The sequence below is a fragment of the Nonomuraea jabiensis genome, from assembly GCF_014204795.1.
Classification (GTDB): Bacteria; Actinomycetota; Actinomycetes; order Streptosporangiales; family Streptosporangiaceae; genus Nonomuraea; species Nonomuraea jabiensis.
Map to the genome: position 1 here is coordinate 1251767 of NZ_JACHMB010000001.1, position 57671 is coordinate 1309437.

Below are 57671 nucleotides of genomic sequence, written 5' to 3' on the forward strand. Positions count from 1 at the left end.
CAGGTCGACGATCGGCTGGTACTCGATCGCGAACTGCTGCTCGATCAGCGCCCGCTGCAGGTCGGCCGCCAGCTCCAGCCGGCGCACCACGTCGGCGTGCATCTGCGCGGCGAACACCTCCACCCGCCGCCCGCCCAGCTCTTTGGAGCGCGCCATCGCGACATCCGCGTTACGGATGAGGTCGCCGGCCGGCATGTCGTCCTCGGTGAAGGCCACGCCCACGCTCGCGGTCAGCGCCACGTCGCGGTCGGCGACGCGGAACGGCTCCTGCGAGACCGCGCGTACGAGCCGCTCGGCCAGATCGACCGCGACCTGCGCCTCCCCGCCCGTCTCCACGAGGACCGCGAACTCGTCGCCGCCCCACCGGGCGAGCGTGTCGTCGGCGCGTACGGCGCCGCGCAGCCTGCGCGCGGCCTGCCCGAGCAGGTAGTCGCCGCTGGCATGGCCCACCGAGTCGTTGACCGAGGTGAACCCGTCGAGGTCGAGGAAGATCACCGCGACGTTGGCCGCCCCGGTGCCGGAGGTGCGCCCCGAGAGGACCTCGCGGGTGCGCTCCTCGAAGTAGGCGCGGTTGGGCAGCCCGGTGACGCCGTCGTGGAAGGTCAGGTGGGCGACCTGGTTGCGCAGCGCCTCCTCGTCGCTGACGTCCCTGGTGGTCACCAGCAGCAGCTCGTCGCCGCCGACGTGGCGGGTGGCGACCGACTCGGTGGGCCGCCACGTGCCGTCGGCCGCGCGCACCCGGCAGGCGATCAGGCAGGCGCCGGGCGCGGCGTTGTCCTCGTCGAGGTGCATGGCGCGCAGCGCCGCCTGGATGCCGGGGACGTCCTCCGGGTGGATGTAGTCGAAGATCGACCCGCCGACCACGTCTTCGGGGCAGTAGCCGTACGTGACCTCGACCCCGGCGTCGATCTCGCGCACCAGGCCCTCGTAGTCGCACAGGAACACCACGTCGCCGGTGCTCTGGGCGAGCTCCCTGAGCTGCCGCTCACCGACCTTGACCAGGCCGCGCAGGCGCATGTTGGTCGCCGAGACGAAGAACAGGCGGACCAGCAGGAGCAGCACCACGGAGACCGCGACCACCGCGACGCCGGTCACGGGCCGCTCGGCGCCGCCGCCCACCAGGTGGACGAGCAGCGTGCAGGCGGCCACGGCGACCAGCCCCAGCGGCACCAGGGCGACCACACCGCCGACGGCGGACCTGCCGGCCGCGCCCGGATGCGGACCCCACGGGATGGCGGCGAGCAGCAGGAACGCGACAGGCGCGAGCATGACGGTCCACATCTGCGGATCGCCGCCGTCGAGCCGGGCGACCCCGCCCGCCAGGCCCGCCACGGTCATGGTGGCGAGCACGCCGACGCCCGCCAGGGCGAGCGGCCAGGAGGAGGCCCGGCTCGTCAGCACCGACGGGATCACGGCGCACGTCACCAGCAGCGCGATCATCGGTGGCAGCATGACCAGCGTGAACGCCGCCGGGTCCGCCGCGTCGTCGTAGACGTGCCGCAGCGCGGCCACCCAGCCGATCAGGAAGAGCGAGGCGGCGCACAGGTAGGCGTCGGTGACATGCCGTAAAACGACCCGGGCCGGGAATCTGCGGTCGGCGGCGATCAGCGCGCCCCCCGCCGTCGCCACGGTGCCGATCAGCACGAACAGGTCGGCGAAGCTGACCAGGAAGCTCTCGGCGAACGGGCGCAGCGCCACGCCGGCGGCCCAGATGACGGCTCCGCCGCCCATCCAGCGCGCGCCCAGCGCCGTCGGCCGGTCCCCGGCCGACCTGACCGAGGCGAACAGCAGCGAACCGGCCGCGATCAGCGCCGCCAGCCCGCCGGCGACAGCGCCGGTGAGCAAGGCCTGACCGCGTATGCCGAGAGCGGCGGCGAAGGCCACCGCGCCTGCCGCCGCCGCGGCGGTCAGCGGCACCCGTGGATCACGCCAGCGGATCACAGTCGTTGCCCATCCCGTCTCGAACCCTGCACCTGCGACCGCCGAAGCCCGGTCGATCACTTCGCCAGTGTGTGCGCTCGTGGGTGCGCGGGTGGTGACAACGCCGATGTCGTCACCGATCTGATAACCACACAGACCAATTTCCGCCAAGAGATCCTTGACAGCGAGTCAGGACCTCCTCGCAAAGGCAACCGTACGCACCGAAGGTCACGGACCAGCCACGTTCCGGGATCCTCTCAGTACGAGTCGGTGATGACGTTGACCAGCGGTTCGCCGGCGAGGTAGCGCAGCAGCTGGGCACGGATCAGGCGCTGCGTGCGCCGCACGGACGCGGGGGTGCTGCCCGCGATGTGCGGAGTGATCAGTAGGCCCGGAGCGCTCCAGAGGGGGTGGCCCTCGGGCAGCGGCTCGGGCGCGGTCACATCCAGCGCGGCGCGTAGCCTACCGGTTTTGAGCTCCGCGATCAGCGCGTCCGTGTCGACGACCCCGCCCCTGGCGGCGTTGACCAGCACGGCGCCGTCCTTCATCCGCGCCAGGAAGGCCGCGTCGACCATGCCCGCCGTGTCGGCCGTGGCGGGCACGAGCAGCACCACGACGTCCGCCTCCGGCAGCAGGGCGGGCAGCTCGTCCATGGCGTGCACGCCGTCGCGGGCGCTCCTGGCCACGCGTACGACGTCCACCTCGAACCCCTCCAGCCGCCTCTCCAGCGCGGCGCCGATGGAGCCGTAGCCGACGATGAGCACGGTCGAGTCGGCCAGCACGTCGGTGTGGTGGTAGGTCCACTCGCCCCTGCGCTGCGCGTCCACGAACCCGGGGAACTCCCGCAGCACCGCGATCATCGCCCCGACGGCCCACTCGGCGGTCCCGGCGTCGTGCACGCCGCGGGCGTTGCACAGCACCGCGCCGTCCGGCAGGTGCGGCCGGTACGGCTCCACGCCCGCGGTGACGGTCTGCAGCAGCCGCAGGGAGGTCATCCTGGCCAGCGTGCCCGGGACGTCCGGCACGGTGACGAGCGGCGGGATCCAGACCTCCACCTCGTCGACCCCTTCCGGCATCGGGGCCGTGCCATCGTAAACGGCACATTCAACCCCAGGCAGGTCGGACAGAACATCAGCCACCGAATCGGACGGAACCCAGGTCTTCATGTCGAGAACCTTACGGCTCCAAGGGAAGTATGGAACACATGAGGAAGCTCTGGACGATCCTGCTCCTGGCCGCTCTCACCGCCTGTTCCAGCGGTCTGGCCGACGGCGGGAAGGTGACGCCGACCGCCACCGCACCGGCCGGGGCCGGGCCGGGAGAGCCACGTGACGTGGTGACGGGGCTGGCGGTGCCGTGGGCGATCACGTTCCTGCCCGGAGGCGACGCCCTGGTCACGGAGCGTGACACGGCCAGGCTGCTCCGCGTGACCCGGGACGGGAAGGTGACCTCGCTGGGCACGATCCCGGGGGTGAGCGCGGCCGGCGAGGGCGGGCTGATGGGGGTGGCGGCAAAGGATCAGCAAGTATTCCTTTACTACACCGCGGAACAGGACAACCGGATCGTCCGCTACCAGCTCACCGGCGACCGCCTCGGCGACGAGCGGGTCCTGGTGCGGGGCATCCCCAAGGGTGCGATCCACAACGGTGGACGGCTCGCGTTCGGGCCCGACGGGTTCCTGTACGCCTCCACGGGCGAGACCGGCGAGGACCAGCTGGCGCAGCAGCGCGACTCGCTGGGCGGCAAGATCCTGCGCATGACCGTGGACGGGGCGCCCGCGCCCGGCAACCCGTTCGGCACGCTCGTCTACAGCTACGGCCACCGCAACGTCCAGGGGCTCGCCTGGGACCGGTCCGGTCGCCTGTACGCGTCGGAGTTCGGCCAGAACACCTATGACGAGGTGAACCTCATCAAGGCGGGAGGCAACTACGGGTGGCCGGAGGTCGAGGGGCGCAGCGACGACTCGCGCTACGTCAACCCCATCGTCACGTGGTCCACCGACGAGGCCTCGCCGTCGGGGATGGCGTACGCGAACGGCTCGCTGTGGGTGGGGGCGCTGCGCGGGACGCGGCTGTGGCAGGTCCCGCTGGCGGCGGACGGGTCGGCGGGCACGCCCGTCGCCCACTTCACCGGCCGCTACGGCCGCCTCCGCGCCGTCACCGCGGCCCCGGACGGGACGCTGTGGGTCGGCACCAGCAACAAGGACGGGCGCGGCTCCCCACGGCCGGGCGACGACCGCATCCTCTCGGTCCCGCTCTCCTGACCTCACCCCAGACCTCTCGGCCCGGCCCTCGTGACCCCGCCTCAGACGCCCCCAGAGGCGCCCCAGACCCGAGCACACGCCCTCCGGGCCCCCTGAGGTGCCCTGGACGAGCCCGGCACCGCCCACACGCCACACGCCGGGCCCGGATGCGGTTCGCGAGCGCGGGCGTGGGTGTAGGCCGAGCGGGAGCGCGGGCGTGGGCGTGGCCGAGCCGGGCGCGCGGGCCGGGCGAGGGCCGGGCAAGCGGGCGCTGTGCGCGGGCCAGGGCGCAGGCTGGGCAAGTGTGGGCGCCGGGCGCGGGCGAGGGTGGGTGCCGGGCGCGGGCCGGGCGGGGGCGCGGGCGTGGGCCATGGGAGGTCCCGGCCGCAGAGGTCCCGGCCGCAGAGGGCGCGGGTCGGGCAGGGGTGGGTGCCGGGCGCGGGTGAGGGCCGAGAGAGGGTGGGTGCCGGGGCCGTGGGGCGGCCCCGGGTGGCGGGGGTCAGGTGCAGGTGGTCTGCGTTTGGGGGCGGTACTTGGTGGTCAGCTTCTTGTCCTTCTTGACCACCTTGCCGTCCTGGTGGAACACCCGGGTCACGTCGATCGTGAACCCCTGCTCCCCCACCGTCGGCAAACACCCGGGCGCCGAGCTGGTCTCCGTCCGGAACGGCCGGATGTCCCGCTTCTCGGACGTCACCGCCTCCACCTCGTCGTACCGCTTCGTGCTCCACAAGGTGACCGTCACCGACGTCTCCGTGAAGGCCGTCTTGATCAGCACGCCGAAGTCGGAGTCGTTGCGCCACTTCAGGTCCGTGTCCGGATAGAGCAGCGCCACGTCCCTCCCAGGCGGGTAGCGGGGGGCGTAGTAGTCCATCGGCTGGTGCTCGACCAGGTCGAACCCGCCGAAGAAGGCGGCGTTGTACATGGTCGTGGCGAACTGGGAGACCCCGCCGCCGACGATGTTCACCATCCGCCCGCCGACGATCTGCCCCGCCTCGACGTACCCGTCCTCGACGGTGCGCTCGCCCACGACCTCGTTGATCGAGAACGTCTCCCCGGGCTTCACCATGTGCCCGTCGAGCTCCTGCGCCATGCGCTGGATGTTCTTGACGCGAGGCTGGCCGGCGTCGAACGACGTGGTGAACGCGCCCACGGTCTCCTTGATCCCGAGGTCGCGTACCTGCTCCGTCGTGACGGTGGGCGCGACGGAGCCCAGCCGCACCGGGATCGTCCGGCTGCCGCCCTCGTCGAGCACCCGCTCGACGTCCCTGGCCAGCAGCTTGTCGTTCACGCCCCGCCCCGTGCGGGCGGGCACCAGGACCGGCTTGCCGTTCACGATGTCGTACGTGGCGTCACGCGGCTGCTGGGCCGCGTCCACCAGGCGGCTCTCCAGGGCCGCCAGCACCGCGGTGGTGTCGAACCGGGGCGCGAGCCCGCCGGAGCCGTCGGAGTTGTAGGTGAGGTTGGCGGCGATCATGGCCGGGGAGATCTGCGCCTGCTTGTCGCCGACGGTCAGCGTGATGGGCGCGGAGACGGCCTGCTTCGCCTTGGTGAGGGCGGTCTCGACGGCCTCGGCGGTGGTGACGGGCTTGGCCGGCCTGAGGGTGAGCACGACGTTGCCGCCGCCCTGCAGGAAGGCGTCGCCGATCCGGCGCACGGCGTCCTCGCGGTCGAGCAGCACGCCGTCCTCGGGCTGGCGGGCCTTCGGCTCCAGCCCGGTGAAGGTCACCCGGCCCTCGTGGGGCTTCTTGTCGGCGGCCTCGGCCAGCCCCTCGACGGTCCTGGCGAGCTGCGAGGAGTCGAGGTTCACCTTCGGCTGGAGCTCGGTCTTGCCGGTGAGGCCCCGCCACACCTCCTGCGGGCTGGGGAACCCGCTGGGCGCCTGGCCGATCGTGCCGACCACGTCGAGTTCGAGACCGGCTTCGTCGGACTGGATGGTCTCTTTACGGCCGGCGATGTCGACCACGACCGGGCGGCTCAGCCGGCTGGCGAGCTCGTTGCGGAGCTTGTCGGCCGCCTGGGTGACGGTCAGCCCGCCGATGTCGACGCCCGAGACGTGGGTGCCGCGCAGGACGGAGCCCGACATGAGCACGGCGGGTACCACGTACGCCAGCGCCGCGAGCAGCACGAGGCACACCAGCAGCCCCGGAAGGAGGCGGCGCTTGCGAGGCGGCTCGGGGTCGTACGAGGTCGGCCGCTCCGAGGGGGAGCCGAACACGGGCGCGGGCGGGGTCGGCGGTTCCTTGCCGTTCACCGGCCATGGCTGCGCCGGCGGCGCCACAGGGGGCAGCGCACCGCCCGAGGGACCGCCCGGGGCGCTCGGGCCTTGGGCCGGCCGGGGTTCCTGCCTGTCCGTGGGGCCGAAGATGTCCCGGGAGACACCCGGGGGCAGCCCTTCGATCCGCGGCTTCTTGGAGACGCCCGAAGCGGGTAATGGCACCGAGGCGAACGGGTCGGTCGGTGATTCGATCGGTCCGGCGTTACGCACGCCTCAATCTCCTCCCGGTCCGCAGCCAAGTCTCAGGCAACAGTAAGGCACGCGGATCCGCATATGTCACGGGAAATGGCTACGGAAGTGTGTCAACCTAGCCACCGGTAGCGATGTTCCGGTCGGCCGGCGGTGCCGTAACGGGGCCGGAACTCGGCCTGCCCGGCCACGCACAGGTATTCGAGATAGCGGCGCACGCTCACCCTCGACAGGCCCGTGAGCTCGGCCGTCTCGGTCGCCGACAGGTCGCGGCCCGCCTCGCGGAGGGTCTCCGCGACCAGCTCGCACGTAGCCGCCGACAGCCCCTTCGGCATCGGTACGGACGTCTTGGGGCTCCCGAAGAGCCGGTCCACGTCGTCCTGCCGCGCCTCGGGGCCGATGGCGGTCAGGCGCCTGCGGGTGTCGGCGTACTGCTGGAGCCGGTCGGTCAGCGCGGCGGCGGTGAAGGGCTTGATGAGGTAGTTGACGGCGCCGCCGCGCATGGCCTCCCTGACCGTGGGCACGTCGCGGGCGGCGCTGATCATGAGGACGTCCACGCCGTGGAGCTGCTTGAGCACCTCAAGTCCCGACATGTCGGGCAGGTAGATGTCGAGCAGCACGAGGTCCGGCCGCAGCTCGGCCGCCGCGGTGAGCGCGTCGGCCCCGCTGTGGGCGACCGACACGACCCGGAATCCGGGTACGCGCGCCACGTAGCCGCTGTGGATGCGGGCGACCATGAAGTCGTCGTCCACCACCAGCACCCGGATGTCACTCATGAGCGCACCTCATCATGCGCGGGCCTTCGCCGGGAGCAGGGCCGTGAAGACCGCGCCGCCCGAGTTCCGTACCCGTACCCAGCCGCCCCGGCGCAGACACGCCTGCCGGGTCAGCGCCAGCCCGAGCCCGCGCGGCCCCGACCGGGCGGCCTTGGTGGTGAACCCCTCCCTGAACACCTCTTCCACCAGATCGGGCGCGATGCCCGGCCCCGAGTCGCCCACCCGTACGCGCAGCCCGTCGGCGTCGGCCTGCACCGACACCTCGATCGTGCCCTCGGCGCCGTCGAGCGCGTCGATGGCGTTGGCGACCAGGTTGCCGACCACGAGGACCGCGTCCTGCGGGTCTCCGAGCAGGCCCTCGGGCACGGTGGAGTCCTCCGACAGCACGAGCCGGGCGCCCCGCTCGGCCGCCTCGGCGGACTTGGCCAGCAGCAGGGCGGCCAGGGTGGGGTCCTGGACGCGTTCGCGCAGGTCCGTGGCGTAGGCGCCGCCGGTGCTGCGGGTGATGAAGTTGATGGCCGCCTCGTGCTCGCCCAGCTCCAGCAGGCCGACGATGGTGTGCATGCGGTTGGCGAACTCGTGCGCCTGCGCCCGCAGCGCCTCCGTCGCGCTGCTGGTGTCGTGGAGCTCGCGGGCCAGCCGGGTCAGCTCGGTGCGGTCACGCAGGGTGACGACCCAGCCGCGGTGCTGGCCGCGTACCGAGACCGGGGTGCGGTTGAGCACCAGCACGCGCTCGCCGTGCAGCACGACGCGGTCCTCGCCGGGGTCGGCGCCCCCGAGCACGTCGCGCATGCGCTCGGAGACCGGCATCTGCGTCAGGTCCTCGCCGACGTTGCCCAGGAGCTCGCGGGCGGCGTCGTTGACCAGCGAGACGCGGCCGTTGAGGTCCAGCGCGAGCACGCCCTCCTTGACGCCGTGCAGCACGCCCTCGCGCTGCTCCAGCAGCGCGGCGATCTCGCGCGGCTCCAGCCCGAACGTCTGCCTGCGCACCCGCGCCGTGATCACCGCGGCCAGCGTGAGCCCCGCCAGCAGCACGGCCAGCGCCGTCCAGACCAGCGGCGGGAGCGCGGCGCCGAGCTGGCCGACGACCGTGGTCTCCAGCACGCCGACCGAGACCAGGCCGATCACGCTGCCGTATTCGTCGCGGATGGGGGCCTTGCCCCTGACCGTGGTGCCGATCGTGCCGGTCTCCGTGCCGACCCAGCTCCTGCCCGTCTTGAGGACGGTGGTGCCGTCGGTGGACAGCTGCTTGCCGATCAGCAGGGTGTTGGGGTGGGCGTAGCGCTTCTGCTCGGCGTTGGCGATCACGACGTAGTCGGCGCCGGTCTCGTGCTGCACGCTCATGGCCAGCGGCTGCAGGACCGTCTCCGGGTTCTTCAGCTTGAACGCTTCCCTGACCTGTGGGAGCCCTGCCACGGACTGCGCGATGGCCAGCGCCCGCTGCTGGTGCAGCGAGTCGAGCTGGTCGCGCGTGTGCTCGGCCCACACCCCTGCGGTGCCCCCGACGGCGAGGAGAACGATCACCATCTGGAGCACGAACAGCTGGGTCCCGAGGGAGGCGTCACGGACGCGTCTCACCTTGCACATGGAAACAAACGCAGGTCACGGCCAGGTTGCGACCAATACGACCACTATGACGGCAAGCGTGCAAAGCCTCGACGCAGGCGGGATGGGGCTTCACGATCCCAGTTTTACAACCGTGAAACACCCCCTGGAGTGATCATGCGCTTGCGCGTATTCGCCGCCCTCGCGGCATTCTCCCTCGCCGCGCTGACCGGCTGCGGCGAGTCAGGCACCGGCACGTCCGCCAGCGGCTCCTTGCGGATCATGGCTCCGGCCTCCCCCGGCGGCGGCTGGGACCAGACCTCCCGCATCGCGGAGCAGGCGATCAAGGCCGCCGACTCCAAGCGCAAGGTCGAGGTGTACAACGTGCCCGGCGCGGGCGGCACGATCGGCCTGGCGCAGCTCGCGGGCGAGAAGGGCAACGGCAACCTGCTGATGACCATGGGCCTGGTCATGGTGGGCGCCATCGAGCAGAACAAGTCCAAGGTCACCCTGGCCGAGACCACTCCGATCGCCAAGCTGACCGAGGAGTACGAGATCGTCGTCGTCCCGGCCGAGTCGCCGTACAAGTCGCTCGCCGACATGGTGGCGGCCTGGAAGGCCGACCCGAAGAAGGTGTCGATCTCGGGCGGCTCCGCCGGCGGCACCGACCACATCGTGGCGGGCCTGATGGCCAAGGCCGCGGGCGTGGACCCCAAGCAGGTCAACTACATCGCCCACTCCGGCGGCGGCGAGGCGCTCAACGAGCTGCTCGGCAACAAGGTCAGCGCGGGCATCTCGGGCGTGGCCGAGTTCGCGGAGCACGTGAAGTCCGGCAAGCTGCGCGCCCTCGGCGTGACCTCCGCCGAGCGGATCCCCGGCCTGGACGCGCCCACGCTGAAGGAGGGCGGCCTGGACGTCTCGCTGGCCAACTGGCGCGGCTTCGTCGCCCCCGGCGGCCTGTCCGACGCCGACAAGAAGGCGCTGACCGACCTGGTCACCAAGATGCACGACTCGCAGCCGTGGAAGGACGCGGTGAGCAAGAACGGCTGGATCGACTCCTTCCAGACCGGGCAGCAGTTCACCGACTTCCTGAACGCCGAGCAGACCCGGGTCAAGGGCATCATCGCCGAGATGGGGCTCGTTTCCTGATGGCTCGCTGGTGGCGGCCCGAGCTCGGGCTGGCGGTCGTGGTGCTGGGCCTGGGCGTGCTCGTCGTGATCGGGACGCTGGACGTCTCCGCGGCGGCCTCCCAGCTCGGCATCGGGCCCCGTTTCTTCCCCATGCTGGTGGGCGGCGCCATGGTGCTCATCGGCCTGTTCTACGTGGTCGACGTCATCCGCGGCGGCCACGGCGACCCTGAGGAGAGCGAGGACGTGGACGTGGAGGCGCCCACGGACTGGCGCAGCGTCGGGCTGGTCAGCGGGATCTTCCTGGCGTTCACGGCGCTCCTCAACGTGCTCGGCTGGATCATCGGCGCGAGCCTGCTGTTCTTCGGGCTGTCGCTGGCGCTCGGGGCCGAGCACAAGGGGCGCTCGGCCGTGATCTCGGTGGTCGTGGGGCTCGCCACGTACCTGCTGTTCGTCAAGGGCCTCGGCGTGGCGCTGCCGGGCGGGCTGCTGGCGGGGGTGATCTGAGTGGAGTCGTTCCAGCTCCTGATCGACGGCTTCGCCGCCGCGCTCACCCCCGTCAACCTCCTGTACGCGCTCGTCGGTGTCACGCTCGGCACCCTGGTCGGCGTGCTGCCCGGCATCGGGCCCGCGATGACCGTGGCGCTGCTCCTGCCGATCACGTTCACGGTGCCGCCGGCCAGCGCGTTCATCATGTTCGCGGGCATCTACTACGGCGGCATGTACGGCGGTTCGACCACCTCCATCCTGCTCAACACGCCCGGCGAGTCCTCGTCGATGATCACGGCGCTGGAGGGCAACAAGATGGCCCGGCGCGGCCGGGCGGCGCAGGCGCTGGCCACGGCCGCCATCGGCTCGTTCGTGGCCGGGACGATCGCCACGGCGCTGCTGGTCGTGGCCGCGCCCGCCGTGGTGAGCTTCGCGATCTCGTTCGGCCCCGAGGACTACTTCGCGCTGGCGATCCTGGCCTTCACCGCCGTGTCGTCCGTGCTGTCCCGCTCGGTCGTGCGCGGCCTGGCCTCCCTGGGCCTCGGGCTGGTGATCGGGCTCATCGGCATCGACCAGCAGACCGGCCAGGCCCGGCTCACCATGGGCATCCCGCAGCTGCTCGACGGCATCGACGTCGTGATCGTCGCGGTCGGGCTCTTCGCGCTCGGCGAGGCCCTCTACGTGGCCTCGCGGCTGCGCCACGCGGCCCCCGAGGTGGTGCCCGTGGGACGGGCGTGGATGGGGCGCGCGGACTGGCGGCGCTCCTGGTTCCCGTGGCTGCGCGGCACGGCGCTGGGCTTCCCGTTCGGCGCGCTGCCCGGCGGCGGGGCGGAGATCCCCACTTTCCTGTCGTACGCGGCCGAGAAGCGGCTGGCGCGCGGCCAGGCCCGCGAGGAGTTCGGCAAGGGCGCCATCGAGGGTGTGGCCGGGCCCGAGGCGGCCAACAACGCCTCCGCCGCCGGCACCCTGGTCCCGCTGCTCACGCTGGGACTGCCCACGTCGGCGACGGCCGCGATCCTGCTGGCCGCCTTCCAGCAGTACGGGCTCCAGCCCGGGCCGCAGCTGTTCGACCACAACCCGGCGCTGGTGTGGGGCATGATCGCGTCGCTGTTCATCGGCAACACGATGCTGCTGGTGCTGAACCTGCCCCTCGCGCCCCTGTGGGCCCGCGTCCTGCGGATCCCCCGCCCGTACCTGTACGCCGGGATCGTCCTGTTCGCCGCCCTCGGCGTCTACGCCCTGAACGGCACCGTCGTGGACCTCGTGGTCCTCTACGTCCTGGGTCTCCTGGGCTACGCCATGCGCCGCTTCGGCCTGCCGGTCGCCCCCGCGGTGATCGGCATGATCCTGGGCCCGATGGCGGAGATCCAGCTCCGCCGGGCCCTGGCGATCGGAGCGGGCGACGTGACGGTGCTGGTGCGCAGCCCGGTCGCCGTGGTGCTGCTGGTCCTGGCCGCCCTGGCGCTGCTCACGCCGGTGTTCAGGACGCTGTCGGCCCGGCGGCGTGCGGTCACGCCGGTCGATTGACGGGCTCACGAGCTGGTTCCGCCGGTGCGACCGGATCGGCGGAACCACTCGCGGCCCGGCGCCCGAAAGACCCGCGCCCGAAAGACCGGGGCGCGATCGCCAGCCCGGCCAGCGCCATGACCAGCGTGGCCGCGTACACCGTCCAGTAGCCCGAGTGGGCCGCCGTGAACAGCGCGCTGGTGACGGCCACCGCCACCACCGAGAACACCGACTCGCCCACCTGCAGCGCCGAGCTGTTCCTGCCCTGCTCGCCGGGCGCCGACAGCTCCAGCGTCAGCACCGACAGCGTCGGGTAGAGCAGGCCGATCCCGAAGCCGGTGACGATCCACGCCGGGTAGGCCAGCGCCACCGGCACCGCGGTGAACGTCACCGTTCCCATGACCAGGATGCCCAGCGCCAGCATGGCCGAGCCCAGCCGCAGGTTCGTCACCTGGCTGAAGGTCTGGCGGCCCTGCAGCCACGAGGCGAACGACCAGGTCAGAGAGCCGCCCATGAGCACGAGGCCGGCGGCCAGCGTCGACAGGCCGCGGGCCTGGATCAGCATGAGCGGCACGATCACCTCGGCCGCGAAGAACGCGCCGGAGGCCAGGCCGCGCAGCCCGACCACGGACGGCAGCCCGCGGGCGGCGCGGAGCGTGCCGGCGGGAAGCAGCCTGGGCAGCGCCACGAGCAGCACCGCCAGGCCCGCGACCAGCAGCACGAGCCGCCCGTCGCTGCCGTACTGCATGAGCCCGGCGCCCACGGCCGTCACGACCGCCCAGCCGACCTTGCCCAGCAGGCCGGGTTCGGCCTCGCTCTGCCCACCGGCCAGGGGCTGGCCCGCCAGCCCGCGCAGCAGCACCAGGCCGCCCGCCACGGTCAAGATCGGCACCAGCAGGAACACCCAGCGCCACCCGAGCGTCTCGGTCACCACCCCCACGATCGCCGGCCCCGCCATCGAGGGCACCACCCACGCAGTCGCGAACAGGGAGAAGATCCGTGGATGCAGCTCCTCGGGATAGACCCGGGCCACCACGACATAGAGCGCCACGCTGACCAGCGCGCCGCCGAACCCCTGCAGGAACCGGCCCGCGATCAGCACCTCCATGCTCGGCGCCAGCCCCGCCACCGTCAGCCCGCCGGCGAACCCCGCCACGCCGGTCCACAAGGGCGCCAGGGGGCCGCGTACGTCCGCCCAGCGGCCGCCGAGCACGGTGCCCACCACACTGGCCGCCATCGCCCCGCTGAAGGCCAGACCGTAGAGCTCCAGCCCGCCGAGCTCCTTGGCCACGACCGGCATGGCGATCGCGACCGCCATGTACTCGAAGGCCACCAGCGACACCATCGCCACCAGGCCCGCCGTCAATGCTTTTCTCTTCATGCCCCGAACGCTACGGAGACCCGCCTCCCGGCGCCTCCAGCGCCGGTCCTAGCCGGCCCCGGCAATTGGGCCTAGGACCCGCCGCCAAGGCCGAAGGCCCCGCCGTCGGAACGGCGAGGCCCTCGGTGATCTGCCTGATTATTCGGAGACGCCCAGCTTCTCCAGGATCAGCTGGCGGGCTCGGGCCGCGTCGGCCTTGCCCCTGCTCGCCTTCATGACGCCGCCCACCAGGGCGCCGGCCGCGGCGATCTTGCCGGACCTGACCTTCTCGGCCGCGTCGGCGTTGCCGGCCAGCACCTGGTCGATGATGGCCAGCAGCTCGCCCTCGTCGCTGACGATCTGCAGGCCGCGCTTCTCGACGACCTCGTCCGGCGTGCCCTCACCGGCCAGCACGCCTTCGAGCACCTCGCGCGCCAGCTTGTCGTTGAGCGCGCCGGAGGCCACCAGCTCGGTCACCCTGGCGATCTGCGCCGGGGTGATGGGCAGGTCGGCCAGCGCGGCGCCGGTCTCGTTGGCGCGCCTGGCCAGCTCGCCCATCCACCACTTGCGCGCGTCCGCCGCCGGGGCGCCCGCCGCGACCGTGGCCTCGACCAGGTCGATCGCGTCGGCGTTGTGCATGGCCTGCATGTCGAGGTCGGACAGCCCCCACTCGGCCTGCAGCCGCTTGCGCTTGACCGACGGCAGCTCGGGCAGGGCCGCCTTCAGCTCCGCCACCCACGCGGTGTCGGGCGCGATCGGCACCAGGTCGGGCTCGGGGAAGTAGCGGTAGTCCTGCGCCTCCTCCTTGGACCTGCCGGACGTGGTGGTGCCGGTGTCCTCGTGGAAGTGCCGGGTCTCCTGAATGATCTTCCCGCCGTCGGCCAGGATGGCCGCCTGCCGCTCGATCTCGCTCCGCACGGCCCGCTCGACACTGCGCAGCGAGTTGACGTTCTTGGTCTCCGTACGGGTGCCCCACTCGTCGGCGCCGCGCGGCATGAGCGACACGTTGACGTCGCATCGCAGCGAGCCCTCCTCCATGCGCACGTCGGAGACGCCGAGGGAGCGCATGATCTCGCGCAGCTCGGTGACGTACGCCTTGGCCACCTCGGGCGCGAGCCGGTCGGTGCCCGGGATGGGCTTGGTCACGATCTCGACCAGCGGGATGCCGGCGCGGTTGTAGTCGACGATCGAGTAGTCGGCCCCGTGGATGCGCCCGGTTGCGCCGCCCACGTGGGTGGACTTGCCGGTGTCCTCCTCCAGGTGCACCCGCTCGATCCCGATCCGCACGGTCTGCCCCTCGACCTCGACGTCGAGGTAGCCGTCGAAGCAGAGCGGCTCGTCGTACTGCGAGATCTGGTAGTTCTTCGGCATGTCCGGATAGAAGTAGTTCTTCCGGGCGAAGCGGCACCACTCGGCGATCGAGCAGTTCAGCGCCAGGCCGATGCGGATGGTCGACTCGATGGCCGCGGCGTTGGCCACCGGCAGCGACCCGGGCAGCGCCAGGCAGGTCGGGCAGACCTGCGTGTTGGGCGGGGCGCCGAAGGCGGTCTTGCAACCGCAGAACATCTTCGACCTGGTGCCCAGCTCGACGTGCGTCTCCAGGCCCAGCACCGGCTCGAACCGGTCGAGCGCTTCGTCATAGACCATGGTCATAGCGACGGGGCCTCCTTCAGCAGCGGGCCGCCCCAGCGGCTCTCCAGGGCCTTCTCGACGGCCGCACCGACGCGGTAGCAGCGGTCGTCGGCCAGGACCGGCGCCATGATCTGCAGGCCGACCGGCAGGTTGTCCTCGTCGGCCAGGCCGACCGGCACCGACATGGCCGCGTTGCCCGCCAGGTTGGACGGGATGGTGCACAGGTCGGCGAGGTACATCGAGATCGGGTCGTCGGCGCGCTCGCCGATCCCGAACGCCGTGGTCGGCGTGGTCGGCGACACCAGCACGTCGACCTGCTGGTAGGCGGCCTCGAACTCGCGGGAGATGACCGTGCGCACCTTCTGCGCCTGGCCGTAGTAGGCGTCGTAGTAGCCGCTCGACAGCGCGTACGTGCCGAGCATGATGCGCCGCTTGACCTCGGGGCCGAACCCGGCGGCCCTGGTCAGCGCCATGACCTCCTCGGCGCTGCGGGTGCCGTCGTCGCCGACGCGCAGGCCGTAGCGCATGGCGTCGAAGCGCGCCAGGTTGGACGAGCACTCCGACGGCGCGATCAGGTAGTACGCGGGCAGCGCGGTCGTGAACGACGGGCAGGAGACCTCGACGACCTTGGCCCCGAGCGACTCCAGGAGCTGCACGGCCTCGTGGTAGCGGGCCAGCACGCCGGCCTGGTAGCCCTCGCCGGCGAACTCCTTGACGACGCCGATCCGCATGCCGGCGATGTCGGGGTTCTTCGCGGCCTCGACCACGCTCGGCACGGGCGCGTCGATCGAGGTGGAGTCCATCGGGTCGTGCCCGGAGAACGCCTCGTGCAGCAGCGCCGCGTCGAGCACGTTGCGGGCGAACGGGCCCGGCGTGTCGAGCGAGCTGGCGAACGCGATGAGCCCGTAACGGGACGAGCCACCATAAGTGGGCTTCATGCCCACGATGCCGGTCACCGAGGCCGGCTGCCGGATGGAGCCGCCTGTGTCGGTGCCCGTGGACAGCGGCGCCTCGTACGCGGCCACGGCGGCGCTGGAGCCGCCCGACGAGCCGCCCGGGATCTTCGTCAGGTCCCACGGGTTGCGGGTGATCTGGTACGCCGAGTTCTCCGTGGAGGAGCCCATGGCGAACTCGTCGAGGTTGGTCTTGCCCAGGAAGACCAGCCCCGCCTCGCGCAGCCGCGCGGTGACGGTCGCGTCGTACGGCGGGCGCCAGCCCTCCAGGATCTTGGACGCGGCCGTGGTCGGCATGTCACGCGTGGTGAAGATGTCCTTGTGCGCGATCGGCACGCCGGCCAGCGGGCCGAGCTTCTCGCCCGCCCTCAGCCGGGCGTCGACGGCCCGGGCCTGCTCCAGCGTCGTCTCGCGATCGACGTGGAGGAACGCCTGGACCCTGGGCTCGACCTCGGCCATGCGGTCGAGGTGCGCCTCGGCCACCTCGACGGCCGACACCTCGCCGCCGGCGATCATCGATCCCAGCTCGGCGGCGGTCTTGCGAATCAAACTCATGCCTCCTCCCCGAGGATGCGCGGCACCCGGAAGCGGTCGTCCTCGACGGCGGGCGCCCCGGAGAGCGCCTGCTCGGGCGTCAGGCACTGTCGTACCTCGTCGGCACGGAAGACATTGGTCAGCGGAAGCGCGTGCGACGATGGCGGCACGTCCTCGGCGGCGACCTCGGCCACCTTCGCAACCGCTTCGATGATGGCATCGAGCTGGGTGGCGTAGTGGTCGAGTTCGTCGTCGGTGAGCGCCAGCCTGGACAACCGGGCCAGGTGTGCGACCTCGTCGCGGGTTATGGCGGACATGAGTCGTGTAACCCGTTTCGTGGATGGAGTCTTTGGACAATGCCATCCTAGGGGGCTTGACGTGGCAGCCCCGAACCGATTAACCGCGCCGAAACGAACACGGCACGGGCGTGGGCCACTCCGACCGCCCGCTCACCCCTCCCGCTCCTGCACCCGCCTACCTGCTCCGGCACGCGCCACGGAAGCGCCCGCCGCCCACCATCACCGCCAGGCCGCCCGCCATCACCCCCGAGCCGGAGACCCATCGGGTCAGGCCGAGCGGCTGACCTCGGGCTGGTAGCCGTACTCGATCCCGGGCCCCGCCCCGGTGTGCTCCCTGAGCCAGACCGTGGCGTCGGCGGCGGGCATGGGCCGCCCGAACAGCCACCCCTGCCCCATGTCACACCCCATCTCGTCCAGCCGCATCGCCACCTCGTCCGACTCCACGCCCTCCGCGACCGAGCGCAGGCCGAGCGAGCGGACCAGGTCCACGATCGAGCGGACGATCCGGTAGTCGTCCTCCGACTCGGCGATCCGGCGCACGAACGAGGCGTCGATCTTCACCTCGGACACCGCCAGACGCTGGAGCCGGATCAGCGACGAGTAACCCGTACCGAAGTCGTCGAGCGCCAGCGGCACGCCCAGCGCGGCCAGCGCCTTGATCGTCTCCTGGGTGTAGGCCTGGTCGCCCGTCAGGATGCGCTCGGTCACCTCCAGCTGGATGGCCCCCGGCGGGAGCCCGGAGGCGGCCAGGCCGACCTCCAGTTGCTCCGGCAGGGCCGAGTCGAGCAGGTCGCGGGCCGAGATGTTGACCGAGATCTGCACCTGCAGCCCCGTGTGCCACCAGCGGGCCGCCTGTTCCAGCGCCGCCTCGATGACGTACGCCGTGAGGGGCCGCATCAGGTACGACTGCTCCGCCAGCGGCACGAACTCCGACGGCGGGATCATCCCGTGCACCGGATGCCGCCACCGCAGCAGCGCCTCGACGCCCTGGACGGCGCCGGTGCCGAGGCTGACCTTGGGCTGGAAGTGCAGCCGCAGCTCGCGGCTGTCGATGGCACGGCGCAGGTCGCCGAGGAGGTTGAGGCGTTCGGGAGAGTTGCGGTCCTTGTCGGGCTGGTAGAGCTCCACCCCGCTGCGCCCCTCCTTCGCCAGGTACATGGCCACGTCGGCCCGCTGCAGCAGCAGCTCGAAATCGGGGGCGTGGTCCGGGTAGAGGGCGATCCCGACGGAACCGTCCACGTCGAAGGTCATGCCCTCCAGCCGTACCGGCTCGGTCAGCGCCGCCCGCAGCCGGGCCGCGACCTCCCTGGCCGCGTGGGCGTCCCTGATCGAGGGCAGCAGCACGGCGAACTCGTCGCCGCCCAGCCGCGCCACGACGTCGCCGGGGCGTACGGAATGGGTGAGCCGGTGCGCCACCATCTGCAGCAGCCGGTCGCCCACCGGATGCCCCATCGTGTCGTTGACCTCCTTGAACCGGTCGAGGTCGAGGAGGAACAGGCCGACCCGCTCGTCCTGCCGGGCCTCGGCCAGCGCCTCCTCCGTGCTGACGATGAGCATCTTGCGGTTGGGCAGGCCGGTCAGCTCGTCGTGCAGGGCCTGATGGTCACGGCGCATCGAGAGCGTGGCGGTGAAGTAGACGGCGGCCAGCGGGGCGACGAAAAGGGGCACCATGCCGGGCGAGTGCTCCATGGCCACGACGACCAGGGGCGCCAGGCCGAGCAGCCCGACGTACACGAGGCTCTGCGGGACGACCGTGACCTTGAACACCCGCGTGATCGAGCGCCGCTCGTGCAACGCGACCGCGCCGCACACGAGAGCGGCCCTGGTGACGAAGTACGCGACCCCGGCCAGCGCGATCGCCGGCAGGTCCGACCCGTCCGGCACCCAGGGCACGGCCGGGCTCGGCGCGATCCCGAACACCCCCAGCACCACGGCCGCCGCGGTGAGCGCGAGCGTCGACTGCGCGATGTTGAACATGACCCGATGCCACGCCTTACGCGTCACCACCCCGTTCATGGCGACGGCCACGGCCTGCATGAGCACCGCGACGGGCAGCCCGAAGTGCAGGAGCACGGCGAAGGTGAACATGGTGGAGGGGTACGTGCCACCCACCGAGGCGGCGGACGACACCATCACGGGCCTCAGCTCGCCCAGGATCACCAGCACCGACAGCGCCCAGAACAGCGGCGTGCGGGCGAGCTCCACCAACCCGGCGGCGTCCAGCCTCAGCATGGCCACCACGAGCGCGGTGAAGCCGATCACGGTTACGCCCGCGAGGAACGCCCAGAGCGGCGTGCCGACGCGTGGTCCGGTGTCGCGGGTGTCGGTTGGGTCAGTCATCGGTAACAGAACCCCCATTAGGTCACTATGGGAGGGTACGACCTTCACCCCACTTCGCGAAACCAAGCGCGTACGTTCCGTCACTTCTCCTTTCCGACATATACCCAAAAACCACCCTGGGTAGCAAACCGCCTACCCTCCCCACACAACCGCCCCCCGCCACCCCAGCTCCGCTACCGTGCCGTCCCGACGCGCGGCCATCCCCACGCACGCCACCACCAAGCACCAGCCCGCCCGCGCATCGCACAGCGCCCGCCACCCGCCCGACGCCGCACCCCGCGCATCGGCCGGGCACCGCACACCAGCGCCGAACTCCACCGCACCACGCCCCACCGACGCGGCGCCAAGAGCGCCCCTCCGAGAGCCGCGACACCGCCGACGCGGTGCCGCCTGCCGCTCTGCCCACTCCCGCGCGCTGCTGAGCTGAGCGCCCGCTATCGTGCCATCCCCACGCGCGGCCATCCCCAGGCGCGCCACCACCAAGCACCAGCCCGCCCGAGATCGCATAGCGCGCACGCCACCCGCCCGACGCCGCACCCCGCGCATCGGCCGAGCGCCGCCCACCGGCGCCCGGCCCGTCGAAGGCCGCTAAGCCTCCGTGCTTACCGCCACCGCAGCAGCCGCTTCCGGTCCGTCCTTCAGCAGGACCTCGAACCCGGCCCCATCCAGGATCGGCACCCCAAGGCTCACCGCCTTGTCGTACTTCGACCCCGCGTTCTCCCCCACCACCAGGAACGACGTCTTCTTCGACACCGACCCCGACACCTTCCCACCCCGGCTGGTGATCGCGTCGGCCGCCGAGTCGCGGGTGTAGCCCTCCAGGGTCCCCGTCACCACGAAGGTCAGCCCCTCGAGCGTCTGCGGCCCCTTCTCCGGCGCCGGCTCGTCCTCCATCCGCACCCCCGCGGCCCGCCACCGGTCGATGATCTCCCGGTGCCAGTCGACCGAGAACCACTCCCGGATCGTGGCCGCCACCCGGGGCCCGATGCCCTCGACGGCGGCCAGTTCCTCCTCCGAGGCGTTCATGATGCGGTCGATCGAGCGCATCTCGTCGGCCAGCGCGCGGGCGGTCGGCGGGCCGATGTGCCGGATCGACAGGGCCACCAGCACGTTGGCGAGCGGCGCCTGCTTGGCCTGCTTCAGCTCCTCGATGAGCTGCAGCGCGTTCTGGCTGGCCCCGCCGTCGATGTTGGAGAAGAAGCTGACGACCTTCTCCTCCCCGGTCTTGGGGTCGATCTTGGCCAGGCCGGTGTTCTGGTCGCGGACGATCGACTTGATGGGCAGCAGCTGCTCCAGCGTCAGGTCGAACAGGTCGGCCTCGGTGCGCACCACCGGCTCCTGGGGCGGCAGCGGCTGGGTGAGCGCGGTGGCCGCGACGTAGCCGAGCCCGTCGATGTCGAGCGCGCGCCGCCCGCCCGCGAAGAAGATGCGCTCGCGGATCTGGGCGGGGCAGCCGCGGGCGTTGGGGCAGCGCAGGTCGGCGTCGCCCTCCTTCTCGTACGCCAGCTCGGTGCCGCACTCCGGGCAGTGCGTCGGCATGACGAACTCCCGCTCCGACCCGTCGCGCAGCGCCGTCACCGGCCCGACGATCTCGGGGATCACGTCACCCGCCTTGCGCAGCACCACGGTGTCGCCGATGAGCACGCCCTTCTTGACCACGATGGCGGCGTTGTGGAGCGTGGCCCGCTCGACGGTCGAGCCCGACACCGACACGGGCTCCATCACCGCGTACGGCGTGACCCGCCCCGTGCGGCCCACGCCCACCTGGATGTCGAGGAGCTTGGTGTTGACCTCTTCCGGCGGGTACTTGTACGCGATCGCCCACCGCGGCGCCCGCGACGTGGAGCCCAGCTCCCGCTGCGTACGGAAGTCGTCGACCTTCACGACCACCCCGTCGATCTCGTACGGGGGATCGTGACGGTGCACGCGGTAGTTCTCGATGAACTCGTTGACCTCGGTCAGCCCCGGCACCACCCGGTAGAGATCGCTGACCGGCAGCCCGAACTCCCGCAGCCGCTCGTACACCTCCGACTGCGCCCGCGGCACGGCCGAGCCCTCCCAGATGCCGATGCCGTGCACCAGCATCCGCAGCGGCCGCTGGGCCGTGACGCGCGGGTCCTTCTGCCGCAGCGTGCCGGCCGCGGAGTTGCGCGGGTTGGCGAACGGCGTCTTGCCCTGCTCGACGAGCTGCTCGTTGAGCTTCTTGAAGTCCTCGACCGGGATGTAGACCTCGCCGCGCACCTCGACCAGGCTGGGGACGTCGTCGCCCGTGAGCCGGTGGGGGACGCCCTTGATCGTGCGGACGTTGTCCGTCACGTCGTCGCCCGTGCGCCCGTCGCCGCGGGTCGCCCCGCGCTCCAGCTTGCCGTCACGGTAGACCAGCGCGATCGCCAGCCCGTCGATCTTGAGCTCGCAGAGGTAGGGCCCCGGGTCGCCCTCGGCCAGCCGCTCGGCCCGCTGCATCCAGGCGGCCATGTCGGCTTCGTTGAAGGCGTTGTCGAGGCTCTCCATCCGGTTGAGGTGCTGGACCTTGGCGAAGTCGCCCGACACGGGGGCGCCGACCTTCTGCGTCGGCGAGTCGGGCGTCTGGAGCGACGGATGCGCCTCCTCCAGCGCGAGCAGCTCCCTGAACCACCCGTCGAACTCGGCGTCGCTGACCGTCGGCTGGTCGAGCACGTAGTAGCGCCAGCGAGCCTCGTCGACCAGATCACTCAGCTCGGCATGCCGCTTGAGCGCGGCCACGGGCACACCCGCCACCTCGGCGCCTGCCTCACTCACCGTATGCTCCCTTCCGAAGCCGAGCCCGAACCCGAACCCGTACGTCAACCTGTGCAAACGCTACCGCTGGGCACTGACAACCAGCGCTCACCCGGCCTCCGGGTCCTCCCTGAGCACCTGGGCCGCCTTCCGGCAGGCCGCCAGGGCCGCGCGGGCGTACGCGGGCGAGGCCCCGGCCAGCCCGCACGCCGGGGTCAGCACGACCTGCCCGGCCAGCCGGTCGGGCGCGAACCCGAGCCGCCGCCACAGGTCCAGCGCCGGTTTGGCGACCACCCCGTGGTCCGGCAGCCGGGTGTCCCGGCCGGGCACGACCCCCAGCAAGAGCTGCAGGCCCGCCTCGACGGCCTCCCCGACGGAGTCCTCATCCCTGCGCCGCAGCAGCGCGGCGTCCACCGACACACCGCGCACCCCGGCCCTGCGCAGCACGTCGAAGGGCACGGACGGCGCGCAGCAGTGCACGATCGGGGCGTCGAAGGAGCGCATCGACTCCTCCACCCGCCACTCCTCGACGGCCGCCAGCCGCCCGAACCCCGACGCCGTCGGCACGGTCCCCGCCAGCACCCCGGGCAGCCCCGGCTCGTCGAGCTGCAGCACGATCTCCGTCACCCCGGGCAGCCGCCGCCGCACGTCGGCGCAGTGATCGGCGACCCCCTGCGCCAGCGAGGCGATCAGATCGCGTACGGCCCCCGCGTCGGAGAGCATCTTGTCGCCGTGTTTCAGCTCGATCGCCCCGGCCAGCGTCCACGGACCGCAGACCTGCAGCTTGAGCGGCCCGGAGTAGTCGTGGCCGACCTCCTCCAGCCCGTCCAGGTCCCGCCGCAGATGATCGACGGCCCGCTGGTGGTCGCGCCCCGGCCGATCGGCCAGCCGCCACCCGGAGGGCTGCACCTCGACGGGCAGATCGACGAGCAGCCCGGCCGTCCTGCCGATCATGTCGGCGCCGACGCCCCTGGCCGGCAGCTCGGGCAGGTACGGCAGCCCGGGCACCTCTCCGAACACGACCCTGATCGCCTCGAGATGATCCTCGCCCGGATGCGAGCCGACTCCGGTGGCTTCCCACGTTGACATGGGCACAAGCGTAGGCTCTGTCGAATGGAGCTGACGAAACACGAGCACGCCTGTGTACGCGTGGAGAAGAACGGCAAGGTCCTGATCATCGACCCCGGGACGTTCAGCAAGGGTCCGGTGCTCGACGGCGCCGACGCGGTCCTGATCACCCACGAGCACTTCGACCACGTGGACGTCGACAAGTTGAAGGCCGCGCCGCCCACCCTGGAGATCTACACCTGCGAGGGCGTGGCCGCGGATCTGACGGACGTTCCGCAGAAGGTCCAGGTGGTACGGCATGGCGACGCGTTCGAGGCGGCCGGTTTCCGCGTGCGGGCCTTCGGCGAGTGGCACGCCAAGAACCATCCCGACGTGCCCGTCGTCCAGAATGTCGGCTTCCTCGTCGACGACGAGATCTTCTACCCGGGTGACGCCTTGACGGTCCCGGGGGTGGACGTGCCCACCCTGCTGGTCCCGACCGGCGGGCCCTGGCTGAAGCTCGGGGACATGATCGAATATCTCCGCGAGATCCGCCCGGCAAGGGCGTTCTCCACCCATGACGGCCTGTACAACGACATCGGCCTCGGCCTGGTGGACAACTGGCTGAAGATGGAGTCGGAGCACCAGAGCGCCGACATCCGCCGCCTGGCGGCCGGCGAGTCGGTCACGCTCAGCTAGCGGAGACGATCGTCGCCGAGCCGATCACGGTGTCGCCGGAGTAGAGCACCGCCGCCTGGCCCGCCGCCACGCCGGTGGCCGGGCGGTCGAGGTCGACGCGGAGGCCGCCGGAGATCTCCTCGAAGCGGCACCCGTACACCTCTCCGTGCGCCCGCAGCTGCACGGTCAGGTCCTCGAAGGTGGACGGGCCGTTCCACACCGGGCTGCCGCACGTGATCGAGGTGACCTCCAGCGCGGACCGCGGGCCGACCGTGACCGTGTTGGACACCGGCTCGATCGACAGCACGTAGCGGGGCCGGCCGTCGGCCGCCGGGCGGTCGATGTGCAGGCCCTTGCGCTGCCCGATCGTGAAGCCGTGGGCGCCCTGGTGGCTGCCGACGACCTCGCCGCTCTGGTCGACGATGGGGCCCTCGGCCGAGCCGAGCCGCTCGGCCAGGAAGCCGCGGGTGTCGCCGTCGGCGATGAAGCAGATGTCGTGGCTGTCGGGCTTGTCGGCGACGGTCAGGCCGCGCCTGGCGGCCTCCTCGCGCACCTGGGCCTTGGTCGAGTCGCCCAGCGGGAAGATCGCGTGGCTGAGCTGCTCGCGGGTGAGCACCCCGAGCACGTACGACTGGTCCTTGCCCTGGTCGGGGCTCCTGGACAGCACGCCGTCGACCAGCTTGGCGTGGTGGCCGGTGGCGACCGCGTCGAAGCCCAGCGCCAGCGCCCGGTCCAGCACCGCCGAGAACTTGATCTTCTCGTTGCACCGCAGGCACGGGTTGGGCGTGCGGCCCGCGGCGTACTCGGACACGAAGTCCTCCACCACGTCGCGCTGGAAGCGTTCGGCCATGTCCCAGATGTAGAAGGGGATGCCGATCACGTCGGCGGCGCGTCGCGCGTCGCGCGAGTCCTCGATCGTGCAGCAGCCCCGCGCCCCCGTGCGGTGGGATTGGGGGTTGGCCGACAGAGCGAGGTGCACGCCAGTGACGTCGTGACCGGCCTCGGCGATCCGAGCGGCGGCCACGGCGGAGTCGACGCCGCCCGACATGGCGGCAAGCACACGCAGTCCCATGACCGTTCCAGCGTACTGTCCGCGCGGGAGTGCGCGACCATGGCCGGGGTCTGCGAGTATTCAGGCCATGCGACTGTTCGGGCGCAAGGGCGCAGACGAAGAGGCCGGCGACGGGATCGCCGAGTTCTGGGCGTGGTGGGAGGAGTCCAGGCCGGGGCTCGACTCCCTGGTCGCCAACGGCGACGTCGGAGGGCTTGAGGAGCGGCTGGCCCCGGCCGTCGCCGCGATCCACCCGGGCCTGGTCTGGGAGGTCGCTCCGGGCAAGGAGGCCGCGCACGCCCTGGTGGTGACCGCGGCGGGCGACCCCGAGCTGCGTTCGCTCGCGCACCGCTGGGCCAAGGCTGCGCCGCCGTCCGACATGTTGTGGGAGTTCCACCCGTCGCGGCAGGCCAATCCGCAGGCCATGGAGCTGACGCTCGACGTCGGCGGCTTCGAGTTCGCGCTCGACAAGCTGATGCTGGGGCTGCGGGTGCCGAGGGACCAGCCGCGGGTCGACGTGTCCGCGTACCACCCGATCTTCAGCGAGCTGGACGAGGACACCAGGATGGAGGCCGCCCTGCTGGCCCTCGACTGGCTGCTCGGCGAGGACGACGTGGCCCGGTGGGTCGGGGAGATCACGCCGGCGACGTTCCAGCCGATCGACTCCGTGGCCGCCGTCCACCTGCCCGCCGTGGTCGCCGACCTGGCCTCGGGCTACACCGAGGAGGAGTGGGTGCTGCTCGAAGGGCAGACCGGCAGCGGCGCGCCGCTGGTCGCCACGGCCCGCCACCCGCTGCGGCCGGTGGACTATCCGCTGTTCGACCAGCACATCGAGATCACGCTGCCCTACACCCACCGCGACGAGAACGGCCTGCCGGTCGGCGACTCGCTGGCGGCGCTGCGCGACTTCGAGGAGCGGCTGGCCGCGCGGCTGCTCAAGCTGCGCGACGACGCGGTGCTGGCGGCGCACCTGAGCGCCGAGGGGCATCGGATCATCCACGTGTACGCCGACCCGACCGGCGACGCGGCGATCCACGCGAAGGAGCTGATCGTGAGCTGGGAGGAGGGCGAGCCCCGGGTGGACGTGGCCGCCGATCCATCCTGGTCGGCCGTGGTGGCCTTCCTGACCTGACGCCGGCTGAGGCACCGGGCGTCAGCTGAGGCCGGCCCGGCGGGCGCGTTCGACGGCGGCGGGGAGCACCTCGATCAGGCGGTCGACGTCGTCGCGGGTCGAGGTGTGCCCCAGCGTGAACCTGAGCGAACCCCGCGCCGCCGCCGCCTCGGCCCCCATGGCCAGCAGCACGTGCGACGGCTGCGCCACGCCCGCCGAACACGCCGAGCCCGTCGAGCACTCCACGCCCTTGGCGTCGAGCAGCATGAGCAGCGCGTCTCCCTCGCAGCCGGGGAAGGAGAAGTGGGCGTTGCCGGGCAACCGGTCGGCGGGGTCGCCGTTGAGCACCACGTCGGGGACTGCCTGGCGGACGCGCTGGATGAGCTCGTCGCGCAGCGACGTCAGGCGGCGGGCCAGGGCCTCCTGCTCCTTGACGGCGGTGCTGACGGCGGCGGCCAGCCCGGCGATGGCGGGCGCGTCGAGCGTGCCCGAGCGCACGTCGCGCTCCTGACCTCCGCCGTGCTGCACGGAGACCGGCGTCAGCCCTCTGGCCAGCAGCAGCGCGCCGGCCCCCATCGGGCCGCCGACCTTGTGGCCGGTCAGCGTGAGCGCGTCGACCCCCGAGGCCGAGAACGACACGGGCAACTGCCCCACCGCCTGGACCGCGTCGGTGTGGAACGGGATGCCGTGGTCGTGGGCGATGGCCGCCAGCACGTGGACGGGCTGGACCGTGCCGACCTCGTTGTTGGCCCACATGACGCTGATCATGGCCACGTCGTCGGGGTCGCGCTCGATGGCCGCGCGCAGGGTCTCGGGGTGGACCCGGCCGTACGCGTCCACGTCGAGCAGCTCGACCTCGGCGCCCTGGCTGTCGGCCAGCCAGTGGGCGGGGTCGAGCGCGGCGTGGTGCTCCACGGAGCTGATCAGCACGCGCCGCCTCGGGCGGCGGGACCAGTAGAGGCCCTTGATCGCGAGGTTGTCGGCCTCGGTGCCGCCCGAGGTGAACACGACCTCGCTGGGCCGGGCGCCAAGTGCGTCGGCGATCGTCTCGCGCGCCTCCTCGACCACCCTGCGCGTCCGGCGGCCCGCCGCGTGCAGCGAGGAGGCGTTGCCGACGCATTTGAGCTGCTCCGTCATGGCCTCGATCGCCTCGGGCAGCATGGGCGTGGTAGCCGCATGATCAAGATAGGCCGACGGTCTGGTCACCCGATCAGCGTATCTCGTTTGCCACTGTACCGTCCGGACGGTACAGTAGTGGCATGCGAAGAGACGAGCTTTTGGATGCGGCAGAGGATCTGCTCTGCGACCAGGGCTCGTCCGCACTCACCCTGGCCGCCGTGGCGGACCGGGCGGGCGTCAGCAAGGGCGGCCTCCTCTATCACTACGGCACCAAAGAAGCCCTGATCAAAGGCATGGTGGAGCGCCTGATCGAGGACTTCGACCAGCTCATGGCCGCGCAGCCCGGGGAGACCTACACCGAGCGCTACCTGCACGCCACGCTGGCCGCCGTCCGCTCCGGACGGCTGCGACGATGGGCCGTGGTCACGGGCGCCTCGGGCAACCTCTTCCTGCTCGCGCCGCTCCGCGAGGCGATGTCCCGCTGGCATCGCGAGGGGTTGAGCGAGGAGCCGGATCCGCGGGTGTCGCAGATCGTACGACTGGCGTGTGAAGGGCTCTGGGACGTGGCCAGCCACGACCCGGAGCTGAACACGGAGGACGATCTCCAGGCGCTCGAGACCCGGATGAAAGCGCTACTCAAACCCCCTTCCTGAGCCCCTGACCCGCCCGCCTCCCCCATTGTGGGACGCGGGCCCGTCGCGGCCTTCCCGACCGCCCCCTCGGACGACAGCCGGTACGGCGCCGCCCTGCTCGGGAACGGACCCGGGCCACCGCTCGCCCCCGGACACTCTTCACCGACCCGTGGCTTGGCCCTGGCATTTGGCGCTCGGCGCGCGCCGGGAGCGGCTTCGGATGGTGACGCCGGCCCCCTCCCCCCACGTGAGCTCGCCCGGATGCCGCAGGGCGGGCGGCAGCGAAACCCAAATATGGCGAAATAGTGCGAATTCTTGTGAGGTATTAAGCGATGACCCGTTCCCTGAGGAGTGCCCGTTACGGGGCGGTTCTGACGTTTGTGCTGGGCGGACTGATGGTGGGCACCATGACGGTGCGCATCCCGGCGTTGACCGACAAGCTCGGCCTGTCCGAGTCGACGGTCGGCGCCGTGCTCCTGGTGTGGGGCCTGGGCGCGCTGGTGACGATGCAGTCCATGCGCCGGATCATGGCCCGCGCGGGCAGCCGGGCGGTGCTGCGGATCGGCGGGCCGCTCACCGCGCTGGGACTCGTGGCCGTGGCGTTCGCCCCGAACCTCCCGTCGCTCATGGTGGCCGTGGCGTTCTTCGGCATGGCGTTCGGCACCGTGGACGTGGCCATGAACGCCCAGGGCTCCACGGTCGAGCAGGCGTACGGCCGGCCGCTGATGAACGGCATGCACGCGGGCTGGTGCGTGGGCGCCATCTCGGCGGGCGGGCTGGGCAGCCTGGCGATCGCCGTGGGGCTGCCGTTCACCGCCAACGTCGCGCTGATCGGCCTGGTCTCGCTGCCCGTCATGGTGCTGATCGGCCGTACGTACCTGCCCGAGCCCCCGGCGGCCGGGGCCACGACGGCGGCTCGCCGGCGCATGCCGCCGATCGTCTACCTGCTGGGCGCGATCATGTTCTTCGCGTTCATGGTCGAGGGCACCGTCGCCGACTGGAACGGCCTCTACATGCGCAACGAGCTGGGCGCCCCCGAGGCGCTGGCCGCCCTCGGCTACCCGGTGTTCGAGCTGGGCATGCTGATCGCCAGGCTCACCGGTGACCGGCTGCGGACCAGGTTCGGCGTGCGGGGCATGCTGACCGTCTCCGGGGTGGCGACGGCCGGGTTCTTCGCGGTGGTGCTGATGGCGCCGGCGGCGCTGGTGGCGGTGTTCGCGATGTTCTTCGTCGGGCTCGGCGTGGCGACGATCTCGCCGCTGACCCTGTCGCTGGCCGGCACCGCGACCGACTCCCCAGGACCGGCGATCGCCCAGGCGGGCGCCATGGGGTACGCCGGCCTGCTGCTCGGGCCCGTGGTGATCGGCTTCATCTCGGACGCCACGACGCTGCGTACCGCGCTCGGCATCGGGGTCGTCCTGGGCGTGCTGATCGCGGCCGCCTCCCGGTTCCTCCCCCGGAGCGAGCCCGCCGCGATCACCTCGTCCGTCACGCTCACCGAGCGAGAGACCGTCGCGGTCTGACATTTGTCACCGTCAAGCCGCGTACATAGGCCACTGCCCCGTTCAGTGCCGCTGTGCGAGCCTGAACGCCATGTTCAAGCCGTACACCACAGCCGTGGTCTTCGTGATCACGGCGGTCCCCAGCCTCCTCCAGCTCGCGATCTCCGGCCTGGAGCCCGCCCTGATGCGGAACCCGGCGGCGATCGCCGAGGGTGAGTGGTGGCGGCTGGGGACGGCGCTGGTGGTGCAGGACGGCGGTGTGCTGGGCACCTTGTTCAACCTGGTGTGCCTCGCGGTGCTCGGCTACTTCGCCGAGCGGGCGTTCGGCCCGGCCCGCTGGCTCGCCCTGTACGCCGCGGGCGCCGTGGCCGGGGAGGCGGCCGGATATCTCCTGAACGATCCGGGGGCGGGCAATTCGATCGCCGTCTGCGGCCTGGCCGGCGGCCTCGCGGTGGCCGCCTGCGACAGGCTGGGCCGCGCGCTGGGCGCGTACTACGCGCTCGTCCTGGGCGCCTCGCTCGTCATGGGCCTGGGCACGTGGGGCGTCATCGTCATGGTCGCCGTGGCGGTGGCCGGTTCCCAGCTGGTGGGCAAGCGCGAACGCCTGCCCCTCTGGCTCTTCGCCGCCGTCGCCGTCCCCGCTGCGGGGGTGCTGGCCGCGTTGGCGGACCTCCACGGGGTCGCGCTGCTGAGCGGCATCGTCGCGGGATGGATCTCGAAGGGAACCTCCCTTTCGACGTCCAGGAGTACGAAGCCCGCGTGACGTCCTAAGAGTTCTCTGTGGATCGGCGGCCCCCGGCGGCGCGCACGCCCACGTCGGGGTGCCCCGGCTCACAGACAACTCACAGACTCCTCAGAACTCCCCCAACCGCCGGCCGCACGCTGGACCCATGATCCAGCTCGACGGACTGACCAAACGCCACGGCGACGTGCTCGCCGTGGACGATCTCACCTTCACGGTGCGCCCGGGGCTCGTCACCGGCTTCCTGGGCCCGAACGGCGCGGGCAAGACCACCACGATGCGCATGGTCCTCGGCCTCGACCTGCCCACCTCGGGCACCGCCACGATCAACGGCCGTGCCCACCACGAGCTCCGCCACCCGCTGCGCGAGGTCGGATCGATGCTGGAGGCGCAGGCCGTGCACCCGAGGCGCAGCGCGTACAAGCATCTGCTCTACCTCGCCCAGACGAACGCCATCCCCGACGTCCGCGTCGCCGAGGTGCTGGACCTGGTCGGGCTCACGGCGGTGGCGGGCAGGAAGGCGGGCGAGTTCTCGCTGGGCATGGGGCAGCGGCTGGGAATCGCCGCGGCGCTGCTGGGGGATCCGCCGGTGCTGATGCTCGACGAGCCGGTCAACGGCCTCGACCCCGAAGGCGTCCTGTGGATCCGCACGCTCATCCGCGGGCTGGCCGCGGAAGGGCGCACGGTGCTGGTGTCCAGCCACCTGATGAGCGAGATGGCGCTGACGGCGGACCGCCTCGTGGTGATCGGCAAGGGCCGGCTCATCGCGGAGGGGGACATCGGCGACTTCACCGAGGGCGGGGCGGCGGTGTTCGTACGAACGCCCGACGCCGCCTCCTTCACCCGGCGCCTGGAGCTGTCCGGCGCCCACGTCCAGCCCGGCGGCGCCGACGAGCTGCTGGTCACGGGCATGACGGCACCCGACGTCGGGCGGCTGGCGGCGGCCGAGGGCGTGCCGCTGTTCGAGCTGGCCCCCCGCCGCGCGTCGCTGGAGGAGACGTTCATGGAGCTCACTCGGGAGAGCGTCGAGTACGGGGCGGCACGATGATCGACGCGGGGGTGCTGAAGGCGGAGTGGACCAAGTTCAGCAGCATCAGGTCCACCATGGTGCTGTCGGCGGCGACCGCCGCCGTCGCGGGGCTGCTGGGGTGGCTGTTCAGCAGCACGGCGGCCAAGGAGTACGCCACGGCCACGCCGCAGGAGCGGCTCGACTTCCAGCCGCTGGACCTGGGCATGCGCGGGGTGTTCATCGTGCAGCTGCTGGTGGCGGCGCTGGGCGTGCTGGTGGCCTCCTCCGAGTACGGCTCCGGCACGATGCGGGCCACCCTGGCCGCCGTGAGCAGCCGCGGCCGGCTGCTGGCGGCCAAGTGCGGGATCACCGTGCTGACCGCGTTGCCGGTGAGCGTGGCCGCGGTGTGGCTGATGTTCGCGACGAGCCAGATGACGCTGTCCGCGGGCGGAGCGCCGGCTGTCATGCCGGGCGATCCTGTCGCGCTGCGGCTGCTGCTGTTCGGGCCGCTCGTGCTGACGCTCCTGGCGCTGTTCGGCCTGTCGCTGGGTTTCCTGCTGCGCGGCACGGCCGCCGCCGCGAACGTCAGCACCGCCTTCCTCCTGCTCCCCGTCATGGCCGGCGCGTCGCCCGGCTTCCTGCGCGATCTCATCGGCGTCTACTGGCCGAGCATGGCCGCCCTCCAGGCCGTCTCCGGGAAATCCGAGCTGCCGGGGGCGCTGGGGTTCGGGCTGCTGGCCGGGTTCGTGGCGGTCATGCTGGTCGCCGCGTACGTCCAGCTCAAGAATCGCGACGCCTGACTACGCTGGACCGGGGAGGTGCCTCTCGTGGGAGAACGGCTGCTCGTGGTCGACGACGAGCCCACCGTCAAGGAGCTGCTCTCCGCGACGCTGCGGTTCGCCGGCTTCACGGTGAGCTCGGCCGACAACGGCGCGCAGGCGCTGGAGTCGGCCCGCCGTGACCCGCCGGACCTGGTCCTGCTCGATGTCATGCTGCCTGATCTCGATGGGTTCGAGGTGATCCGCCGGCTGCGGAGCCTGCCCAGGGGCGGCGGGCGGCCCGGTCCGGTGCCCGTGCTGTTCCTCACGGCGCGGGACGCCACGGCCGACAAGATCAACGGGCTGCGGCTGGGCGGCGACGACTACGTTACCAAGCCGTTCGACCTGGAGGAGCTGCTGGCCCGCATCAGGGCCATCCTCCGCCGCACGGGCGCGACCCCCGACGACTCCACGCTGGTGGTCGGGGACCTCGAGGTCGATCCCGACGGCCACCAGGTCACCCGGGCCGGACGTCCGGTACGGCTGTCGCCCACGGAGTTCCGCCTCCTGCTCCACCTGGTGCTCAACGCCGGCCGGGTGCTGCCCAAGTCCCAGATCCTGGAGCACGTGTGGCGCTACGACTTCGCCGGCGACACGAGCATCGTGGACACGTACGTGAGCTACCTGCGGCGCAAGCTCGACGCCGGCGAGCCCAAGCTGATCCACACCGTCCACGGCGTCGGCTACGTCCTGCGCAAGCCCAAGCGATGATCGGCCGGCTGTCGCTCGCCGCCCGGCTGCTGGCCATCGCGGTCGCGCTGCTGGTGGTCGGCCTGGTGGTGATCAGCTCGGTGGTGCTGCGCCAGCTCGAGACCCAGCTCATGGCGCGCGTCGACGCCCAGCTGGAGCCGATGGGCAAGGCGGCGTCCGCGATCCCGCCGGACCTGGTCGTCAAGCTGTCGCGCAGCCCGCTTCCTGCCGGGCAGTTCGACCTGATGGGGAAGGGGTTCGTGGCCTATTTGGCGGCGGACGGGTCCGTGCTCCGCGAGCTCGGCGACCTCGCCGGGCCCGCGCTGCCCCGGCTCGACAGCGCCGCGGTGGCGGCCCGGGACGGGCAGCCGTTCACGGTGAACGGCATGGACGGCGACGAGTGGCGGGCGGTGGCGCTGCCCCGCCCCGGTTCCCTTGGGACCAGGCTCGGTCCGGCCGATCACACCGCGGTGGTGGCCGCGGTCTCGCTCGCCGAGATGCACACCACGATCGACCGCCTCCGGGTGGCCTGCCTCCTCACGGGCGCCGTCCTGCTCGGCGTGCTGGCGCTCGTCGGCGGGGTCGCCATCAGGGCCGGGCTGGCGCCGCTGCGCCGGGTGGAGGAGACGGCGGCGGCCATCGCGGACGGCGACCTGACCAGGCGCGTGCCCGAGCCGGCCGGCCTCTCCACCGAGGTGGGCCGGCTGGCCCGCTCGCTCAACAAGATGCTGGCCCAGATCGAGCAGGGCGTCGCGGCGAAGGTGGAGTCGGAGGCCAGGATGCGCAGGTTCGTGGCGGACGTCAGCCACGAGCTGCGCACCCCGCTGTTCGGCATCAAGGGCTTCTCGGAGCTCTACCGCATGGGCGGCACCGAGGCCGGGCCCGCGCTGGCCCGCATCGAGAGCGAGTCGGGCCGCCTGGCCCGGCTGGTGGAGGATCTGCTGCTACTCGCCAGTCTCGACGAGAGCGACGGGCCGGGGCTCGAGCTCACCCCCATGGACCTCCGTACGCTGGCCGCCGACGCCCGCCACGACTTCGCAGCGCTCGCCCCGTCCAGGCCCGTCGCCTTCACCGGCCCGTCCGGCGGCCCGGCCGCGTCCGCACCCGTACTGGGCGACGAGGCCCGCCTGCGACAGGTCGTCAGCAACCTCGTCGGCAACGCCATCACCCACACGCCCGCCGGCACCCCGGTGCGGATCGGCGTCGGGACGGACGGCGGGGAGTCGGTCCTGGTCATCGAGGACGAGGGGCCGGGGCTGAGCCCCGAGGAGGAGGCCCGCGTCTTCGACCGCTTCTACCGCGCGGACGCCTCCCGCGCACGGGCGACGGGGGGTGCGGGGCTCGGGCTGGCGATCGTCCGCTCCATCGTCACGGCGCATGGGGGGCGGGTGGAGGTCCGCTCCGCGCCGGGCAAGGGCACGGCCTTCCAGGTCCGCCTCCCCGCGACCGCTGAAACCGGCGCCCTCTCGTCGACCGCCCTTCCGCTGCGTACCTGAGCAGGGCAGGAAACACTTGTGGGTGGTGCCGGACACCTAATGAGGTGTACCGGCACTTTTCGATGAGGAGACACCTGTGCAAGATCCACGCGTGCCCCCCGACACGCGAGATCGTTTCGAGGCGCTCTGCCTCGCCTGCTATCCGGCGATACATCGCTATGCGCTACGCCGTACCGATTCGGTGGACGACGTCGCCGATCTGATCGCGGAGACCTTTCTCGCCGCGTGGCGGCGGCTGGACGACGTCCCGGACGGCGACGCCGCCCTGCTGTGGCTGTACGGCGTGGCACGCCGCGTCCTGGCCAACCACCGCCGCGGGGAGTCGCGCCGCAGCGCGCTGGCCGCGCGGCTCCGCGACGAACTCGCCGTCGGCCAGGAGACTGCGCCCGCCGATCCGCGGACCGACGCTCTGCGCGCCGCCTTTGACGCTCTGAGCCCGGCCGACCGGGAGGTGCTCGCGCTGGCCGGCTGGGAAGGGCTGACCGGCCCGCAGATCGCCACGGTACTGGGCTGCAGCAGCACCGCCGCCCGGCTCCGGCTGCACAAGGCCCGCAAACGACTCGCCCGGCTGCTCGGCACGACGGACGAGGCCCCCGTAATGACCCCGCTGAGAGGAGAAACACGATGAACAAGATCGACCGCATGGTGTCCGCCATCGATCCGGCCGCTGAATTCAGCGAGCCTTCCATGAGCCAGGGTGCCCACGACCTCCTTGAGGAGATCGTGGCGACGCCGCCCGCGCCCCGCCGCGCATCCTGGCTGCCCGGCAGGCGGATCGCCGTCGCCGAAACCGGGCAGGCCCACCCGTCCCCGGCGATCACCGCGGCGGCGCCGCGACATGGTCCTTCCCCCCTGCGTCGTCGCCTGCTGGGGGGCGCGGCGCTCGCCAGCATCGCCGCAGCCGCGGCGGTGGTCGTGCCGCTGGTCCCCGGATCAGAGAGTGCGGCGTATGCGGTGGTGAAGAAGTCCGACGGCACCGTTCAGGTGACGGTCAATGAGTTCCGGGACCCTGAAGGGCTGGAGGCCAAGCTCGATGCTGCGGGAATCACGGCTGACGTGACGTTCACCGAGGCGCACAAGAAATGCGCGCCTGGCCGCTTCGTCGGCGCGGACCTGGCCTACGATCCACCGAGCACCCGGAACATGACCGAACAGGAGCGCAAGGAGTTCGACAAGCCGGACAACTGGCGCTCCCGCGACGCCGCCACGCCGATCAACCGGAACACCTTCCTGATCTCGCCCCGTTTCATTCGGCCGGGAGAGACGCTGGTCCTGGAATTTCGACCGGGTAACTACCCGGGGATGGACTGGGCGCTCGGCACCTATCTGGCCAAGGCAGGCAGTCCGGTCGCGCCCTGCAAACTCGTGACCGCCGAATCCGATGAAGCGGGCGTCAGGGAGATGGCCGGGAACTGATCGTGAGCCGGTGGGGTACGGCGATGTGCACAGGGGCGCGCCGTACCCCACCGGCAGGCCTGTTCGGACGCTGGAGGGAGCTTGATCGCGGGTCTCACGTCGGCCTGATGACACCGCAGTCCCCTGCAGACGGGTTGATCACCACAAGTATCACCACCACAACGACGGTCGACGAGTCCGCTCTTGACTGTCAGCCTGTCACTTCGAAACCCCGAGTTCCTACCGCACTATGTGTCACACAATTGACGGCATGGCCACGGGATCCGAGAAGCCGAAGCTGCCGCCAGAGGACGTGACCGTGTCGGCCGACACCATGGTGGGCAAGACCGTGACGTTGCGCAGTTCAACCGTCGCGCGGGTGGAGGCCCGCACTGGCAGCCGCGGCTTCTCCGCTTACGTCGATGGAGCGGTGGCTCGCCAGCTCGCCATGGACGATATTCAGGACGTTTTGGACGGGGCCACTACCTGGCTGGGACCCGTCAGCGACGAAACAATAGCCGAGGCCGAGCAAGCGTGGAGAGAGTCCGAACGTTGGCGACGCGAGTGACTCGCCCAGATCTCCAGCGAGGCAGGACTCGTCAGAGACAGCCTCGTCGATCGCGATCAACTTGAAGCGTTCGGCGAGTTGGTACGGGTCGAGTGGGCGGACGGACGTGTCGGGATCGCGAGCATGGAGCACCACCGAGGCTGAGTTCCCCGAGCGTCACCACCGACATCTCCTACGCGAACCGACTGGCGTCGAAGTACGCCGCTGCCAATCCGATGAAGCCCGACGCATCAATCAGCGCGCGCTTGCGCGGCACCACGGCAGATCGTCCGTCGTCTTGATGAGAGCGTCCCGAAGGTCCTCAACGCGCCGCACCACCTTCTTGCGCGGTTTCTGGGCGCTCATGCTGCAACTCTAAGCTTCTGACCACGGCATAGACGGCTTTTCCCTCTTCGCATGGCCCACGCGAAGGTAATCGGCCGACGAATCGGCGAAGCGGGTTTTAGGCGGGGGTTTGGGGACCTCGCCCCCAAAGTCACAACCCGAGCCCCATGGCGCGAAGCGCCCCCACCCGCGAGGACCGCGCCTGCGAAGCCGGGGGTTTGAGGGGGTCGAGCCCGCCGGGAGTGGGAACGGGCCGGGTGGCCGGCAGCGGCAGCAGAGCGGGATGGGTGAGCAGGGCGAAGCGGAAGGAGACGGCGAACCGCCGCGCCCTTGCCGTACTAGCGGTGCTGTCCACCGGTCTCGTCGAACAGGTCCTCAACGGACTGGGCGGTCACCGCACGAGTGGCCCATGATTCCAACTGGGCCAGATCGGCGCAGGTCGAGATGCGGGTGCGCATGTCATCCGGAATGTCGAAGCCACGGGCGCCCAGCACCAGCAGAAGCATCCTGACCGCCTCCTCCGCTTTGCCCTTCGCTTCGCCTTCTGCCTGGCCGCGGCCATAGTGCTCGCGGGCGAAGGGGCTGTAGACGGGCCAGGTGGTGGACGTCATGATGATCTCCTCCAAGAGGCGTCGCACGTCGGGCGCGGACATGCTGTATGCGTATTCATAGTACTTCGCAGCGTGTTCATCGCGCAGCTCTCCCAGCGCCATGGCGAAAGCCTCCACCACCTTGCGGTCACGACCGTGGGCCATGACCGCCATGATCGCCAGCGCCGGGCGAGCCACAGCCTCCTGAGGATCGGTGATGACCGGAATGTCATCCGGCCCCAGCACCTGTGCCTGCAGGCGGTAGCCGCTCAATCCGGAATCGATGGGCTGCGCGTAATGGTCGGCAACACCACGATCGGGGCAGACGAGCAAGACCGTGACATCACAGCGCAGCATGAGCCACAGTGCGGCAGCGTAGCGCGCCAATTGCCTAGGATCCTTGGTTTTGTCCTGCTGGACCTCCAGGATGATGGCGTGCGCGGCGGTCTGCGGCGGCCCCAAGACAAGGATCAGGTCGGAGTTTATGTCGTCGGAGGGGCGAGTGTTGAAGGTGGACTTTTCCACCCGGACCAGCGGGGTGGCGGGCAACTCGACCCCTAGAAGATCGCGTAGGACCTCCACCGCCAGTTGGGGGCGGTCACTGAACATCTGAACGAGAGCGTCATGTCGGGGGGACGGCATGCCACCTATTGTCACATGTCCAGCACGCAAAGTTACGAGAATGGCGGCGGAACTGATTTCTCTGAACGCGCGAGCCTGGAGCGCCGCTCGACAGGCGGCAGCGCCTCAGCGATGTTGTTGCGTAGTTCCCGGGCAGTAATGGCGGTCATCCCACAGCCGTGGACCCCTGGCTACGCGTAGCGAGCGACTTCTCCCTCTTCGCACGCCTCTCGTGAACGCGATCGGCTGACGAATCGGCGAAGCGGCTTTTAAGCGGGGGTTTGGGGGGCCGCGCCCCCCAAAGTCACAGCCCGAGCCCCCTCGCGCGAAGCGCCCCCCACCGCGAGGACCGCGCCTTTGAAGCCGGGGGTTTGGGGGGCCGCGCCCCCCAATGTCACAGCCTGAGCGCTATAGCGCGAAGACCATGCCTTCCCCCCGGCGGCTACTTGCGCTTGTTGATCTCTTCGGTGAGCTGGGGGACGACCTGGTGGAGGTCGCCCACCACGCCGTAGTCGGCCAGCTCGAAGATCGGGGCCTCCGGGTCCTTGTTGATCGCGACGATCGTCTTGGCCGTCTGCATGCCGGCCCGGTGCTGGATGGCGCCCGAGATGCCCGCCGCGATGTACAGCTGCGGCGACACCGTCTTGCCCGTCTGCCCCACCTGGAACTGGTGCGGGTACCAGCCGGCGTCCGTGGCGGCGCGTGAGGCGCCGACGGCGGCGCCGAGGGAGTCGGCCAGGCCCTCGATGATCGAGAAGTTGTCGGCGGAGCCGACGCCGCGCCCGCCCGAGACCACGATCGCGGCCTCCGTCAGCTCCGGCCGGGCGCCCTTCTCCTGCTTGACCCGCTCGACGATGCGGGCCGCCTTGGCGGCGTCGGACAGGGTGACCGACACCTCCTCCTCGGCGCCGGCGCCGGGGGCGGGCTCGGGGGCGGTCGAGTTGGGGCGTACGGCGACGATCGGCGTGCCCTTGCTCACCTTGGACTGCACGTTGACGCCGCCGCCGAAGATGGACTGGTCGGCGACGAAGCCCTCGCCCAGGCCCACGGCGTCGGTGATGACGCCGGAGTCGGTCTTGACGGCCAGGCGCCCGGCGACCTCCTTGCCCTCGGACGTGGCGGCCACGAGCACGGCGGCCGGGGACGTGGCGGCGACGAGCTGGGCGAGCAGCTCGGCCTTGGGCGCGACCACGTAGTCGACGATGTCGCTCGACGCGGCGACGTAGATCTTGTCAGCGCCGTACTCGGCGAGCCTGGCCTTGGCCTGGTCGGTGAGGCCGGGGCCCGCCCAGACGGCGGAGGGGGTGCCGAGCGAGCGGGCCAGGGTCAGCAGCTCCAGCGTGACCTTCTTGACCTCGCCTTCGACCTGCTCGACGAGAACGAGAATCTCCGACATATCAGCAAAACTCCCGTTCTTAGATGAACTTCTTCGACGCGAGGAAGTCGGCGGCCTTCGCGCCACCGTCGCCCTCGTCCTTGACGATCGTGCCGGCCGCACGCGGCGGGGCGGCGGCGAAGTCGACGACCGAGGACCACGCGGCGGCCAGGCCCACCTGGGCGGCGTCGATGGAGGCGTCGCCGATGGCCAGCGTCTCGACCGGCTTCTTCTTGGCGGCCATGATGCCCTTGAACGACGGGTAGCGCGGCTCGTTGATCTTCTCGACCACGGAGACGACGGCCGGCAGCGTGGCCTCGACCTTGTCGAAGCCGTAGTCGGTGATGCGCTGGATCGCGATCGAGGAGCCCTCGACGTCGACCTTGTTGGCCAGCGTGAGCTGCGGGGTGCCGAGGCGCTCGGCCAGCATCGCGGCCAGCACGCCGGTGCGCGCGTCGGTGGACTCGGAGCCCAGGATGACCAGGTCGAACCCGATCTTCTTGAGCACCTGCGCCATCGCATACGAGGTGGACAGCGCGTCGGAGCCGTGCAGCGCGTCGTCGCTGAGGTGGACGGCCTTGTCGGCGCCCATGGCCAGCGCCTTGCGGATGGTCTCGGTGGCCTTGCCGGGGCCCATGGTGAGCACGGTCACCTCACCACCGTGGGCCTCCTTGAGCCGCAGCGCCTCCTCGACCGCGTACTCGTCAAGCTCGTTGACCACGCCGTCCACGGCGTCACGGTCGAGCGTCTTGTCATCGGACCGCAGCTTGCGCTCGGTCGCAGTGTCGGGGACCTGCTTCACGCAGACGACGATGTTCATGGCCGGTGGCCGACCTCCCGTGTTCGCGTGCGCGACCGCCTCGTTGCGGCCGGCGCCGAATGCAATGCTGTCCAGACTGCCAGGTGGCCACCAGGCCACCGACAGAGGGTCTGCCCAAGCTTTCGCAAGCTATGTTACCCATGAGTAGCTTAACTGCAAACCCGCAGCTACCCACTATACAGAACTATGTTCGGTCTAGGCCGAGAGCAGGAACACGACCCCCACCACCAGTGCAGTACCCGCGAACAGCGCCAGCGTGAACGTGCTGAACACCGCCGCCAGCCCGAAACACAGTCCCACGGCCCCCGCCACGCTGACCAGGTCCGTGATCATGCGGCTGCGCCGGAACAGGCCTTTCGAGAACAGCGCCACCCCTGCATCGGTCACCACGGCCAGCGCGTACGCCGCCAGCAGGAACAACGACACCTCCGGCAGCGGCTCCCGCGCGGCGGCGGCCAGCAGCGACACGAACAGTCCCGAGCCGATCAGCCAGCGCCTGCGCACCTTCTCCCGGTGCCTGGCCCTGGACTCCTCCACCGACCTGCGCGGCCCTCCCTTGCCCGGCCGCCACTCCCTCGTGGCCAGGTCGTCGGCGAGGCTCATCGCCCGGGGCGGAACGTGGCGTACGCGGGAGACCGGCTCGACCCCCAACCTGGCGCACAGCTGCGCGGCCGTCGGCCGCGCGGCCGGGTCGGTGGACAGGCACTCGCGTAACAGCGACGCCAGCCACTCCGGGACGCCCTCCAGGTCGGGCGAATGGTGCACGACCCGGTAGGCCACCGCGGAGGCGGGCCCCTGCCCGTACGGCTGCCGCCCGGTCGCCGCGTACGCCAGCGTCGCCCCGAAGGAGAACACGTCGGCCTCCATGCCCGCGCTCTTGCCCTCCAGCACCTCGGGGGCCAGGTAGCCGGGCGTGCCCACCACGGCGCCGGAGGCCGTGACCGACAGCGAGTCGAGCGCGCTGGCGATGCCGAAGTCGATGACGACGGGCTCGCCCTCGGCCATCATCACGTTGGCCGGTTTGAGATCGCGGTGCACCACGCCGGACTCGTGCATGGCGAGCAGCGCGTCGGCCAGCCCGGAGGCCAGCCGGCGCAGGTCGGGCACGGGCACGGGCACGGCGCTGAGCGGGCGGCCCTGGACGTAGCGGGTCACGAGGTAGGGCCGGTCGCCCTCCAGCGAGGCGTCGAGCACTTCGGCCACGTGCGGCCCGCCGACCCGGCGCATGGTCTCCACCTCGCGCGCCAGCCGGGCCAGCGCCCCGCCGTCGGCGGTGACGTGGGGGTGGAGCACCTTGACCGCGACCGTACGGCCCTCGGCGTCGAGGGCGAGATGCACCTCGCCGAACCCGCCCGCCCCGAGCTTCGAAAGAAGCTCATATGGGCCGAGGTGCTCGCTCATACCTCATCTCTCCCCCCGAGAGCCCATGGGGACACTCAGGACCAGGGAGTCAGGAACCCCAGCCCGAGATCGCTGAGCAGGCTGTCGATCACCCCGGTGATCAGCCCGATCGTGCTCTGCCTGGCGTTGCCGGCTAGCTCGTCGATGACGGACTCCGGCGCCCGCCACGGGTACCACACCGCGTCCTGCCCCAGCGCGAACATCACCGCGAACAGCGCCGCCGTGCCCACCAGCACGACCGCGACCAGCGCCGCGCCAGGGCTGCGCAGCACGCCGGTGAGCGTGCGGGTGACGGCCTGGCGCGGCGCGCCGCCGCCCGGCAGCACGAACAGGCCGCCCGCGAAGGCGCCCGCCGCGAACGAGGCGGCCACGTTGACGCTCATCCCGCCCGCCCAGTGGAGCAGGCCCCAGACGCACAGGCCGAACAGCAGCGCCAGCGGCACGTGTACGGCCGTCACGAGCGCGGACTTGACCAGCGCCCACGGTGTGCCGACGACCGCCAGCAGCGGGTCGGCCGAGCTGCTGCCGCGCATCTGGCGCCGCTTGACCAGGTCGCCGAAGAGGTATTCGCCGAGCCGCAGCACCAGCGCGAGCGCGACGGCGATCGCGCCGACCATGACCGGCATCATGACGGTCAGCCCCACCAGCGTGACCAGCAGGAGCAGGCCCACCACCTGGCTGCCGAACAGGTATCTCTTCCGCTCGGACGGCGGCGTGTACTGAGGCGGCGGCGTGTAGGGCCTGACCTGCGACGGCGAGGTGGGCGGCGGCGCCGGGTAGCCCGCGACCCGCTGGTCGGTGCGGGGCATCGGCGGCCTGGCCGCGACCGGCGCGGGCACGTAGGGCGGCGGCCGCTCCTCCCGGTACGGCCGCTCCTCCCTGCGCGTCGGTGGCCGCTCCTCCCTGGCGGGAGGCGGTGCGGTCTTGCCGTACTCGACCGGCGGCAGCAGGTCGGAGTACGAGTCCATGACCCGCGTGCCGCCGCCCATGCGCTTGGTGCCGGTCGGCCCGTCGAAGGAGGTCTCGTTGAAGGTGGTCACGGCCGGGTCGAGCGCCCTGGCCATCCGCAGCAGCTCGTGCGCGCTGGGCCGGGACGCGGGATCGACCTGCAGCGCCCTGCCGAGCCAGCCGCGCAGCCACGCGGGCGCCTTGTCGATCTGCGCCCGCCCTTCCATGATGTTGAAGCAGACCGCCTCGAACGTTCCCGTGCCGAACGGCGGCGCCCCCGTCGCGGCGAAGAACACCGTCGAGGCCAGCGCGTGCACGTCGGCGGCCTGGGTGATCTCGGAGTCACGGATGATCTCGGGCGCCAGGTAGCCCGGCGTGCCCACGAACATGCCCGTCTGGGTCAGCCTGGTCGCGTTCACCAGGTGGGCGATGCCGAAGTCGATGACCAGCGGCTCACCGTTGACCAGCATGACGTTGGACGGCTTGAAGTCGCGGTGGATCACGTCGGCCGTGTGGATGGCCACCAGCGCCTGGCAGAGGCCCTGGGTCAGCCTGATGACCTCGCGCGCCTCCAGCGGGCCGTCGGCCAGGACGGTGTCCTCCAGCGTGCGGCCGGGGGCGAAGCGGGTCACGACGTACGGCTGGCCGCCCACGAGCTCGGCGTCGATCACCTCGGCGACGTACGGGCTGCGCACCCGGCGCATGGTCTCGACCTCGCGGGTCAGCCGGTCGCGCGCCTTGAGGTCGGCGGCCACGTGCGGGTGCAGCACCTTGATGGCGACTTCGCGGCCCTCGCCGTCGAGACCGAGGTGGACGACCCCCATGCCACCTTCGCCGATCTTCCTGACCAGCCGGTACGGGCCCAGTCGTTCTGGTGCTTGGGTGCTCATCGCCACCTTCCCCGCGTCATCCCCCGGGATTCCCCCTCAGCCCATCTAGCTGTCTGACCACTGGATTGACGTTCAGCGGAGTCCATACGGCCCCCCTTGGCTTGTCCCCGAACGTGCCGGCGGCGAGGATCAGCGAGAGCGCGGCGGCCGCCGCGAGGACCCCCGCCATCACCATCGCCGCTGTCCTCGAGGGTACGAGCGATGAGAGCGTTCTGCGCATTTGTTTGCCAGGACCCTCCACTCCCGGGCCCGCGCAGACGGTCCACAACGCGACCGCGGCGCCCCAGGCCAGGGCGTTGGACGGGTCCATCCTGGCCACCACGGTGAGCAGCAGCGTCACCGGCAGGCCCAGGATGAGCGCGTACAGCACGAGCGCCAGCGTGATGCCCACCGACTTGGCCAGCGCCTGGGGGAAGGCGAAGACCCTGACCACGTCGAGCGCCGCGGCCCCCGCGGCCCTGCGGGCGGTCAGCTGCGGCTGGGCCAGGTCGGCCGCGCGCAGCAGGATCGCGGCCGGGATCGCCACGACCGCGACCAGCACGGGCGCGGTCACGGCCGCCACGATCATCACGACGAGCAGCATCGCGCCGGCCACGCCGTACGCCCGGGACCGCTGCAGCATCTTGCCCGGCGCGACCGCCGGGATGTACGGCTCCCGCTTGGTGCTCGGGTCGGGCTGCGGGTACTGCGGCGGGATGTACGGGGGCGGCTGGAGCGGGCTCGGCGCGGGCCGGGCGTAGTCGGGCACGTCGGGGCCGGCGCTCGGCACCGGCGCGTTCGGGACCGGCGTGTGGATCCGCCCGTAGTCGGGCGAGTCAGGGCGAACCCGTCGGGTGGGCACGTCGCCCTCCCCCGGCGGGGCCGCGAGACCGTGGTTGTTGACCGGCTGCTGCGGCTGCCAGGGCGGCGGCGTCAGGCCGCTCTCGCGCTGGATGCGCCGCAGCTCCTCCGGCGTCACCCTGCGCGTCGGCCACGGGTCCGGCTGGTTGGGCAGCAGCGAGACGTACTGCTGGTCCTGCGGAGGCGTGGCGGCCGGCTCCTGGGACTCCAGCAGGCTCCTGGGCGTCACCGGCGGCGTGGAGATGTCGTACGACGGCTTGTCCTGCACGCGCGGGGGCTCGGTCGGCCGCGGAACGGTCGAGATCTCGTCGGGCACGGTGCTCGGCGCCTTCGGGAGCATCCGGGCGGTCTGCTCGGCCAGCTCGGCCGCCTTGGGGCGCTTGGCCGGGTTGCGCTGGAACGCGGCCTTCAGCAGCGGCTGCAGCGTCGCCGGGGCGGCGCTCACGTCGGCCTTGCCCGCGGTGATGTTGTAGAAGATCATCTCCAGCGTGCCCTTGCCGAAGGGCGGCTGGCCGGTGGCGGCGAACAGCAGCGTGCCTGCCCACGCGTGCACGTCGACCTCCGGCCCCGCCTCCTGGCCCTCGATGATCTCGGGCGCGAGGTAGCCGGGCGTGCCGATGAACATGCCGGTCTGCGTCAGCCGCGTCGCGTCGACCGCCTGGGCGATGCCGAAGTCGATCAGGACGGGCTCGCCGTCGAGGATCAGCACGTTTCCGGGCTTGAGGTCGCGGTGGATCACGCCCACCGAGTGGACGGAGGCCAGCGCGGCGGCCACCCCGTGCGCGATCTTGACCAGCGAGGGCAGGTCGAGGGGCCCGTCGTCCTTGACGATCTCGTCGAGGGGACGGCCGGGGACGTACTGGGTGACGATGTACGGGCGATGACCGGTGACATCGGCGTCGACCACCTCGGCGATGTACTTGCTCCGCACCCGCCGCATCGTCTCGACCTCACGCGAAAGCCGCCGCCTGGCGACCTCGTCGCCGGCGACCTCTCCGCGCAGGACCTTGACCGCCACCTGCCGCCCCTGCGGGTCGACAGCGAGGTGGACAACGCCCATCCCGCCTTCACCGAGCCGCCTGAGCAGCCGGTAAGGGCCTAGTCGGTCATCGTTCATGGCATGAAGCACCATACCGGCTTAATCCCCGCCCACGAGATGAACCATGAGGCCACATTCCCACTCGTACAACGTCCAGAAAGGGGCCATCGGTTTCCCATCCAACGGTCTCGAATCGGCTTCAGTTTCCCCTCAACCGGCCAGCGGCAGAACCTCGGCGTTCTTCAGCCCGGCCAGCGCGGCACCGGACACGGCCAGTTTCGACCTGCGCACCCCGCTCCCGATCACCACTCTGGGATGCTCGGCGACGTGCGAGTCGACCAGGATGGGCCAGTCGGCGGGCAGGCCCAGCGGGGTGATGCCGCCGTACTCCATCCCGGTCAGCTCGACCGCGTCGGCCATCGGCGCGAAGCTCGCCTTGCGGGCGTCGAGGTGGCGGCGGACGACTCCGTTGACGTCCACGCGCATCGTCGCGAGCACCATGCAGGCCACGTAGCGCGTCTCGCCGCCGCGCTTGGCCGCGACGACCACGCAGTTGGCCGACTCGTCGAGCGTCACGCCATACCGCTCGCAGAACGCCGCCGTGTCGGCCAGCTCAGGATCGATCTCGGCCACTTCGACGCCCTCCAGCTCCGGCACGGCGAGCGCGACCGGGTCGGCCAGCAGGTCGGTCCGGTCGTTGGCGGGCACCCAGTGCAGCGCCATCCCCATCTCCTCGATTTTATCTCCGCAGATCGCTTCTCCCAGGAGCCTACGGTGGCCGCAGGGGTGGCGTGCGGTGTCAGGCAGACTGCAGCACTCGCTGGTGCAGCTGGGTGACGGCACTGCGGGCGGACTCCATGGCCCCCGCCTGCCATGCGATCAGATGGGTGAGCCAGTCGCCCGCGAAGTAAACCCTTCCGGCGGGGCGTTGCAGAAAAGTGAAGGACGAATCAAAGTCGGGCCAGCGCACCCAGCCGCCCTGGATGTGCGGCTGGCGGTCCCAGGCGATGGAGACGCTGGACAGGATGTTCTGGCGGTATTTGTCGCCGTGGATCTTCTTGCCCTGGGTGAGCGCTCTGCGCTTCCTGTCCTCGGGGGCGAGGGCCGCGTACAGCTCGGCGTTCCGCTCGGTGTTGTAGTAGCCGACGAGGAGGCCGCGCTCGGAGTGGTAGCCGTGGGAGGGGTACCAGATGTGGGTGATGTCCAGGTCGGTCTCGGTCACGCCGCCGTAGATGCGGTCCTCCAGCTCCCACCAGCGCCGGCCGTACTCCAGGCCGATCTTGCCGGCGGCGACCGGGATCGGGGTGCTGAGCGCGGTGGTGACCTGGGCGCCGAGATTGTGCGGGATCTTGGCGAGGATGTGGGGCGGCAGGGCGGCGATGCAGTAGTCGGCCTTGATGCCGCCGCCCTCCCAGGCGACCTCGACGCCGTCCGCCAGGTTGGTGATCTTGGTGACCTTGGCGCCGGTCCTGATCCGGTCGCGGCCGACCGCCTCCGTCAGCTTGGTGACGATGGCGTCCATGCCGCCGACGGGCTGGAACATGGGGGTGGCCTGGTCGTAGCCGAAGTCGTTGGTGATCGCCCGGCCGGTGCCGGCGGCGAGGACCTGGTGGAGGGTGCCCGGGGCGTCGAGGGGGGTGCCGGTGTCGATTGCCGGATATTTCGTGAAACCGCGGCGCATGGACCCTTCGTATTCGTGCTTCGGGCCCAGGTCGCCGAATCTCCGGAGGAAGTCGAGCAGCGCTTCCTGGTCGGTCTTGCTGATGGCTCTGTCCAGCGCGCCGACATTTGTCGCTTTTGCCAATAATTCCGCGATATAGCCGTACATGTCGGCTCGGGCGGTGCGCGCCCGCACCGTCCGGCCGTTGGTGTGCACGTAGGCGGCGGCGTTGTTGTTGACGAAGGTCTCGATGGGGATGCCCAGCTCACGGCAGTAGTCGAGGGTCACCATCCAGGGGGCGATCCGGCCGGGGCCCGCGTTGAAGTAGACGCCCTCGCCGAACTTCACGTCCTGGGCGGGCCCGTTCAGCTCGGCCAGCCGGTCGCCGCCGCGCAACGTGAGGTTCCGCCCGCCGGCCCTCTCCCTGGCCTCGAGGAGCGTGCAGTCGTAGCCGGCCTTGCCCAGCTCGTACGCGGCCGTCAGCCCCGCCACCCCGGCGCCGAGGATCACGACCTTCGCCGCCCCCTTGCCGCTCAGGCTGAAGTCGCCCGGCCGGGGAGCGGCGAACTGCTTGTCCTGCTCGGACGGCGCCAGGCCGAGGGCGCCCATGGCGGCGTACATGGCGCCCGCGCCGCCCACCGCCCCGATCCCGACGAGCAACCCCCGCCGGGTCAGCGCCGCACCCTCCACGCCGCCGTCTCCCCTCCGCGCTCCACAAAACCGCTCCGCACCGTACACCCGGCCGCAGACCCCCGCATTCCAGACGGCAGAGATCCGTAGAACGCCAGGGTCAGCCGTACGGGCCGCTGCCGCAGGCGATCTGGCCGCCGATGGTGGCGAAGATGCCGAACAGCGCCATGACCTGCGCGAAGTCGTCCGTCGTGAACTCGATGTGCCGCGGCCCCACCGACTTCACGCCCGGGATCAGCGCCACGGCCGCCGCGATGGCGGTGGAGTTCCACTCCACCCCGAGCGTGTACGGCGCAGCCACCGCATAAGGCGTGAAGTCGCTCAACCGGTTGAGCGCACGAGCCGTAGCCTCACGGATCCTGGCCTGCGCGACGCTCGGCGGCAGCAACTCGGCGGAGAACTTGTCGATCCCCTTCTTCACCGCCACCGTCTCGACGTCGCCGAGCACCTCGCGCGCCTCTTCCCCGACGGCCTCGTCCCCGGCCACCAGCACGACCGGCACCCCGTGGAACCCGGCGCAGGCCGCCACGAGCCGGGTCTCGCCGCACAGCTCGCCGTTCAGGTAGACGTTCTGGATCTCCTTGCCCATCCAGGTGTGGTTGAGCACGCCGTGCGGCACGCCCGCGCGGGCGTGGTAGCCGACGAAGCACGCCGCCTGGAACGACCCGTCGAGCCCCTGGGCCATCCGCTGCGCCTTGCCCGGGCCGCGGATGAGGCTGGCGCGCGGGTCGAGCAGGTCGATCCGGAGGTTCTTGGTGGAGCCGTGGGCGTCGTTGACCAGGACGCTGCTCGCCCCGGCGGCGAAGGCGCCCTCGATGGCGGCGTTCGCGTCGGCCGTCATCAGCTCGCAGCCGCGTTCGTACCCGCGTTTGCCGGCGTGCATCTCCTCGGGGTCGGTCAGCCCCGTCACGCCCTCCATGTCGACGGACAGATAAACCTTCACGCTCTTCCACTCCTCATCAGGCGCCCCATGTCTCCACCCGGCGGACCTCGTCCTCCGTCATGAGCCCCACGTGCTTCTCGACGAACGCCGTGGCCTCCTCGCGCCACTGGGCCGGGATCTCGGCCAGGGCCCGCGGGTAGCAGTGGTCCAGCCAGGCCGTCGACTCCTCCGAGACGTCGAAGTAGTCGAGCGCCTTGGCGAAGAGCGTGTTCTCGATGCCGGGGACGCGGGCGAACCCGTACTGGATCATCTCCTGCCCCCCGTACGGCGGCTTCTTGAGGTACTTCTGCGCGACGGGGCGATCGGCGGTGATGGGGGTGTCGAGGGGGCGGCGCTCGACGGCCGCCTGGATGAGCTCCTTGTAGAGGCACTTCCCGCAGGTACGGCACGGGCCGTCGGTGCCGCGCAGGCACCAGCGCACGTAGTCCTTGAGGTCGGACCCCAGAGCCAGGCGCATCGTGGTGGCCTCGCTCACCCCGCCGACGGGCAGCACGATGTGCACGCCGGCGGCCGCGAACAGCCGGCCCCACCTGCCGTGCGGCGACCACATGGGGTTGTCGGGCGTGTAGCGCCACAGGTAACGGCCCCCGCCGAGCCAGCGCGAGCCGAGCTCGTAGCCGAAGCCCAGCCCGCCGAGGTCCAGCTGGTCGGCGAGCAGCAGCGCGCCGGCCGCGACCGCGTGGTGCTCCGGATAGCCGGGGCGCGGCTCGGCCAGGGTGAACTCGAGGTCGGAGGTGACCGTGCTCAGCTCGCGCCCGGTCTGGGCGGCGAGCTTGGCCAGGACGTCCGACCGGTAGTGGGACCAGCGGTTGGGCACGCGCGGGTGCGGCACCCGGCGAAAATGCACGAACGGCGCCTGCGGGTAGACGGTGGCCGCCGCCACGGAGTCCGCGCCACCGCTGTAGGAGATCGCGAGCCGGGCCCCGGGACGGCGCGGCTCGGCGCCCACCGGCCCCGCCTCGACGCCCCATCCGGAGTGCAGGGCGTCGGCGAGCTCCGCCGAGATGGCGCGGTCGAAGGAGATGCGCTTCCTCGTCCACGGCGCCACGACCGTCCAGGCGGCGACCGCGAAGAGGTCCGGGTGGGCGTCTGCGGGGACGCCGCCGATGGAGCAGGAGTTGATGGCCAGCTTGATGGGGTGCTCGTCGGAGGCCTTGCCGGTGATCTCGTCCTCGGCGTCGAGGCGGAAGGTCAGGCTCGTGCCGGTCCAGGTCACGCGCACGGCTGCTCCCCCGGTTGCCCGGAAGCGCGGCCGGCGCGCAGGTCGTCGATGGCCTGCCAGACCAGGACCTCGTTCTGGAGCACGCCGTCCAGCGCCTTCGCCGTCTCTTGGGCGAGCCGGTGGGTGTCGTCGAGCTTCGTCTTGTCAGCCCTGCTGATCCCGGAGCCGGTCGGGCGGGCGTTCCTGAGCCGCTCCACCTCGCTCTGGAGGGTGGCCATCTCCCGCCGGAGCGTCTGGACCTCCCAGAGCGCGTCCCTGATGTCCTGACGGTGGTCGGAAATGGAGATATAGCGGGAGTCAAACCATGTACGCACGGCCTTCCGGAGCCGCGCAGGGACCAGGACGCGCATCATGAAACGCCACCATACTGGCAAACCCGCGCCCGATAGGACGAGCCGTTCGAATGGGTCGACTTTCCCTTTTCACCGGCCCGTGAACTTGGGCTTGGCCTTTTCCGCGAAGGCCCGCATGCCGATCTTGGCGTCGTCCGTGGCGAACAGCCCGGCGAACTGCAGGCGCTCGATCTCGAGCCCCGTGTCGAGGTCGGCCTCCAGGCCCTGATCGACCGCTTGCTTGGCGGCGCGGAGCGCGACCGAGGGGCCGCCGACGAACGTGGCGGCCCACTCCAGGGCGGCCGTGTAGACCTGCTCGTCGGGCACCACCCGGTCCACCAGGCCCAGGGCGAGGGCCTCGGCGGCGGGCACGTGGCGGCCCGTGAAGATCAGGTCCTTGGCCCGCGCCGGACCGATCAGGCGGGGCAGGCGCTGGGTGCCGCCCGCGCCGGGGATGAGGCCGAGCAGGATCTCCGGCTGCCCGAGCTTGGCCGACTCCCCCGCGACCCTGAAGTCGGCGCAGAGGGCGAGCTCGCAGCCGCCGCCCAGCGCGTAGCCGGTGACGGCGGCGATGACCGGCTTGCCGATCCGCGCGACCTCGGTGAAGCAGGCCTGGAGCGTACGGGAGTGGGCGGCCATGTCGGCGTAGGACATGTCAGCCATCTCCTTGATGTCCACGCCCGCGGCGAAGACCTTCTCACCGCCGTAGACGATCACGGCCTGCACCTGCGGGTCGGCGTCCACCTCGCGGGCCGCCTCGACGATCTCCCGCTGGACCTGCATGTTGAGGGCGTTCATCTTCGGACGGTCAAGACGGATCGTGGCGATCTGGTCGGCCACCTCGACGCTCACAAACTCACCCATGAGCCCGAACCTAACAGAGTGATCGCGTTCGTCCATGGCACCACGGTCAGCGGGCGGCGGAGATCACCTCGTCCACCGTCTTCCTGCTCCGGGAGGCGCGGACGAGCGCCGCCGACAGCCGGGCCAGCTCGTCGCCGGAGTGGGCCAGCTCGGCCAGCGGGCGCGCCTGGCGGGGCAGCCCGAGCTTGCCCGCGCCCTCCAGCACCCGCTGGTCCAGGTGCGGCGCCACCTGCGGCCACACGGCCTGGACCTCGCGCAGGAAGATGTCGGCCCCCGTCGGGCCGATGCCCGGGAACTCCGTCAGCAGCGCCGCGATCCTGCGGTCGTCGCCGCCGGCCTCCTCGCGCAGGCGGCGCAGGTCGCCCTTCCAGCGGTCGAGGAGCAGTTCGGCGCCCTTGCCCAGCATCGTCGAGGTGCGTTCGTCGTAGCGGACGTAGTGGCCGCGGTCCAGCGCGTCCACCCGGTCCTGCCAGCTCGCCTCCCGCATGGCCTTCGGCGTGCCGTACCCGGCCTCGAACAGCTCCCTGGCGCCCGCGACGGCGACCTCGGCCGAGATGCGCGCGCTGAGCAGCGTGGCCAGGACGAGCAGTTGGTAGAGAGGCTTGGGCCGGTCGGCGAGTCTGATGCCGGCCTCGCGGGCGAACGTCCGGCCGTACCGGTCGAGCAGCACGTCCACGACGGCCTTCTCGGTCTTCCCCATGCCCGCCCGCTACCCGGGGCGTGTCGTGACATGCCGGGTTTGGGGTGGAGGTCGCTGGGGAGGCGGAGGGTTGGCGACTGCGAAGGAGCTAGCCGTGCTGACCTTGACTGACAACGCCGTCGAGGCGATCCGCGATCTGATGGTCGGAGAGGACGTGCCCGCCGACGCGGGCCTGCGCATCTCCCCGAAGCCCGACGAGGCGGGAACGCTGGAGCTCTCGCTGACGAGTACACCGGAGGCGGGTGACCAGGTCGTCGAGAAGGAGAACGTCCGCGTCTTCGTCGCCGAGGACGTGGTCGAGATCCTCGACGACAAGGCGCTCGACGCCCAGCCGGGCGCGCCGGGGCAGCCGATGTTCCGGCTGGGACGGCGGGCCTGACAGGGCCTAGCCGAAATCGGGCCCGGTCTCGGGCGGCCGCACGTCGCCCAGCCCGAACAGGCCCACCAGCGTCCCGTCCACCCGGGTGACGACGACGTGGTCCACCTTGGCCCGGTCCATGCGCCGGACCAGCGGTTCGAGCTCCTCGCTCGGCCGTACGGTGGTCACGCCGACCCGCATGGCCCGCTCGGCGACGCCGTCCAGGTCGGCGCCCTTGAGCTCGCGCGAGCCGATGACGCCCTGGACCACGTCGTCGTCGTCCACGACCACCGCCAGCCCGGCCGGGTCGGCGATGATGCGCTCGGTGACCTCGTCCAGGGGGTCGCCCAGGGAGGCCCGTACGGGGTCGCGGCGCAGGTACCGCGACACCAGCGTGGCCGCGCCCTCGTAGGGCAGGTCCGCGGAGAGCCAGTCCATCTTGCCCTGCCGGTAGTCGTACACGTCCTCGAACCCGAGGCGTTCGAGCCGGTGGGCGGCCCGCGGGCTCAGGTCGCAGAGCCAGTCGTGGCAGTAGACGACGACCGGCCGCCCCGGGTCCAGCTCGCCGGCGGACGTGCGCATGGCGCCGAGCGGCAGGTGCACGGCCGCGGGCAGGTGCGCCCACGTGTACTCCTTCTCCGGCAGCACCTCCACGAGCTGGGCGCGCCGGTCGGCGACCAGGTCCCGCACGGCTTCGCGATCGATGATGTTCGTCATGACGTCTCCCCTGCCCCCAGACAGTGATGTGTGTCACCATGACGGGGCGTCCTATTCAGGGAGTGCCCGATGTGTGACGATCCGCTGCTGCCCGCTCCCGTGGCCCGCGCGCTCGCCGGCTATCGTGAGCTGCGCGACGCGCATGGCCCCTGCTGGGGCGAGCCGCCCATCCCGTACGTCGTCCAGGCCTGGGCCACCGTCTTCCTCGACCGCCGCTACGACTACTGGGGCGCGGCGCTGCGGCAGCTCGCCGGGCGCCATCCCCCTGAGGAGATGGAGGACCATCTCGACGAGGTGGATCCCGAACTGGCGGTGCGCGACGCGCTGGCGGGCGACGTGCTGGACAACCTGGCCGCGCTGCGCCTGACCCCCGAGGGGTTCGCGCTGGAGGCCGTCACCCGGGTGGTGCTGGACGACCGCCCGTTCCGTACGTCGCTGCTCCTGGACTCTCGCGTGGACGAGCCGGTCACGGTCGTCGTGGACGGCACGCCGTACGAGGTGCCTCCTCGCGGCGCCCGGGTGGCCGGCCTGGAGCGGGACGTCAGCGTGGGCGGGGCGCCCGTGGACCTGTCGCCGCTGCGCAGGCGGGCGGAGGCGGCCACGATCAGGGTGCGGGCGGGGTTCCCGTGCCGGTGGAGCGTGACGGGCGCGAACGGGCAGGGCTGGTACCCCGAGGGCGCCCCGCCCAAGATGGACGTCCACCGCAGGCCGTTCTTCCACGGCGACGACCTCGTGATCGCGGTGCCCGCCGAGCCGGTCACGGTGGCGGTGGCCCGGGGCATGGAGTACACCACGGCCGAAGTCGTGATCACCCCGGAGGCGGGCGCGGAGACGCTGGTCGAGCTGGCCCCCGAGCGCCTGTACGACGCGGCGGCCCGCGGCTGGTACGGCGGCGACCTGCACGTACACCTCAACTGGATGGGCGAGGAGCCCGCCGCGCCCGAGCTGGCCGCGGCCGCGCAGCACGGCGAGGACCTGCACGTGCTCAACCTCGTGGCGGGCAACGTCGCCAGCGGGCGCGTCTACGACGTCGAGGCGCTGGAGCACTGGGTGGGCAAGGACCTGCCCTGGTCCGACGACAGGCACCTGGCCAGGCTCGGCGTCGAGTACCGCAACGACGTCGTCGGCCACCTGACCGCCTTCGGCCTGCGGGAGCCGCCGCGGCGCTACCACACCGGGTTCGAGGGCACGGTCGACTGGCCGCCCAACGCGGTCGCGCTGGAGGAGCTGCGCGGGCTCGGCGGGGTCACGGGGTACGGACACCCGTTCCACACGGCCTTCTCCGACGACGACCCGCCCGACGTGGTGCTCGACAGCGGGCGCAACTGCTCGGCCAGGGAGATCGTCGCCGACGCCGCGCTCGGCCTGATCGACACGCTCGACGTGCTCAACCACTCCTCGATCGCCGCCACCGCCGCCGTCTACCGCCGCCTGATCGGCGCGGGCAACAGGCTCACGGTCACCGCGGGCACCGACGCCGTGCTGTCCTTCTGCCGCCGCGGCACCGCCTCCAGCCCGCCGGGGTGGGAGCGGGTGTACGCGAACGTCGCCGGCCCGCTCACCGCCGAGTCCTACGCCGAGGCGATCCTGCTCGGCCGCACGTTCGCCACCACCGGGCCGTGGCTGGAGCTGACCGTGAACGGGCACGGGCCGGGCGACACGCTGGAGCTCGCGCCCGGGCAGCGGGTGGAGATCGTGGTCTCCTCGATCGGGCCCGAGGTCGAGTCGCTGGAGATCCGCACCGCCGAGGGCGTCCTGGCGCAGGGGCCGCCGGGGCGGCTGGTCGCGTCGATGACGGCGGGCGAGCCGACGTACGTGGTCGCCGTGGCCTCGGGCGGGCCGCACCCGCGCGCCACGCACCGGTCGGGGGCGTACGCGCACACCAGCCCGGTGTACGTGGACGTCGCGGGCGGGCACGTGGCCAGGGAGGCGGACGTGCGCTGGTGCCTGGCGTGGCTGGACCGGCTGGAGGTCCTGCTGCGGCGCTACGGCACGTTCGAGACGCCCGCCCAGCTGGAGGACCACCTGGAGCTGTACGAGCGCGCCAGGGCCGTCTACCGGACGCGACTCCCCTGACTTCCTTGGTCAGGCGCGACACGCGCGTGCCGGCGGAGTGGCTTCGTGAAGTCGTGGCGGGTCTATGATGTTGGAAACTGAAGCGGCTCCGGTCCCCGGTCGCCGCCGGGCGAAGCGTTCGGAGGTCGGCGCATGCTGGAGTCGCAGTGGGCCCGTGACACGTTCGGGCAGCGGGTGCCGGCGATCAGACAGGCGATCGCGGAGGCGCTGTCGGTCGCGCTCGACAACGCCCGCGACGCCCAGACTGCCGCGCAGACCGAGCACACGCACCCGTTCGGGTTCACGCTCATGTCGCGCAAGTTCGAGGCGCTGGCCGAGGCGTTTGAGGACATGGGCGACGTGCGGATCATCAAGCCCGCCGGGTCCCCCCACGAGCTGGTGGTGCTCGACGGCAAGCTGCTGTTCCCGTTCCGCTATGCCAAGGACCGCTCGATCAGCGTGATGAGCGCGCGCATCGGCGAGGGCCGGCCGTCGGCGCTGGTGCAGGCGCTGTTCAACCGGTTCGGGCCCGAGCCGCGGATGCGGCAGCTCGCGCTGCACGACCTCGCGCCGCAGACGGTGCCGGTCGCCGAGGCGCTGTCCGACCTGCCCGACGACACGAGCCTGGTGCTGATCGCGTACGCCTGCAACGCGCACGCGGGGCTGCTCGACGTCTGGTGGGGCGAGGCCGAGCTGCTCGACCGCACCGGCAGCCTGCGCTGGCACGTGTGCGAGCCGATCCCCCTGGCCCAGGACGCGTCGGCGGCCGGGCAGGCCGGGGCGCAGCCGGCCGCATTCGACCAGGGCGCCCTGCCCACCCCGGCGCTCAACCCCCGCACCGGGGCCGCGCGGCTCACCGCGCCCGTCGGTGAGGCCGTACCGATCACCAGGGCAGAAGCCGCCGGCGGTGAGTGAGTTCAAGACCGGCGCGCCGACCCCCCAGGCCGTCGCCGACGCGTTCGACGCCACCCGCCTCACCCAGGCCCGCCACCTGGCGGCGCTCACCAAGAAGGAGGTGGCCGAGCTCCTCGGCGTCTCGCCCGCCGCGGTCGGGCAGTACGAATCGGGCGTCACCCGCCCGCGTCCCGACCTGATCCCGCTGCTGGCCGAGGCGCTGGCCGTGCCGATGGCGTTCTTCCTGCCCGGGCGGCCGCACGGCAAGCTCGACGGCTCCATGGCCCACTTCCGCAGCCTGCGCTCCACCCGCGCCTACCAGCGGGCCAAGGCCGTGGCCTTCGTCGAGCAGGTGTGGGAGCTGACGTACGCGCTGGAGAAGCGGGTCCAGCTGCCGGCCGTCGACCTGCCCGGGTTCGCGGGCGGGGAGATGCACTCGTCGCTGCCGCGCGACCCGGCGGGCGCGGCCCGCGCGCTGCGGGCCCACTGGGGGCTCGGCACCGGTCCGGTCAGCCACCTCGTACGCCACATGGAGTCCCACGGCATCGTCGTCGCCTTCCCCCGCCACGACCCCGACGCGGTCACCGTCGACGCGTTCTCCACCTCCAGCCTGCCGCGGCCGATCGTCGTGCTGACCCCCAACCGGTTCGACGACATCTACCGCCACCGCTTCACCGCCGCCCACGAGCTGGGCCACCTCGTCCTGCACGGCGACACCGCGGCCGGTGACAGCCATCAGGAGCGCGAGGCCGACGCGTTCGCGGCCGAGTTCCTCACGCCGCGCGACAGCATCCTGCCGCAGCTGCCCCAGCGGGCCGACCTGCGCAAGCTCGCCGAGCTGCGGCGGACGTGGGGGGTGTCGGTCGACTCGCTGCTCTACCGGTGCCGCGAGACCGGGCTGATCTCCGACTCCGCCGCCGGCCGCGCCTACCAGCGCCTGGCCGCCCTGCGCGACCAGCCGGGCTTCACCAACGAGCCCGTCTCCGGCTACCCCGGCGAGCAGCCGGTCCTGCTCGCCCACGCCTTCGACCTGGCCACCCGCGAGAGCGACCTCACGGCCGCGACGCTCGCCAGGGAGCTGGCCTGGCCCATCACCCGCGTACGCGAGCTGATCGGCCTGCCCGACCAGCGGCCTTCGCTGAAGCTCGTCCTTTAACGCAGGCCCAGCGTGAACGGGTAGCGACCGCCCAGGTCGCGGGGACGAGCGCCAGCGCCGCACACCATTCGCGATAGTACGCGTTCACTCAAATCCAAAAGCTATGTTGCGTTTATACATCTGTCAATGAACTATTTGCCGAAACCACCCATTGAACGCGTTGATAATTGCAATAGATCTGCAGTTGAATGCAACGCTCAAGCTTGCGGCTATTGCAATGGGATGCGATCGGAGGCAATACTGGGCCACCGGATCGTGGGACAGGACCACCAGGAGGCGAGTGTCGATGCCGGGAGGCAGGCTGACCCAACAGGACCGCCGGGACATCGCCGCAGGCCTGGCGAAAGGGCTCGGCTACGCCGAGATCGCCCGGCGCCTGTCCAGGCCGACCTCGACCGTCAGCCGGGAGGTCAGCCGTAACGGCGGTCCGGGAGCGTACCGGGCCGAGCGGGCGCACCAGGCCACCGAACGACGTGCCCGCCGCCGCAAGCAGCCCCCTCGATCAGCGCCCCCGTCCGCCGACACGGCGTACGGCCGCGATCCCGAGGAGCTGCGCGAATTCACGGAGCGCCTCGTCGAGACCCTGGTGCAGACGGGTGTGCAGCGGATGGCATCGAGGGTCCTGGCCTGCCTCTACACCACCGACACCGGCACGCTCGCGGCCAAGGAGCTCGCCCAGCGCCTGCAGGTCAGCCCGGCCTCGATCTCCACCGCCGTCGCCTACCTGGAGGAACAGGAGTTGATCAGGCGCGAGCGGGACCCGCGCAGGCGTCGCGAGTTGTACAGCGTCGACAATGCCCTTTGGTACCGGTCGTTCCTGGCGAGCGCCCAGCGAAACTTCTCGCTGGCGGAGACGGCCCGGGACGGAGCACGCGTCCTGGGCCCCACGACACCCGCGGGTGCGCGCTGTGAATTCGTGGGCGAATTCCTCCGGCTTACCGGCGAGGACATCCTCCGGACAGCCGAACGCTGGCGGCACCTTCTGGTCCCGCAAACACGCGATAACCCTGAGTAACTGAGGGTAATTCAACGCGATCCGCCAACCGGTACGACCGGGTGGCGGCCGGACCGTGCCGTCCGCGGCAGAGCGGCCTTCCTCAACGGGAAAGCGCCGGACCACCGGAGCCGGCGATCCGGTCCGGCAGTCGTGCGGCCAGATGGTCGACCAGCTCGCTGATCCGCCGGGGCACGTGGACGTCGTCGGGCAGGAGCGCGTAGATGTCGGCAGGCGGTGTCGGCACCTCGGGCAGCACGCGCACCAGGGCGCCGCTCTCGAGGTGGGACCGGATCTGCCATTCGGAGCGCATGATCACCCCGCGGCCCTGCAGCGCCCAGTCGGTCACGATGTCCCCGTCGTTGCTGGACAGGCGGCCGTGCACGCGTATCTGGCGCGGGTTCCTGGCGTCGCCGAAGCGCCACACGGCGAAGTC

General features: G+C 71.5%; 51 protein-coding genes (2 of these 51 running past the window's edge). 21 read left to right on the forward strand and 30 right to left on the reverse strand.

All coding sequences use genetic code 11. The features are described 5' to 3' along the window. On the reverse strand, positions 1–1917 hold the 5' portion of the coding sequence (locus HD596_RS05215; protein WP_313042842.1) for a putative bifunctional diguanylate cyclase/phosphodiesterase. Its footprint begins 687 nt before the window's first position; only the first 1917 of its 2604 coding nucleotides appear in the window; the start codon lies at positions 1915–1917; its stop codon lies off the left edge, out of view. A gap of 260 nt (positions 1918–2177) precedes the next feature. Then, entirely contained in the window at positions 2178–2996 is an 819-nt protein-coding gene (locus tag HD596_RS05220; RefSeq protein WP_246554140.1) for a 2-hydroxyacid dehydrogenase, read from the reverse strand. A gap of 128 nt (positions 2997–3124) precedes the next feature. Here HD596_RS05220 and HD596_RS05225 point away from each other — a divergent pair, with 128 nt between their 5' ends. Beyond that, complete coding sequence (locus tag HD596_RS05225; RefSeq protein ID WP_185068176.1) at positions 3125–4183, forward strand: PQQ-dependent sugar dehydrogenase; 1059 nt, start codon at positions 3125–3127, stop codon at positions 4181–4183. Between the two features lie 478 nt (positions 4184–4661). Here the strand turns inward: HD596_RS05225 and HD596_RS05230 are convergent, their stop codons facing one another. From HD596_RS05230 to HD596_RS05240, 3 genes are all read right to left on the reverse strand, one after another. Further along, positions 4662–6647, reverse strand: a complete 1986-nt coding sequence (locus HD596_RS05230; RefSeq protein WP_185068177.1) for a VanW family protein — start codon at positions 6645–6647, stop codon at positions 4662–4664. 92 nt (positions 6648–6739) lie between these two features. Further along, positions 6740–7402 carry a response regulator gene (locus tag HD596_RS05235; RefSeq protein WP_185068178.1) on the reverse strand — a complete coding sequence of 221 codons (663 nt, stop codon included), beginning with the start codon at positions 7400–7402 and terminating at the stop codon, positions 6740–6742. Between the two features lie 12 nt (positions 7403–7414). Then, positions 7415–8989 carry an ATP-binding protein gene (locus HD596_RS05240; protein ID WP_185068179.1) on the reverse strand — a complete coding sequence of 525 codons (1575 nt, stop codon included), beginning with the start codon at positions 8987–8989 and terminating at the stop codon, positions 7415–7417. Positions 8990–9124: 135 nt separating this feature from the next. Here HD596_RS05240 and HD596_RS05245 point away from each other — a divergent pair, with 135 nt between their 5' ends. Genes HD596_RS05245 through HD596_RS05255 form a run of 3 tightly spaced genes read left to right on the forward strand, consistent with a single transcriptional unit; the run spans position 9125 to position 12090 of the window. Beyond that, entirely contained in the window at positions 9125–10096 is a 972-nt protein-coding gene (locus HD596_RS05245) for a tripartite tricarboxylate transporter substrate binding protein (RefSeq protein ID WP_185068180.1), read from the forward strand. After that, positions 10096–10581, forward strand: a complete 486-nt coding sequence (locus tag HD596_RS05250) for a tripartite tricarboxylate transporter TctB family protein (protein WP_185068181.1) — start codon at positions 10096–10098, stop codon at positions 10579–10581. The genes HD596_RS05245 and HD596_RS05250 overlap by 1 nt, the downstream gene beginning before the upstream one ends. Beyond that, positions 10582–12090, forward strand: coding sequence for a tripartite tricarboxylate transporter permease (locus HD596_RS05255; protein ID WP_185068182.1), 1509 nt, complete (start codon positions 10582–10584; stop codon positions 12088–12090). On the opposite strand, the gene HD596_RS05260 is transcribed toward HD596_RS05255, so the two are convergent. From HD596_RS05260 to HD596_RS05290, 7 genes are all read right to left on the reverse strand, one after another. Next, entirely contained in the window at positions 12074–13450 is a 1377-nt protein-coding gene (locus tag HD596_RS05260; RefSeq protein WP_246554144.1) for an MFS transporter, read from the reverse strand. The two genes, HD596_RS05255 and HD596_RS05260, sit on opposite strands and share 17 nt — an antisense overlap. 138 nt (positions 13451–13588) lie before the next feature. Further along, complete coding sequence (gatB, locus tag HD596_RS05265; RefSeq protein WP_185078298.1) at positions 13589–15076, reverse strand: Asp-tRNA(Asn)/Glu-tRNA(Gln) amidotransferase subunit GatB; 1488 nt, start codon at positions 15074–15076, stop codon at positions 13589–13591. Positions 15077–15078: 2 nt separating this feature from the next. Next, positions 15079–16569: an Asp-tRNA(Asn)/Glu-tRNA(Gln) amidotransferase subunit GatA gene (gatA, locus tag HD596_RS05270; RefSeq protein WP_185068183.1), complete on the reverse strand. Its 1491-nt coding sequence runs from the start codon at positions 16567–16569 to the stop codon at positions 15079–15081. Beyond that, complete coding sequence (gene gatC, locus HD596_RS05275) at positions 16566–16865, reverse strand: Asp-tRNA(Asn)/Glu-tRNA(Gln) amidotransferase subunit GatC (RefSeq protein WP_185068184.1); 300 nt, start codon at positions 16863–16865, stop codon at positions 16566–16568. Before gatC ends, gatA begins: the two co-directional genes overlap by 4 nt. Before the next feature lie 249 nt (positions 16866–17114). Next, positions 17115–19187, reverse strand: a complete 2073-nt coding sequence (locus tag HD596_RS05280; RefSeq protein WP_185068185.1) for a putative bifunctional diguanylate cyclase/phosphodiesterase — start codon at positions 19185–19187, stop codon at positions 17115–17117. A 588-nt stretch (positions 19188–19775) separates the two neighbouring features. Next, positions 19776–21965, reverse strand: a complete 2190-nt coding sequence (gene ligA / locus HD596_RS05285) for an NAD-dependent DNA ligase LigA (protein ID WP_185068186.1) — start codon at positions 21963–21965, stop codon at positions 19776–19778. Between the two features lie 87 nt (positions 21966–22052). Then, positions 22053–23033 carry a methionine synthase gene (locus tag HD596_RS05290; RefSeq protein WP_185068187.1) on the reverse strand — a complete coding sequence of 327 codons (981 nt, stop codon included), beginning with the start codon at positions 23031–23033 and terminating at the stop codon, positions 22053–22055. A 24-nt stretch (positions 23034–23057) separates the two neighbouring features. Here HD596_RS05290 and HD596_RS05295 point away from each other — a divergent pair, with 24 nt between their 5' ends. Further along, a complete protein-coding gene (locus tag HD596_RS05295; protein ID WP_185068188.1) occupies positions 23058–23690 on the forward strand; it encodes an MBL fold metallo-hydrolase in 633 nt (210 codons plus the stop codon). On the opposite strand, the gene mnmA is transcribed toward HD596_RS05295, so the two are convergent. Then, the gene (gene mnmA, locus HD596_RS05300) at positions 23683–24741 is read right to left on the reverse strand and encodes a tRNA 2-thiouridine(34) synthase MnmA (RefSeq protein WP_185068189.1); all 1059 of its coding nucleotides are present in this window, start codon (positions 24739–24741) and stop codon (positions 23683–23685) included. The two genes, HD596_RS05295 and mnmA, sit on opposite strands and share 8 nt — an antisense overlap. A gap of 67 nt (positions 24742–24808) precedes the next feature. Here mnmA and HD596_RS05305 point away from each other — a divergent pair, with 67 nt between their 5' ends. Beyond that, positions 24809–25852, forward strand: coding sequence for a DUF695 domain-containing protein (locus tag HD596_RS05305; RefSeq protein ID WP_185068190.1), 1044 nt, complete (start codon positions 24809–24811; stop codon positions 25850–25852). Positions 25853–25873: 21 nt separating this feature from the next. Here HD596_RS05305 and HD596_RS05310 read toward each other — a convergent pair whose 3' ends face one another. Continuing rightward, positions 25874–27037: a cysteine desulfurase family protein gene (locus HD596_RS05310; protein WP_313042850.1), complete on the reverse strand. Its 1164-nt coding sequence runs from the start codon at positions 27035–27037 to the stop codon at positions 25874–25876. Between the two features lie 53 nt (positions 27038–27090). On the opposite strand from HD596_RS05310, the gene HD596_RS05315 reads away from it, so the two are divergent. From HD596_RS05315 to HD596_RS05360, 10 genes are all read left to right on the forward strand, one after another. Further along, a complete protein-coding gene (locus HD596_RS05315; protein ID WP_185068191.1) occupies positions 27091–27603 on the forward strand; it encodes a TetR/AcrR family transcriptional regulator in 513 nt (170 codons plus the stop codon). A gap of 311 nt (positions 27604–27914) precedes the next feature. Then, positions 27915–29105, forward strand: coding sequence for an MFS transporter (locus tag HD596_RS05320; RefSeq protein WP_185068192.1), 1191 nt, complete (start codon positions 27915–27917; stop codon positions 29103–29105). A 70-nt stretch (positions 29106–29175) separates the two neighbouring features. Next, a complete protein-coding gene (locus HD596_RS05325; protein WP_185068193.1) occupies positions 29176–29847 on the forward strand; it encodes a rhomboid family intramembrane serine protease in 672 nt (223 codons plus the stop codon). Positions 29848–29974: 127 nt separating this feature from the next. Beyond that, a complete protein-coding gene (locus HD596_RS05330; protein WP_185068194.1) occupies positions 29975–30874 on the forward strand; it encodes an ATP-binding cassette domain-containing protein in 900 nt (299 codons plus the stop codon). After that, a complete protein-coding gene (locus HD596_RS05335; protein WP_185068195.1) occupies positions 30871–31635 on the forward strand; it encodes an ABC transporter permease in 765 nt (254 codons plus the stop codon). Before HD596_RS05330 ends, HD596_RS05335 begins: the two co-directional genes overlap by 4 nt. Positions 31636–31662: 27 nt before the next feature. Continuing rightward, entirely contained in the window at positions 31663–32364 is a 702-nt protein-coding gene (locus HD596_RS05340; RefSeq protein ID WP_185068196.1) for a response regulator transcription factor, read from the forward strand. Next, positions 32361–33839 (forward strand): sensor histidine kinase, encoded by a 1479-nt coding sequence (locus HD596_RS05345; protein WP_185068197.1) that lies wholly within the window; start codon positions 32361–32363, stop codon positions 33837–33839. The genes HD596_RS05340 and HD596_RS05345 overlap by 4 nt, the downstream gene beginning before the upstream one ends. A gap of 76 nt (positions 33840–33915) precedes the next feature. Next, positions 33916–34467: an RNA polymerase sigma factor gene (locus HD596_RS05350; RefSeq protein WP_185068198.1), complete on the forward strand. Its 552-nt coding sequence runs from the start codon at positions 33916–33918 to the stop codon at positions 34465–34467. Next, positions 34464–35255: a hypothetical protein gene (locus tag HD596_RS05355; protein WP_185068199.1), complete on the forward strand. Its 792-nt coding sequence runs from the start codon at positions 34464–34466 to the stop codon at positions 35253–35255. Before HD596_RS05350 ends, HD596_RS05355 begins: the two co-directional genes overlap by 4 nt. A 250-nt stretch (positions 35256–35505) precedes the next feature. Beyond that, the gene (locus HD596_RS05360) at positions 35506–35802 is read left to right on the forward strand and encodes a hypothetical protein (protein ID WP_185068200.1); all 297 of its coding nucleotides are present in this window, start codon (positions 35506–35508) and stop codon (positions 35800–35802) included. Positions 35803–36277: 475 nt separating this feature from the next. Here the strand turns inward: HD596_RS05360 and HD596_RS05365 are convergent, their stop codons facing one another. From HD596_RS05365 to HD596_RS05430, 14 genes are all read right to left on the reverse strand, one after another. Next, positions 36278–36481: a hypothetical protein gene (locus HD596_RS05365; RefSeq protein ID WP_185068201.1), complete on the reverse strand. Its 204-nt coding sequence runs from the start codon at positions 36479–36481 to the stop codon at positions 36278–36280. Further along, positions 36465–37325 carry an RpnC/YadD family protein gene (locus HD596_RS05370; protein ID WP_246554155.1) on the reverse strand — a complete coding sequence of 287 codons (861 nt, stop codon included), beginning with the start codon at positions 37323–37325 and terminating at the stop codon, positions 36465–36467. Before HD596_RS05370 ends, HD596_RS05365 begins: the two co-directional genes overlap by 17 nt. 454 nt (positions 37326–37779) lie before the next feature. Beyond that, positions 37780–38733, reverse strand: a complete 954-nt coding sequence (locus tag HD596_RS05375; RefSeq protein ID WP_185068202.1) for an electron transfer flavoprotein subunit alpha/FixB family protein — start codon at positions 38731–38733, stop codon at positions 37780–37782. Between the two features lie 19 nt (positions 38734–38752). Further along, positions 38753–39532 (reverse strand): electron transfer flavoprotein subunit beta/FixA family protein, encoded by a 780-nt coding sequence (locus tag HD596_RS05380; RefSeq protein ID WP_185068203.1) that lies wholly within the window; start codon positions 39530–39532, stop codon positions 38753–38755. A 195-nt stretch (positions 39533–39727) separates the two neighbouring features. Then, positions 39728–40933, reverse strand: a complete 1206-nt coding sequence (locus HD596_RS05385) for a serine/threonine-protein kinase (protein WP_185068204.1) — start codon at positions 40931–40933, stop codon at positions 39728–39730. A gap of 35 nt (positions 40934–40968) precedes the next feature. Next, positions 40969–42771: a serine/threonine-protein kinase gene (locus tag HD596_RS05390; RefSeq protein WP_185068205.1), complete on the reverse strand. Its 1803-nt coding sequence runs from the start codon at positions 42769–42771 to the stop codon at positions 40969–40971. 16 nt (positions 42772–42787) lie between these two features. After that, the gene (locus tag HD596_RS05395; RefSeq protein WP_185068206.1) at positions 42788–44728 is read right to left on the reverse strand and encodes a serine/threonine-protein kinase; all 1941 of its coding nucleotides are present in this window, start codon (positions 44726–44728) and stop codon (positions 42788–42790) included. 132 nt (positions 44729–44860) lie between these two features. Next, a complete protein-coding gene (locus tag HD596_RS05400) occupies positions 44861–45379 on the reverse strand; it encodes a YbaK/EbsC family protein (RefSeq protein WP_221519190.1) in 519 nt (172 codons plus the stop codon). A gap of 70 nt (positions 45380–45449) precedes the next feature. After that, a complete protein-coding gene (locus tag HD596_RS05405) occupies positions 45450–47000 on the reverse strand; it encodes a flavin monoamine oxidase family protein (protein ID WP_313042862.1) in 1551 nt (516 codons plus the stop codon). A 100-nt stretch (positions 47001–47100) separates the two neighbouring features. Next, complete coding sequence (locus HD596_RS05410) at positions 47101–47943, reverse strand: M55 family metallopeptidase (RefSeq protein WP_185068208.1); 843 nt, start codon at positions 47941–47943, stop codon at positions 47101–47103. 16 nt (positions 47944–47959) lie between these two features. Next, positions 47960–49165 (reverse strand): DUF6395 domain-containing protein, encoded by a 1206-nt coding sequence (locus HD596_RS05415; RefSeq protein WP_185068209.1) that lies wholly within the window; start codon positions 49163–49165, stop codon positions 47960–47962. Continuing rightward, positions 49156–49479, reverse strand: coding sequence for a hypothetical protein (locus HD596_RS05420; RefSeq protein WP_313042867.1), 324 nt, complete (start codon positions 49477–49479; stop codon positions 49156–49158). Before HD596_RS05420 ends, HD596_RS05415 begins: the two co-directional genes overlap by 10 nt. 108 nt (positions 49480–49587) lie before the next feature. After that, positions 49588–50361: an enoyl-CoA hydratase/isomerase family protein gene (locus tag HD596_RS05425; RefSeq protein ID WP_185068211.1), complete on the reverse strand. Its 774-nt coding sequence runs from the start codon at positions 50359–50361 to the stop codon at positions 49588–49590. Positions 50362–50407: 46 nt separating this feature from the next. Further along, complete coding sequence (locus tag HD596_RS05430) at positions 50408–51061, reverse strand: hypothetical protein (RefSeq protein ID WP_185068212.1); 654 nt, start codon at positions 51059–51061, stop codon at positions 50408–50410. A 94-nt stretch (positions 51062–51155) separates the two neighbouring features. On the opposite strand from HD596_RS05430, the gene HD596_RS05435 reads away from it, so the two are divergent. Then, on the forward strand, positions 51156–51440 hold the full coding sequence (locus HD596_RS05435) for a Fe-S cluster assembly protein HesB (RefSeq protein WP_185068213.1): 285 nt from the start codon (positions 51156–51158) through the stop codon (positions 51438–51440). A gap of 6 nt (positions 51441–51446) precedes the next feature. Here the strand turns inward: HD596_RS05435 and HD596_RS05440 are convergent, their stop codons facing one another. Continuing rightward, complete coding sequence (locus HD596_RS05440) at positions 51447–52136, reverse strand: rhodanese-like domain-containing protein (protein ID WP_185068214.1); 690 nt, start codon at positions 52134–52136, stop codon at positions 51447–51449. A 69-nt stretch (positions 52137–52205) separates the two neighbouring features. Here HD596_RS05440 and HD596_RS05445 point away from each other — a divergent pair, with 69 nt between their 5' ends. From HD596_RS05445 to HD596_RS05460, 4 genes are all read left to right on the forward strand, one after another. Further along, positions 52206–54212, forward strand: a complete 2007-nt coding sequence (locus HD596_RS05445) for a CehA/McbA family metallohydrolase (protein ID WP_185068215.1) — start codon at positions 52206–52208, stop codon at positions 54210–54212. A gap of 132 nt (positions 54213–54344) precedes the next feature. Next, positions 54345–55106, forward strand: coding sequence for a hypothetical protein (locus HD596_RS05450; protein ID WP_185068216.1), 762 nt, complete (start codon positions 54345–54347; stop codon positions 55104–55106). Then, entirely contained in the window at positions 55099–56241 is a 1143-nt protein-coding gene (locus tag HD596_RS64645; protein WP_185068217.1) for a helix-turn-helix domain-containing protein, read from the forward strand. Before HD596_RS05450 ends, HD596_RS64645 begins: the two co-directional genes overlap by 8 nt. A 286-nt stretch (positions 56242–56527) precedes the next feature. Further along, positions 56528–57256 carry a GbsR/MarR family transcriptional regulator gene (locus HD596_RS05460; protein ID WP_185068218.1) on the forward strand — a complete coding sequence of 243 codons (729 nt, stop codon included), beginning with the start codon at positions 56528–56530 and terminating at the stop codon, positions 57254–57256. 82 nt (positions 57257–57338) lie between these two features. On the opposite strand, the gene HD596_RS05465 is transcribed toward HD596_RS05460, so the two are convergent. After that, positions 57339–57671: the end of a LysR family transcriptional regulator gene (locus HD596_RS05465; RefSeq protein ID WP_221519191.1), read on the reverse strand. It continues 582 nt past the right edge of the window; the window shows 333 of its 915 coding nt (coding positions 583–915); its start codon lies off the right edge, out of view; its stop codon occupies positions 57339–57341.

Excerpts from the sequence above, each read along its gene's own strand:
- HD596_RS05330 (WP_185068194.1), top strand. The coding sequence starts at position 29,975 with ATGATCCAGCTCGACGGACTGACCAAACGCCACGGCGACGTGCTCGCC.
- HD596_RS05260 (WP_246554144.1), bottom strand. The coding sequence starts at position 13,450 with ATGAAGAGAAAAGCATTGACGGCGGGCCTGGTGGCGATGGTGTCGCTG.
- HD596_RS05235 (WP_185068178.1), bottom strand. The coding sequence starts at position 7,402 with ATGAGTGACATCCGGGTGCTGGTGGTGGACGACGACTTCATGGTCGCC.
- HD596_RS05375 (WP_185068202.1), bottom strand. The coding sequence starts at position 38,733 with ATGTCGGAGATTCTCGTTCTCGTCGAGCAGGTCGAAGGCGAGGTCAAG.
- HD596_RS05345 (WP_185068197.1), top strand. The coding sequence starts at position 32,361 with ATGATCGGCCGGCTGTCGCTCGCCGCCCGGCTGCTGGCCATCGCGGTC.
- HD596_RS05440 (WP_185068214.1), bottom strand. The coding sequence starts at position 52,136 with ATGACGAACATCATCGATCGCGAAGCCGTGCGGGACCTGGTCGCCGAC.
- HD596_RS05335 (WP_185068195.1), top strand. The coding sequence starts at position 30,871 with ATGATCGACGCGGGGGTGCTGAAGGCGGAGTGGACCAAGTTCAGCAGC.
- HD596_RS05450 (WP_185068216.1), top strand. The coding sequence starts at position 54,345 with ATGCTGGAGTCGCAGTGGGCCCGTGACACGTTCGGGCAGCGGGTGCCG.
- HD596_RS05290 (WP_185068187.1), bottom strand. The coding sequence starts at position 23,033 with ATGTCAACGTGGGAAGCCACCGGAGTCGGCTCGCATCCGGGCGAGGAT.
- HD596_RS05280 (WP_185068185.1), bottom strand. The coding sequence starts at position 19,187 with ATGACTGACCCAACCGACACCCGCGACACCGGACCACGCGTCGGCACG.
- HD596_RS05385 (WP_185068204.1), bottom strand. The coding sequence starts at position 40,933 with ATGAGCGAGCACCTCGGCCCATATGAGCTTCTTTCGAAGCTCGGGGCG.
- HD596_RS05380 (WP_185068203.1), bottom strand. The coding sequence starts at position 39,532 with ATGAACATCGTCGTCTGCGTGAAGCAGGTCCCCGACACTGCGACCGAG.
- HD596_RS05390 (WP_185068205.1), bottom strand. The coding sequence starts at position 42,771 with ATGAGCACCCAAGCACCAGAACGACTGGGCCCGTACCGGCTGGTCAGG.
- HD596_RS05445 (WP_185068215.1), top strand. The coding sequence starts at position 52,206 with ATGTGTGACGATCCGCTGCTGCCCGCTCCCGTGGCCCGCGCGCTCGCC.
- HD596_RS05225 (WP_185068176.1), top strand. The coding sequence starts at position 3,125 with ATGAGGAAGCTCTGGACGATCCTGCTCCTGGCCGCTCTCACCGCCTGT.
- HD596_RS05245 (WP_185068180.1), top strand. The coding sequence starts at position 9,125 with ATGCGCTTGCGCGTATTCGCCGCCCTCGCGGCATTCTCCCTCGCCGCG.
- HD596_RS05240 (WP_185068179.1), bottom strand. The coding sequence starts at position 8,989 with ATGTGCAAGGTGAGACGCGTCCGTGACGCCTCCCTCGGGACCCAGCTG.
- HD596_RS05315 (WP_185068191.1), top strand. The coding sequence starts at position 27,091 with ATGCGAAGAGACGAGCTTTTGGATGCGGCAGAGGATCTGCTCTGCGAC.
- gatC (WP_185068184.1), bottom strand. The coding sequence starts at position 16,865 with ATGTCCGCCATAACCCGCGACGAGGTCGCACACCTGGCCCGGTTGTCC.
- HD596_RS05360 (WP_185068200.1), top strand. The coding sequence starts at position 35,506 with ATGGCCACGGGATCCGAGAAGCCGAAGCTGCCGCCAGAGGACGTGACC.
- HD596_RS05305 (WP_185068190.1), top strand. The coding sequence starts at position 24,809 with ATGCGACTGTTCGGGCGCAAGGGCGCAGACGAAGAGGCCGGCGACGGG.
- HD596_RS05395 (WP_185068206.1), bottom strand. The coding sequence starts at position 44,728 with ATGAACGATGACCGACTAGGCCCTTACCGGCTGCTCAGGCGGCTCGGT.
- HD596_RS05355 (WP_185068199.1), top strand. The coding sequence starts at position 34,464 with ATGAACAAGATCGACCGCATGGTGTCCGCCATCGATCCGGCCGCTGAA.
- HD596_RS05425 (WP_185068211.1), bottom strand. The coding sequence starts at position 50,361 with ATGGGTGAGTTTGTGAGCGTCGAGGTGGCCGACCAGATCGCCACGATC.
- HD596_RS05460 (WP_185068218.1), top strand. The coding sequence starts at position 56,528 with ATGCCGGGAGGCAGGCTGACCCAACAGGACCGCCGGGACATCGCCGCA.
- HD596_RS05250 (WP_185068181.1), top strand. The coding sequence starts at position 10,096 with ATGGCTCGCTGGTGGCGGCCCGAGCTCGGGCTGGCGGTCGTGGTGCTG.
- HD596_RS05370 (WP_246554155.1), bottom strand. The coding sequence starts at position 37,325 with ATGTTCAGTGACCGCCCCCAACTGGCGGTGGAGGTCCTACGCGATCTT.
- gatA (WP_185068183.1), bottom strand. The coding sequence starts at position 16,569 with ATGAGTTTGATTCGCAAGACCGCCGCCGAGCTGGGATCGATGATCGCC.
- HD596_RS05430 (WP_185068212.1), bottom strand. The coding sequence starts at position 51,061 with ATGGGGAAGACCGAGAAGGCCGTCGTGGACGTGCTGCTCGACCGGTAC.
- HD596_RS05320 (WP_185068192.1), top strand. The coding sequence starts at position 27,915 with ATGACCCGTTCCCTGAGGAGTGCCCGTTACGGGGCGGTTCTGACGTTT.
- HD596_RS05220 (WP_246554140.1), bottom strand. The coding sequence starts at position 2,996 with ATGCCGGAAGGGGTCGACGAGGTGGAGGTCTGGATCCCGCCGCTCGTC.
- HD596_RS05325 (WP_185068193.1), top strand. The coding sequence starts at position 29,176 with ATGTTCAAGCCGTACACCACAGCCGTGGTCTTCGTGATCACGGCGGTC.
- HD596_RS05295 (WP_185068188.1), top strand. The coding sequence starts at position 23,058 with ATGGAGCTGACGAAACACGAGCACGCCTGTGTACGCGTGGAGAAGAAC.
- HD596_RS05400 (WP_221519190.1), bottom strand. The coding sequence starts at position 45,379 with ATGGGGATGGCGCTGCACTGGGTGCCCGCCAACGACCGGACCGACCTG.
- mnmA (WP_185068189.1), bottom strand. The coding sequence starts at position 24,741 with ATGGGACTGCGTGTGCTTGCCGCCATGTCGGGCGGCGTCGACTCCGCC.
- gatB (WP_185078298.1), bottom strand. The coding sequence starts at position 15,076 with ATGGTCTATGACGAAGCGCTCGACCGGTTCGAGCCGGTGCTGGGCCTG.